Here is a 57,671-nt window from a genome sequence, read left to right as displayed (position 1 = left end):
CTCATTTCCTTTATTGCTGTTATCTAAAATTATCTCATCCGAATTAATTATATCACTTACAGGTCGAATTTCTTTTGTTTCTGAATTTTCACCGTTTTCATTTTTACTCTCACTTGAATTAATGTCGATTTGATCTTCTGATTTTGTTGGAATGATATCGGGTTTATGTTCAAAAATAGTGACGCTACAAGTTTCTTCAGGACACAGAGGTCCTTGCGGATGATCGAGTGGTATGTCAGAGGCTAGCTCATTTATATCATTGACGTCAATTCCTAAGTGGTCCGAATTTTTGTCGTAAACTAATTCATCTTCGTTGTCTTGGTTAGAGGGTGGGAAAGTATTATCGTGAATGACCATATCATCAACTGGTGCTGCACCATCTGTTTGGACTTCGTTCCCATAATTAAAGTTGTAGGGTCGCGGTTGAAAATTAATTAGTACAGCGAGAAATTTTACGACGTCTCTATCTGGGCTGCGTTTTGTATCTCCAATGATAAAATTTCTTAAAGCCCTGAATTTATCCGTATCCGAATCTTTAATTATTTCCCTGAGTGACTTACCAAGTTGCTTTTGTAATTTCTTTTCATTTTTTTCTCTTAAATAATCAGTGAATACAATTTCATCAGCTTCAGAGAGTCCCTTCTCAAAACATTGAATAGACCAATTCTTAAGGTCCCCTGCTGAAGGCCATTCGCGGGAAAAACCAAGTTGTCTGTTTTTCTTTAAATCTAGGTAGCTGTCTCTTACAGCTTTTTTAAAATTCTCAAACATGATTCCAAAATTAATATTTCTGCAGCATTGGAAAATACGGGAAACCGTACGCTTGACAACGCTAAAAATCATCTCGACCGTTTGGAAAAATTTGGAAGACCTTCCAGAGTTTTTGAAACATCATGAAATATCATGAAATGTTGTGAAGCATTGGAAGCGTTTGATAAAAAGGCTTTTAACGGCTATAACTTTGTTCTCGAAGTCAGATGATAGATCGATTAAAATATAAACTAAGATAATAATCTGATTTCACAATGAGAAGATCTCGCGGTAGTTTTTAGCCGGTTTGGGAAGCAGCTTCTGCCTCCCGCGATTGACACTCTTACTTCCCAAAAAATTCAGAAGGCCTTCTGAAAACATTTGTAGCAATCCCGTGCATGGGGCACGGGACCTACCAAGTTTTTGACTTTTAATTTTTTGAGTTATGTGGAGTTTAATATTATATTTTTTATTCGGAATCGGTCAACCGTCTAATTCACAGCCAAGCGCAGGAACACCAACAGTACAAACGGCAGATACTGATCAGCCTCCTACAGACCCTGGACCTGAAACAGGCACAGGGGGGGACAAAGGTACGGTACGTCCATAATTAATCCATACAAAAGAGGCGGTTTACCGCCTCTTTTTTTAAAAAAATAAATCAACTTTGTTTTCAAAAATACTTTTACTATTTTAGGTTTAAATAATCATATAGTTGAGATATTTTAGCCTATATATTTCCTTACTTTTTATATTTCTTTCTTGTACGCGAATGGAGAGTGATAAGGATAATCAACTTAAAAATTCGCAAAAAGAAGGCGACTTATATTACAATAGAGCGAAAGTATTTGTAGATATAAGACAATCTGATAGTTCATACCTTTATTTCAATAAAGCAAGACAAATATATTTGGAAATTAATGATAGCTTGTCTGTAGCTAAATCGATCATAAATATGGCTATCACTCAAGGAGAAGAAGGGGACTATTTTGGATCGCAAGAAACCTCTCTACAAGCTTTAGATTATCTAGACAAAAATGATATTAAAAATCATTTTTATCTTAGTATAAATTACAACAATCTTGGAGCTGTTACCGATTATTTGAAGGATTATGATCAAGCGATTAGCTTTTACAAACAGGCTATCAATTTTTCGACAGATTCGGCAAGCCGTAGAATATACGAAAATAACCTTGCTCTAAGCTATCAATATGCAAAACGTTATGAGGATGCATTGGTAATTTTTGAACATATTTTTAAACAAGTTCAACCTAATGACGCTGAATATCCTAGGATATTAACAAATCTGGCAAAAACAAGATGGTTAAAAAATCACGAATATCCTGCAAATATTGATTTTCTAAAAGCGATGAAAATTCGTGTGTCCAAAAGTGATTTATGGGGAGTAAATTCAAGTTACGCACATCTTGCAGAATACTATGAATTTGTGAATAAAGATTCGGCTTTATTTTATGCCATTAAACGCTATTCAACTGCAAAAAACATAAATAGCCCTGGAGACCAAATCAACGCATTAAATAAATTAATTGAAATATCAGACCCTCATGATATCCGGTTGTATTTTTTAAAATTCAAGCAGCTTTCCGACAGCATCCAACAAGCCCGAGCAGCCGCCAAAAACCAGTTTGCCCTAATCCGCTATGAGGTCGAAAAAAATAAGGCCGATAACCTGCGACTGGAAAAAGAAAATGCCGAAAAGCAGAACCGTCTGGTCAGACAACGTGCCATTACCGGCGCAAGTATCTTTTTACTGCTGTTGGCTGTGGGCGGCGGTACCCTCTGGTACAAACGACGCAAGCAACGTCTTGAACTCGAAGCACAGAACCGCGTCAAAGAGACCCAGCTGCATCTTTCCAAAAAGATTCACGATGTGGTCGCCAATGGCATCTACCGTGTCATGTCGGAAATCGAACATGGCGATGAGGTGGACCGCGATGGTGTACTCGATAAACTGGAAAATATGTACCACCAGTCGCGCGATATCTCGCACGATGTCGAACAGCAAACCGTCACAGAGACACCTTATAACGAGCAACTGACAAGCTTACTCAAATCCTTTGCCGCTGACCATCGGAAGGTATTAATCGCTGGTAATGATGCCGAACAGTGGGACGATATTAGCAAACGTATTAAAGATGAAGTGAAACATGTGCTTCAGGAATTGATGGTCAATATGAAGAAACATAGCCAGGCCGAACAGGTCGTCGTACGTTTTGACATAACAGACCAACAGCTTAACATATTCTATAAGGATAATGGTATAGGAATCCCACAAGAAAAATCTAAAGGAAAAGGGCTAGCGAATACGGTTTCCCGTATTGAAAGCCTCGGTGGTGAAATTACCTTTGTGAATGAACCGGGAAAAGGGCTCAATATCACGACCACTATCCCATTATAAAAAGACAATAATGTATGTTTAAGAAAGTACTCATTGCCGAAGACCACGAGATAGCCAACATTTCCGTGCAGAAAACCCTGCACGACCTCGGTATTCACAATACCAAATACGTTTATTATTGCGACCATGCACTCACCTGGATTAAAAATGCGATCCGCGATGGCGAACCATATGACCTACTCATTACGGATATCGAATTTGAAGATGATGATAGTCCGCAGGAGATAAAAGATGGACTCTCTCTGATCAAAGCCGTCAAACTTGTACAGCCAGATATCAAGGTTATTGTGCTGACGGCCAAGGACCGCTCATCTTTGATCAATGATATGTTCAAGAATAACGAGATCGATGGATTGGTACGCAAAGCACGCCGTGATGGCCCGCATCTGCGCGAGGCATTGCAAGCTGTTGATCAGAACCGCACGTACCAATCGCCCGACAGTAAAAAATTCATTCAGGAGCAGAACTCGCATGAGTTTACGCAGTTTGACCTGCATATCATTAAACTCTTGTACGAAGGTGTATCCCAAAAGGAAATGCCCGAGTATCTCCAGCAACGTGACATTCGTCCGTCGAGCCTGAGTAGCATTGAGAAACGGCTCAACCTCATGAAGGATGTACTTGGATATACTAAAAACGAACAGCTTGTTGCGTACTGTAAAGAATTGGGCTTTATATAACAATCGCCGATATTGGATTACGGTTTACCGTAAAAACTCTTGGGGGTATCATGCTACTTTTGTGAAAGCAAGATAAATAACGAGGTAGGATTATTTGTTGAAAACGATATCTAATGCATTCAAGATATTTAGTGCCATATTTTAACCAATAAGATGATGAGAAAAGGCTATCGTAGGATAGCCTTTATTTGTTTCATGATTATCTGTAAAAGCTGGACTCATAAGTAGCCGGGCTGAATGCACTATTTTTAATCAGCCTGATTTGAAAAGGTATTGATTGAGTTTAGCGCATAATAAGCGATTCCATTTTCGGGGTATTCTTGCAGGATCTCTTCGTAGAGCGCTTTTGCTTTTTCGGCTTGCCCAGTCTGCGAATAACAGAATGCAATATTACAGAGCGCCATTTCCCGATAGCTCATTTTTGAAGCGCTAAACATGGTAACTGCCCGATATTTATCTAGCCATTCCTTTTTTGTAAAGAAATCCACACTCTGTTTAAAATATTCAATCGCACCTTTAAAGTCATTCTGTTTGACTGCTTTCATTCCCTTTTTGTGGCTCTTTGGAATGAGCTGTTGCAATGCTGTTACTAAAATGAAAAAAAGAACTGAGGCGACCATCACGCCCTCAAGTTGGAATAAGAATAAGGAAGCTACCACCAGGACTATCCAGAAGACAATCAGTATTAAAACAGCTGGCCAGGACACTGACCTTACAATAGGAACATTTGCACTCATATAGATTAATAAATTGTTGGTTGTTATTTTTCTAAAGGTATCAAAATTCTTGAAAAAATCCTCTTTCAGTATTTCGATAACGTTAAGTTTTAAAGCGGTATTTATCGTATTGCTGCTTATCTCTAGAATTTAAAGTAATTGTTTTATTTAAAGTACTTCTGTTGACAAAACTATAAGACAAAATGATAGTAAAAATAGGTTGTAAGGTATTGAAATGAACTTTTCAGTTTTGGTAACATCATATTTTGATTATCATGTTAAGATTCTGATTTAATTTTTATGAGCTACGGTTTCCCGTAAAGAACGCTGCTTTGATCTAGTTAGTTTTGTTCTCAGCGAGGTAATACTGTGTACATCATAGTTTATCTCGCCAAATTAACTAAACTTTTGTTAGCAGATAAATATGGCTATTAACCTACAAAAAGGACAACGGATCGAAGTTGGACTTACAAAGATTACCATAGGATTGGGCTGGGATCCTAATGAAGGAACAGGGAATGATTTTGACTTAGATGCATCCGCATTTATGATTGATCAATTCAAACAGATACCAGCTGAACCTTTCTTTATTTTTTATGGAAATACAGATTCTCCAGATGGCGCACTTCATCATACAGGTGATGATCCAACCGGTGGAAATAGTGCCGATGGAGATGATGAAAGTATTCAAGTTGATTTATCAAAAGTAGATTCACGAATTACAGAGATATCCTTTGTGGTCACCATCCATGATGCGATTGCCCGCAGGCAAAATTATGGACAGGTAAGAAATTCCTACATACGAATTGTAGATGATAGCAATGGACAAGAAGTTGCGAAATACGAATTAGGAGAAGATTTTTCTCTTGAAACCGCCGTTGAGTTCGGGCGTCTTTATCGTCGAAATGATAGCTGGAAATTTGAAGCTTCTGGTATGGGCTATAAAGAAGATCTAGCCTTCTTCCTGTCAAAATATTATAAAGGACAAATTATAAAATAATATAAATTATGGCTATTAACCTAGAGAAAATCACCCTTGAAAAGAAAGGTGACTCGCATTTTATTGACTTATCAAAAAAAGGTAATCCAATTACACAGGAGATCAATATCAATTTGAATTGGTCAAAAGGAACAAAAAAGGGAATATTTGGAAGTTTATTCAGTAAGGATATCGACCTGGATCTGGGATGTTTCTATGAGTTGAATAACGGAGAGAAAACTGTTATCGATGGTCTTCAGTTTTCCGGTGGCAAGGGAGGCACCAAGGATCGTTTGACCCGGCAAGGACGTTATGTGGCTGAACCCTGGATATGGCATACTGGTGATGATAGAGGGAGCAGCTCTGGTTCCGGCGAAAATATCATTGTAAATCCGGCTGGACTAAAAGATCTGAAACGGATGGTTATATACTGTTTCATTTACGAAGGGGCAGCACGTTGGCAAGAAACAAATGGTGTTGTCACTGTAAAGGTCCCTGGTAATGCGGAAATAGAAGTACAGATGGGAGCACAATCCAGTCACAACAAATTCTGTGCGATTGCTGAAATACTCTTTTCTCAAAATTCAATCACTGTCAGAAAACTGGTGACTTTCCATAATTCGCATGGAGACTGTGACAAGGCTTACCGATGGGGAATGCAATGGACGGCCGGATCAAAATAGGAAATCATTATGGTTATTGATACCTCAATATTTGAACACTATTCCTTTGATCTATGGCTTACACTCATCAAATCAAATCCTCATTTCAAACAAAAGAGAAATATGTTGCTACGGGATTTCTTTTGCGTCGATAAAAAGATCGAAGATATAGGTATAGTCGTCCGGCATTACGATATCCTGAGTAATCAGATCAGTGAGATAACAGGAAAACATATAGATCGTGAATTTATCTACTGTTTGATTTTAAATGAATTAGGAATTGATTTCGATACAGAGCTCAAAGAGCGTTTGACGGAATTCACGAGGGAAGTCGATATTCTTTTTTGGGACTATAAGCCTATTCTCCTGAATGATAATCAGAAAAGCGTATTCGAAACAATAGTTTCCAAGGGGAAGACCCTAAGTCTTTTAAGCAATACTGCATTTCTGGAAGGTAATGTGTTACGTCGAGTACTAGAATATTATGAGCTATCGGACTTCTTCTCTTTTCAACTTTATTCAGATGAAATAGGGGTATCCAAACCAAATAATATAGCTTTTGACCTTGTTTTCCAAAAAATAAGACAACAGCGAACGATTAAGAAAAAAGATATTGTCCATATAGGTGATAATCGAAAAGCAGATTATAATGGCGCTATCAATTATGGTTTTAACGCAATATTAATCCAATAAATTATAATGTACAGATATAGCTTACATCATGTTGAACATCAACATGTATGTCCTTTTTCAGAAATGGAATACAGTCGCTTTAAGTTTGGAGAGACGATTTATGCCGAGAAATTTGCAAAAGAACTCTGCAAGGGCTTTTTGGAAAAGCATAAAAATTTGATTCTCGAACAAGAGGACATTGTTTTATTGCCCAGTCCTTATCATTCCATTCCTACAGCTTCTAATTTCTTATGCTTTTATTTCAAAAGAGAGCTAAATAGATTTTTGTTTCTGCATGGCAAGGCTGCATGCAAAGAAAGTAAGATCCATCGCAAACAGACTTATGTGGAAGACTATGGAAATATGGACTCTGAACAACGGTTAAAACTCATTTCCAACGATACCTATCATTTGGATCGGGATTTTATATCAGATAGGTTCTGTATTTTTTTAGATGATATCAAAATTACAGGAAGCCATGAACTGACAGTTGAGAGGATACTGAAAGATCATAATGTGCAGGGGACTTTTTTCTTTGTCTATTATGCTGAGCTCGTCAACCAGGCCATCCATCCCAATATAGAGAATCGATACAATTATTTTGATGTGAAATCATCGGCCGACCTTATACGCATCATTAATAGTAATAGTTTTCACTTCAATACGCGCTTGGTTAAATACTTACTCTTGTTAAATGAGGTAGATTTTTTCCAGGTCGTAAATCAAATCCCGGTAGAAAAAAGCTGTGAATTGTTCGATCTAGCAATTAGCAATAACTACCATACTATAGCGCATTATCAACAGAATATTATAAAACTAAAACAACATACATCATGGCAATCAATTTACAAAAAGGGCAAAGAGAAAACATCAATGCACCAAAATTTACAATCGGCCTAGGCTGGGACACCAATAGTTCTTCCACAGGAAGCGCCTTTGACTTGGACGCTTCGGTATTTATTCTTGGAGAAGACAAAAAGATCCTTTCAGATCAACATTTTATTTTTTACAACAACCTAAAATCTCCAAATGAGGCAGTAGTTCATACTGGTGACAGTCTTACGGGAGATGGGGATGGAGACGACGAACAAATCATCGTAGATCTAGCGAAGATTGAAGATACAGCGACAGAAATATGCATCGTCATTACCATTCACGATGCAATATCGCGAGGTCAGAACTTTGGACAAGTACGCAATTCCTTTATGCGTATTCTCAACACTGTTTCCAATGAGGAACTATTGAAATACGAATTGGAAGAGGATTTCTCCATAGAGACTGCTGTCGAGTTTGGCCGTATTTATAAACGGAATGGTGAGTGGAAATTTGAAGCTGTGGGTATGGGCATGAAGGGTGGATTGGAAGACTATCTAACAAAATACAATTAAGGAAAATGGGAATTAATCTTCAAAAAGGACAACGTATCAACCTTCAGAAAGGTAATGGTACAGTATTGCAAAATGTTTGTGTGGGTGTGAACTGGGGAGCTATTGAAAGGAAAAATTGGCTCGGCGGAAAAGAGAAAGAAGCGGTAGATCTAGACGCCAGTTGTATTCTTTTCGATGAATCTAAAAATAATGTTGATGTTGTGTACTTCGGGAGTTTACGATCTAGAGATGGAGCCATTAGTCACAGTGGCGACGATTTGACAGGAGACATGGATGGCGATGATGGCTTGGATAATGAAATCATTACGGTTGATTTTTCTAAGCTTAATAGTCAAGTAACTCATGTCGCGTTTGTGCTCAACAGTTATCGTGGGCATGATTTCGGGACTATTCCTTTTGCCTCTATCCGGATCTATGAGGGTACACCTTCCCGGGTTAATGAAGTGTTTGCTACCTACAATATTGCTAAAGGTGAAGGTTTTGCAGGTCATGTTTCTATGGTACTGGGCGTATTTTATAAACGCAATGGTGAATGGAAATTTAATGCCATTGGAGAACCTACTAAAGACCGCAAGTTGGAAGAGACTATTAAAACCGTTCAGCAAAAATTTTTATAGCCATGAGAAGACTTCCCGTATATCTATTATTGGATACTTCTGGCTCAATGACCGGAGAACCAATTGAAGCCGTTAAAAACGGTGTACAGATGATGATGCATTCCCTACGTCAAAATCCTCAAGCGATTGAGACCGCTTTTGTCAGTATTATCACTTTTGACTCTGACGTTAAGCAGATTGTACCCTTGACCGATTTAGCATCCTTCCAGATGGTTGATATTAAAGCCTCAGGTGTGACTTCCTTGGGTGCAGCCTTGGCCTTACTTGCTGATAAACTGGAAACAGAGGTAACCACGACCACACTGGAACAGAAAGGTGACTGGAAGCCACTGATTTTCGTTATGACCGACGGTATCCCAACGGATAATTGGCAGCAAGGGTATAGCAAACTAAAGGCTGTTAATAAAGGGTTGATTGTCGGTTGTGCAGCCGGACAGGGGGCTGATGATGCCATTTTAAGACAAATTACTAATTCTGTAGTACGTCTTGACAGTGCAGATTCAGAAAGCATCTCAAAATTCTTTCAATGGGTAACGGCTTCCATATCCACTACATCGACCAAAGTTGAGGAATCAGGAAAAGAGGTAACTGGATTGGACCAGCTACCACCACCGCCATCGGAGTTAGTTATAGTAGCTTAGTTATGAACAGACGATTATTAGCCTACTTTCTGCTCGACACCTCAGGATCTATGCGTGGTGAGCCCATACAAGCATTGAATAATGGCTTTAATGGGCTCATTAGTATGCTCCGTACGGATCCACAGGCTATGGATTCCTTGCATATCAGTGTCATTACCTTTGATCGTGAAGTTCATAATCTAGTTCCTTTGACCGACTTGGCAAGCTTTCAGCCAGTAGAAATACATTGCCCCGAAAGCGGCCCAACTCATACAGGAGAGGCACTCGAAATGCTGCTTAAAATGATAGACAATGAACTGGTTAAGGGATCGACCGAACGAAAGGGTGACTGGAAGCCTTTGCTCTTTGTTTTTACCGATGGAAAGCCATCCGATATTCAGAAATATCGGATGTGCATTCCCAAAATCAAAGCAATGGATTTTGGAATTATTGTTGGTTGTGCAGCTGGTCCTAAAGCCGAAGTTTCTTTTTTAAAGGAGCTGACGGATGAAGTTGTCAAATTGGATACCACCGATAGTAATACATTGACAACCTTCTTTCGATGGGTGAGTTCATCAATTGAAATGGGCAGTAAATCTCAAGGTACTGGCGAAATTCTGACACTTCCACCTCCACCGAACGAATTGAATATTATCATTTAAAACTTTGAATTAATCATGAGAAGGTTACCTGTATATTTCTTGATAGATGTATCTGAATCTATGGTCGGCGAACCTATAGAACAAGTACAAGATGGTATTGGTACCGTCATTCAGACACTCAAAACTGATCCTTTTGCACTCGAAACTGTATGGATATCCATCATTGGCTTTGCCGGTAAAAGCAAGGTCATTACACCCTTACAGGATGTGATCACTTTTTATCCGCCAAAATTGCCCATTGGTAGTGGAACCTCGCTGTCCAGTGGATTGACAGAATTGATGCGTTCAATTGATAACGAGCTAATGCCGACGACCTATGAACGAAAAGGTGATTGGAAACCCATCATATTTTTGTTTACGGACGGTGTACCGACAGATGATACAGAAGAAGCTATCAAAAAGTGGAATACAATATACCAACGCAAAGCAAATCTAATCGCGATCTCAATAGGAGATAATACCAACTATGGATTACTGGAGCAACTGACCCCACATGTGTTGCGTTTTAATAATAGCGGTGCGCAGTCATACAAAGAGTTTTTTAAATGGGTGACAGCTTCCATCAAAGCGACAAGTGAGCAAGTGACCAATAGTAATACTGATACAATAAATTTATCGAAAAGCACTCCTGAGGTGATTGAGAAAGTTGATACAGTTAGAATGCATCAGATCGTGGATGATAATTTTGTCGTGGTTAATGCAAAATGTTCAAATACCGATAAGTCATATCTGATCAAATTTAGGCGTGATATAGAAGATTCAGGTATCATGGACTTATCTACCCGAGTTTATCGTGTACAAGGAGCTTATAAAATAGATGAAAACGCCTATCGTGATTATTCTGGACCTGACAATTCCAATTTGAAGGTATCAACCGACGAGCTTTATGGTAATCCCAATTGTCCTTGTTGCGGTAACCAATCTGGTCTCGCCAGCTGCTCCTGTGGTGGAATACATTGTATTAAAGGTGATGGCGAAAATACATGCCCTTGGTGTGGCAATATTGGTTTTTATGGTGCCTCAGGAGGCGGATTTGATATTAATAGAACTTTAGGTTAATCGTGGAAACAATTTTAAAACAACTGCTGGACGAATTTAACGTAGAGCAGAACAAGGTCGTTGATAATACTCTTGCCAAACTGATGCACAATGCGAAGATCAATGCATTAGCAAGGGATATTAATTCATTAAAACAACAGATAATAGCGATATTTCAAATGTATAGAGAGAAGGAAGAATTTAAAGAAGCGCAACTGGTCATTACTAATGCTAATGCGAAAAAACACTATGCGTATAGTTTTGACCTAGCTCAATTTCCCAATATTCGCATCCAACAGATCAAAAATCTGGATAAAGTTGGTTTAACCTTTGATCCGGAGACTTCAAGTATCTGTGGAGTGCCAAACATGGCACTTACGATGGATTTGCACTTGGTTTTTATTAATACTCTAGAAGAAAATCCAACGGAAGACATTAAAACCATCCCATTTATTGTCAATGCTGATCCTAAGGACCTTTGGCTGAATAAACCGAGCAATCAAAATGATCTATACGCCAAGGCGGACAGTGATAAATATGCTGGAGCCTTTCTCGACAAGCGGATAGTTGTTGCCTCACAAAGAGGACGCTCGCATGCACACGAAGGTTCTTTTCGTGATGATCATTTTTATGTGTCTGCACTGCCCGAAGCTTGGTCTGTCGTGGCCGTTGCGGACGGAGCTGGTTCGGCTAAATTTTCCCGGCAAGGATCTAAAATAGCTACAGAATATCTTGTTAAAACTTTCGATAACGAGGTTCTTCTACACGAATTAAACGATTTATGCTTGGCTTACTATACTACCGCACCCGCTGAAGCAGTTCCGCCTGCACCAAAAGATGATCAACCTGTTTCCGCGGCCACAACAAATATTGTCAATGATCCAATTGAAGAGGTTGTTAAAGCCGAAATGACTGCTGAAGAATGCCTGCTCAAGGTTAAATCTTTGATCATTAATATCCTTTACAAATCTGTTCGCGATGTACATGCAAAGCTAGTGGAGTTTGCCAAACAGGAAGATATTCTATTGAAAGATCTAAACACCACATTGATTTTTGCGCTTGTCAAAAAATTTGATTTTGGTTACGCGGTCCTGACATTTGGTGTCGGTGATTGCCCGATCAATGTTGTTATTGGCGATCTACAGGAAGTACATTTACTCAATCTGCTCGATATCGGTGAGTTTGGTGGTGGAACCCGTTTTATTACCATGCCAGAGATTTTCAGTCACAGTGATATGCCATTACGATTTGCGATCAATAGATTTGATGATTTTTCAAAATTGATGTTGATGACAGATGGGATCTATGATGCCAAATTTATAACAGAAAACAAACTCGAAGATAAAGAAACTTGGAATACCTTTCTACAAGATCTAAGTGGGCAAAATGAAGACGGTGCAAAGGTAGATTTTCTGACAGATGAACATATTAAGGATCAGTTATTGACCTGGCTTGACTTCTGGAGTAAAGGTAACCACGACGATAGAACACTAGCCATTATCTATTAACAGATGAAGACGATAACTATAAAATCCATTATTGATCCGTCTCGGACTTACAAGTATATAGATGACGGCAGTCCCAAACAAGGTGGTGTTAAGGATGTCTATTTTGCACCCAATAGAAAGTACGTGGTTGCTTTTTTTCGAAACACCCTTGACTTCAATCAACGGGATCGGATAAAGCGTATTGTCACTTTATATTTAGACAATATTAAGAATGGTAGTGCAGGTGATTATTTCTTACAGGAAATATACCGCTGGCCTTATGATGCGGTAGAACAGGATGGCAAGACAGGCGTCATTGTACCGATCTATGATTCCAAATTTTTCTTTGCAAAGGGTTATGGTGCCAATTCGATGATAAAAGGAGGGGAGAAAGTTGGAAAGTGGTTTACTGCACCATCCTTTCGTCATCAACAATATCCGCTCGCCTTGGATAAGTCCGAATTAGGCGATTGGCTAAGTTATTTTCAAATTGCTATTAATATTTGTCGGGGCGTCAAGAAAATGCATCAAATGGGGCTTGCCCATTCAGATCTATCCTATAATAATGTGCTTATTGATCCTGTTAGTAAGTCTGCCAATATCATTGATTTGGATGGTTTGGTTGTTCCCGGATTGTACCCTCCTGAGGTGATTGGTACAGCCGATTTTATTGCCCCAGAGGTATTAAAGACCAAACACCTTAAACTTAATGATCCCGATCGGGTACTGCCTAATCAAAAGACAGATCTTCATGCCTTGGCAGTGCTGATTTATATGTATCTGTTGCGACGGCACCCACTGCGGGGTGGTAAGATTTGGGATCTCGATGCCGAAAAAGATGAACTAATGGCGATGGGAGAAAAAGCCCTGTTTGTTGAGCATCCTACTGATCGAATGAATGCTGTTAAGACCGATCAGCTGAGAAAATGGGAATCCTTCTGGGGAAACCCTGATAAGCTTTCTTACACCAAAACGGGACCCTATTTGGCAGATCTGTTTAAACGGGCTTTTATCGATGGCCTGCACAACCCTATGTTGCGTCCCATTGCCAACGAGTGGGAGACTGCATTATTGAAAACAGTAGACCTTATTCAGCCTTGCAATAATCCACAATGTGATGAGAAGTGGTACGTATTTGACAATTCTACCAAACCTATCTGTCCATTCTGTGGTGCAGCGCACAAAGGAAGCCTTCCTGTCATCGATCTCTATTTTAAATTTAAAGATACTGTATGGAAACCCGAAGGACATCGGCTAATGGTCTATCACAATCAATATCTTTTCAAATGGCATGTATCCCGTAAAGTGATACGGAATGAAAGCCTTACCGCTGAGGATAAGAAACCAGTTGGGTATTTTACCTACTACCAAAATAAATGGATGCTAGTCAACCAAAACCTGCCGGGGATGAAGGACCTGACTGAGCAAAAAGATGTACCAATTAATTCAATGGTTGAATTGACTGACGGCAAAAAGATTCTACTGTCCAATGAGGAGGGTGGAAGGTTATTATTTATCACGCTAACTAATCAATAATTTATAAAAATGGAACAAAGTATTTTACAATTACATCCTGGTCTAATTTGGGGATTTGGGTTGACAGTCATTATCATGCTGTTACTGGATTTGGGTGTTTTCAACAAAAAGAGCCATATTGTTTCTTCCAAAGAAGCGACTATATGGACAGTGGTTTGGATTTCGTTGGCAATGATTTTCTCCGGTGTTGTCTATTATGTATTTAATCAGGATGCTGGAGGGCATGCCATTGCAATAGAAAAGTTTACCCAGTTCCAGGCAGCTTACTGGATAGAAAAAGCCTTGTCAGTAGATAATTTATTTGTATTTATATTAGTGTTTTCTTACTTCAAAGTGCCACGTGAATTACATCACAAAGTACTGTTCTGGGGGATTTTGGGCGCATTGCTCTTTCGGGCGATCTTCATCTTTGCTGGCGTAGGCCTAATTAATGTAACCTATCTTAATCCGATACTGGATTTCTTTGGTGTGACCGCTCTACCTTGGAATATCAATCTTGTGTTGACAGCCTTTGGTTTGTTTCTAGTTTTTGCAGGGATCAAATCTTGGGGAAGTGGAGATGACGATGAAGATGAGGATTTTAGCGAAACAGCAGGTGCGCGATTGGTGAAGAAATTCTGGAAGGTATCTGATAATTATGATCAAGGAAAGTTTTTTACTGTTCAGAACGGGATGAAACTTGCAACCCCGCTTTTGGTTGTTGTTGCCGTAATTGAATTTACAGACGTGTTATTTGCGGTCGACTCTATCCCAGCTATTTTTGCTATTTCCAAGGATCCTTTTATTCTTTACACATCCAACATCTTTGCCATCCTTGGACTTAGGTCGCTCTATTTCCTACTGTCCAATTTTATCCATATGTTCAGCAAACTTCCTTACGGGCTCTCGGTAATCTTAACGTTCATTGGTGTCAAAATGATCATCTCGCCTTGGTATCATATCCCTTCACCAGTTTCTTTGGGCATTGTAGGGGGAATTCTTATTTTATCTGTTTTGGTATCCATACTATTTCCTGAAAAGGGAGCAGATGAAAAGATTTCGGCATAATGAAAAAGCTAGTAAGATTTGGAAAAAGATGGCAAATACTGGTTGCCATCTTTTTCATATTACCTTTATTTATTAATTGCGGAAGTGAACAGCCGACTGAGGTCAATCAACAACATTTTATTAGTGCCTCTGGGGAAGGGAAATCTACTGCTCCACTTCAGGAGGAAATGATCAACCGGTGGCAACAAAAAGAAGTTTATGTTACGAAGGTCATTGATGGGGACACTTTTTGGGTTAATAATGGTAGCGAAAAATTTAAGGTCAGATTTATAGGAATTGATGCACCAGAGACGCGCAATTCCCGAGGAAAATTAAAGGGACCTTATGCAAAGGAAGCAAAAGAATATGTGCGACAGCTAACCGAAAATAAGTGGGTTAAGCTTGAATTTGATGTTCAGAAAAAGGACCGATATCAGCGGTTGCTGGCCTACATCTATTTGCAGGATGGAACTTTTCTGAATGCTGATTTAGTGAAAAGCGGATTTGCTGTTGTAGATACCTATCCTCCTAATTTGAAGCATACAAACCTGCTTGTAAAGCTTCAGCATGAGGCAAGAGAGGAAAATAGAGGGTTATGGGGACTAAGTATAAAAAGATAGTCTCAAAAATCATCGGAATTCTTTCTTATGAGATCATTTGGAAAGTTTCAGGATTTGAGTTGAAATACGTTAAAGAAGTTGGTTGATTTCATTGACTATCTCAATCAATGGAGATTTAATTCTTTTATTCCCTAACTGTGCATAGGATAAAATATTGATCGTAGTGACGTCAAAAGCTATGCAAAAATTGGTAGCCAATTCAAAACTGTCCGAATAGTTTATATCTAGATAACGGTACAGTATGTCTGTAATCATTGAAAGTTCATCTTGCGTAAAACCATCTAATTTGGCGACAAACCATATCGCGCCAATTTTTTTCACGCCATTATCTTCAAAAAGAAAAACGTGATTTGGTTTCGCGTATAATGGTAGTTTTTTTAACACAACAATAGATTGTTTTTTTGATCGCTTTTGAAGTTGAAACTTTTTTGGCTTTAACTGGGCAAAGTCGAATTCTTCAAATTTTTGAAGAATATGAATGTTTCTTTGAAACATGTTTTTGGTTATTTTAGCTTCGCTGTTTTCAATTTTCTCTAGTAGTTCGTCAATCTTTTCACCTATTTCAATGTTGTTACCTGCCTCAAATGCTCTGCTAATACAGCTTACCGCTGATATCCAATAGTCGCCACCACTCTCAGACTTTTCGGGTTTTATCTTAGGTTTTTTTAGTTTTTCTACTAATGTCCGGCGGCCTTTTGGGGTTTTTCTGTTAAACTCGACCAAATGGGAAATCGTTATTTTATCCATGAGTATTAGATTTTAATTGTATGATCTGTTATTTTCTTAGTAGTCTCGTTTACTTTTTAAGTTCGTCCATTTTACTTTTTGCATTCGCAAAAGCTGTTTCTATGGTCTCACTTTGATCAATGAATAATGTAGCGTCAGATCCATATTGTTCAAGCTTAATATACCAAGTCGCTTTTCCTTTACTTACGAAGTAGCCAACTTGAAATCCGTCGACGGTGATAAACTTATTTTCTAGATAATCTGGATTTGAAGCAATGTCAATATCTACCTGGCCTTTTAATGCGGTAAGCGCTTTTAATATTTCAATTAGATCACTGTATTCAATAGAGGCCACCTTGTCGTCATATTGTCCTTGTTTTTCGATCTGATAAAAGTATCCCATTGCGTTGCCACTTATTATCTTACGAATTTTTGTTTCACAAGAATTGTATGTAGTTTTTAGTTTTGGAAGTTTTGTCTCTACGAACTTGGTAATAGTGCCCGTTTTCGAGACAAAAAGATCCATTTTTGTTTTTTCAGCTTCTTTCTTTGTTTCTTGTGCCTGGCTCGTTGCCAACATGTTAACAAATGTAATCGGAATTAGTAATTGTTTAATCATGAGTATCTTGAGTGTTTGACTGAACAAATTTACCGCGCATTTAAGTTGCTATGCTACGGGAAACCATAACCTGAATAAGAAATAGATAAATATTTCACCTCCCCATTCCCGCCATTTACCGAGTTTTCTTGATCGTTGGTCTAAAGTCCATAGGCTACGGGCCTATTGTGTTGTAGTTTTGAGTCAACAAATAAGAACAACAAAACTAACACTATAAAAAAGACATTATGAAAACTCTAGTAAAAACATTCGCAGCAGCAGCTTTAATCGCCGTATCAACTTTCGCTATGGCAGCAGAAGGGCCTGGAGCAAAAACAAACGTTAACCTTTCCACAGCAGACTTCGCTTTAGAGCACTATGTAGCGGTAACCACAGAGGGCGAATCAGTAGGAGTAGAGCAGTTATTTGCAGCTGATTTTAATCAAAAGATCCAAGCTACCAATGCGCAGTCTAATAGCCGTAGCGAAGTGGTTAAATCCTTGAAAAAACAAAAAGGCGAAAAGCTAAACTGTACAGTAAGCACTGATATCATCGAGGAATCGGCAGACTATATGGTGGCTAAAGTGACTTTGAAATTTGAAAACTTCACCAAGACTGACCTGGTTACTTTGGAGCGTGTGGGCAATGATTGGAAAGTATCCAAATCGATCAATTCGTATAAATAGGGGCGATTTCAAATAAATATATATGTTGTAGAGCCACATCGAGAGATGTGGCTTTTTCATGATCCATTTAAAATAGCGAGTTGCCTCGGGGATAACTAGTGAGTGGAGCTCAATTAGAATAATTAAGTAGAAAGAATAGATGAATTTAGGTAAAAAATTAGGAGAAGCGCTTAATGAATAGACTTTTAATAACGCTCGTACAATAGGCTGTGAGCTATTTCAGAAGGAAAAATGTAAATATTCTAGGGAAAGAACTAGGAAAAGATTAGGAGAAGAAGTAGAAAGAAAGTAGAAGAATTAGTAGAAAGATAGTAGTATCGCCTTGTTTATAGATCTTGAATGCACTTGAGTTGATCGTGTAGTTTAATCACACCTTTCCCTACAACAGCTCATACAACGAAGCGTTGATAAACTGGATAGCCTTAATTTTCCTCTTACCATAACCTGCATGGTTATGGCCAAAGACATGGTATCTCGGTGATCGCTACAAGACAAACTCACGGATTTCGTCGCTGCTCTAGGCATTATTGCTAAAAACTCCTAATTAGGGATGAGTTTAAATAACTTTTATAGGCATTGTGTTCGTACCTGCTTCGTATAGCCTTCGGATCAGGACATGTAGGGTTCAATTGTTGACCAGTCTCTGAACAGTTTTTCCCTGTACAGAGACTGGACAAGGTCTGTTGGATGTCTGTACAATATCTATTGATGATCCGAACGTGGTACGAATCTGATACGAAGCAGACTTACCTACCTATTCCCGCCACTCACCGAGTTTTCCTAAGCGTTGGTCTAAAGCTGGTAGGCTAGGAGCGTATTGTGTTGTAGTTTTGAGTCAACAAATAAGAACAAAAACCATCATGAGCATCGATGGAAATGCTCATGATAGCTTCATCACAATTGAAGAACAAATTATTTAGATGAAAAACTAACACAATAAAATAAAGACATTATGAAAACGCTAGTAAAAACATTCGCAGCAGCAGCTTTAATCGCCGTATCAACTTTCGCTATGGCAGCCGAAGAACCAGCATCGAAATCAGAGAAAGCAACCGTTAACCTTTCTAGCGCGGACTTGGCTTTAGATCACTATGTGGCGGTAATGACTGAAGGGGAATCAGCAGGAGTAGAGCAGTTATTTGCCGAAGATTTCAATCAAAAGATCCAAGCTTCCAATGCGCAGTCTAACAGCCGTAGCGAAGTGGTTAAATCCTTAAAAAAGCAAAAAGGCGAGAAGTTGAACTGTACAGTGAGTAATGATATTATAGAAGAATCTGCAGACTATATGGTGGCTAAAGTGACGTTGAAATTTGAAAACTTCACCAAGACTGATCTGGTTACCTTGGAACGTGTAGGTAATGACTGGAAAGTATCCAAATCGATCAATTCGTATAAATAAGAGCGATTTCGAATAAATATATATGTTGTAGTGCCACATCGAGAGATGTGGCTTTTTCCTTTGTAAAGAGGTATGTTCCCTTTTCAATTAATTATACAATGCTAGTAGATCTAAATAAGATTTTTCTACGAATGCAAATTGAAATGACTGCCCTCAAGGAAATGATTGTAACCTATGAAGCACTGCAAACGAAATTGGAGGATGAGCGTGGAGGGGACCTTTCTGATGCGATCAAGCTTGCACCTTGTCTTGGAGTAAAATACGGTTATGAAGATAACTACGTCGCGCTTGACGGCATTGCCTTTATCAAAAGCTCAGCGAAAAAGCTCCTGACCTTGACGAGTAGTAAAGAGTATACACACAACTATAGCCTCGAGACATTGATGAAGGTACTCGACCATGATCAATATTACCTGATGTACCGGCGTTATATCGTTCATCGTAGTATCATCAAAGGATATCGTGCTTTAGACAATAGTATATTAACAATTGAACTAAAGCCGTCCTTTGAGAAGCAAGATGATATATTGGTCAGCCGTTACCGTGCCGCTGATTTTAAGCGCTGGTTTGATAAGAAATAGCCTCGATCTGGGATATTTCGTCCGTGCTAAGCGATGGGAGTTGTTTATTGGAGTAGTGTAAAAGTTCTGTGCCTGTGTCAGCTAAAAATCGAAAAATGAAATGTTTGCTGGTCAGCTAAGGTAATATTCTTTGAATTTTGATAAATTAGTAGGATGAGATATTTAATAGTCCTATTGTTAAGTTGGTTCACTTGTTATTCGGTCGCTGCACAAAACCAAGCGAAGGGTAATAGTGCCGGTAAAGATGAAAAGACCTATATACTAGTCGCCAATAAGATCAATACCGATTTTAATTATAAAATGCTGGATGATTTCGAGCAGTCTTTTTCAGCATTGATCAAGGAAAACAACAGCCGTGAATTGGTATTCAATCCCATAAATGGCAAATACCATTATTATAAATTTGTCGCTACCTATAAAGCAAGGGGTATTTTGCCCGATAGTGATCCTGCAAAGCCGGAGCAAACCTTCCACAATATCTTGATCATCAAGACGGATGACCAGCAAAAGATTGTAGATGGCTATCATTTTGTGCTCGAGTGGGGCGAAAAGCCATTATCTTATCCCTTATTTAGGATAAAGTCTACAGGGGTGCCTCTGCAGGAAGGCTTGTCATTAAAACAGCTGAACCTAAAAAGGGTGACGGACAATTCGGATTTTGATAGCGATGGTAAGATCAAGTTGGCCGGATGGTAGCGCTGTGAGGACGGTTTTTATGAGCTGTAGAAATATGTTTAAAGCTAGCTTCTAAATAGTATCTGCTATTTGTTCCTAAAATACGTTGTATTCTTTTTTATTCTTGCATTTATCGAAAACAGATTTCAAAATGCGGTCATCAACAATGCAAATACCTTGTCTGAGTTTATAAAACTGTCCTTAGGCTATGTATTGTATATCTTACTTTATGTGTGTTTTTTAGTTTTATTCTTTAATATTCCTCTTTGCTTTATACTGCAAATAAGAAATAAAACTTATTTTATTGTTTCGATGCTAGTATTTTTTACCATAGAATATGTTTTGTATACCTATTGGTTTTCCCCTAGCAATAAAATTACGGGAATTTACAATTTGATTATTGGAATATTGATATTTGCTTTCTTTTATAAGAAGTTAATTATTCAAATGTTCAGAAATCATATTGATCAGTAAATTCAACAAGCCAATTACGGGATATACTACATCGGGTATAAATAATGCGTTTTATATGTTTTTTATACCCGTCCGGGGTGTAAATTTTAAAACCGATAGGTGCGATTTTTGGTTTTACGAAGCTCATAATGATGTAAAAAAGATGATATCTATCTGGTTTTAATTCAGGTATGTGCAAATTATAACCTAATATCACCTTATTTTAACCTCTTTTAGTTAAGCATTGTAATACTAAATTGGCTATAGTATATTTAGTGTCATATTGACATTTATTTAAATCTAAATTGTTATGAAGCCAATTCAGTTCAAAGTTCCTGCTCCTCAGGATAAATCGATCTATATTCAAGAAGATGTGCTGGATAAGTTTTATCCGCATATGCATCGTCATGAGGAATATCAATTAATCTGGATTAAAGAAGGCATTGGCCAGCTCCTCCTTGACGATAATGTGCATGAATTTCAACCCGGAGACATTTTTCTATTGGGGACAAACCAGGCCCATGTGTTTAAAAGTTTCATTGCAGGTGAAAGTGTGCGGTCTGTCTCCTTATTTTTTAGCGCGAAAGGAGCACTGTCTACCATGGCTACCATGCCCGAACTTCGGAACCTCCTTGATTTTGTGCATAAATGCCAGCGGGGATTTAAGGTTCCGCCGAAACTTCAGGGGCAGGTGTGCTATTATATTGAAATACTGCAAAAGTCCGACTTTCTGGATCAGCTTGTCAATTTTTTTTATTTGTTAAAATCACTCAGCAAAGTATTTACTGAACTGGAGCCCCTTTCGGGTGTACAATTGCCCAAAAGGGAAATCTCCAAACCTTTCCGTATTGAAAAACTATGTAAATTTTTGGAGGAGCACTTTAAAGAGGATATCAGTTTGGATGAAATTGCTGAAAAAGCAAATCTGACGCCACATGCCTTCTGCCGCTATTTTAAAAACTGTACGGGAAAGACATTCATCGCCTATTTGAATGAACTGCGTATCCGCGAAGCCTGTAAATTATTGGGTTTAGGAAGGCACGATTCAATATCTTTAATAGCCTATGATGCTGGCTTTAATAGCATCACTAATTTTAACCGTGTTTTCCGGAATATTTTAGGGGTATCTCCTAAGATATACGTCCGCAACTACCGGAATTACCTATACGATTAACGGACTTTTTAATCGCTTTACGCCTTTTGATCCCATCTGGCCAAAGATCGCTCAATTTCCTGCGCGATTTCGGCTCTGATTCAATTCCGTCTAACCATAAGAGGAAAAATATTTCTGATATAGTTAGACGGAATTGCTGTTTTATGCACTGTGCTGCAATCCTACACCTCGCCAATAGGCCTCTTTTTCTTTTGTTAAAATGTTAGAACGAGTGGGTAAGATCTGACCGAAAACCGCTGTTTCGAAGCACTAATTTTGTTACAGAAAGAACAACTAATCAATTTTTTAACATACTGTAGCCGCCTTTTTTAGAAAGGAATCGCGTTTGTCCGATGGGGTAAATGTGTGGTCGACGGTATGTTAAAATGAACACCTGCTTAACGAAATTATGACTATGCATGAAAACCTTCCAAAAAAATGCTTAATGGGTATTTTTATGTTGCTGCTGTTGGTCTGTCAACAGCTGTATGCGCAACAACAGAGAACGGTCACGGGGATCGTTAAAGACGAAAAAGGCACACCTTTGTCTGATCTGAGTATTTTAGAGAAAGGCATCCGCAATGCCACCAAAACAGATGCGGATGGAAAATTCAGCCTACCGCTTAAATCGGCAAATCCGACCTTGATTTTTAGTTACGTCGGTTATGTACGGCAGGAGAAACAGCTGCGTGCCGGCGAAAATACACTTCAGATAACGATGAAGGAAGATGGAACGGGGCTGGATGAGGTGGTCGTAATGGGCTATCAGGATGTGCAGCGCCGGAAGACGACAGGAGCTATTGCTACCGTAAAAGGGAAGGATTTTGAAAATACGCCCTATGCAACCTTCGATGCCATGCTGCAGGGACGCGTGGCCGGTCTGACCGTGTTGAGCACATCGGGTGAACCCGGTACCAATAACATTGTCAACATCCGCGGGACGAGCAACCTGGGTCTAGCAGACAACCAACTGCAGGCGCCCTTGTACGTGATCGATAATATTATTTACGACGTGAGTGATATCCGGTCGGCTTACGGTAATGCAAGTCCGTTGCAGGCCATTAATCCCAACGACATCGAATCGGTTGATATCCTGAAAGACGCTTCGGCATCGGCCATTTATGGCGCCCGTGCTGCCAATGGGGTCATTATCATCAAAACCAAACGTCCGGCGCAGGGGAAACCCGAAATACGGATCTCGGCATACAATGGGGTTTCCAGCCGTCCGGCCATGAAGCCCATCACGGTAGGAGCCGCCGAGCGCAGGCTGAAAATGAATCTGCTCTATCAGGGTGGATCGTACGACTGGTTCAATAATGGGTCCATTAGCCCCATGTTGACAGATAGCTTAAATCCGGCCTTTAACAACAATACCGATTGGCAGGGTCTTTTTCTGCAGTCGGCCAACATCAACAATGTCAATGTGAGTATCGGTGCCACCATGGAGAAATTTTTATACCGTTTCTCGGCACAGCGTTATTATGAGCAAGGTGTAATGATGGGCTTTGAAAATGAAAACCTCACACCACGCCTGATGTTACAGGCCAATCCAACGGACAATTTCCAATTTGAGACCAACTTGTTCGCAGGTTTTACTAAAGCAAAACATGGTTCGGGTGACGATACCAAATATCCTTTTAGTACCTGGGGATTTCCTTCTTCTTTCTATCAGATTACAGATGTAGATGAGCAGATCTATACAGGGCGCTACGACGGTCTGATGGATCGCGATAACGCCTTCAGCCTGAATGGAAACTTCGCTGGGACACTCAAGAAATTTCTGATCAATGGCCTGACCCTGCGCTCGCAGTTTTCGTTTAATGTCAATAATAATACGCGCGATCTTTTTCGTCCCAAACTGCTGACCGGTAATAGAAACTATGCACAAAATTGGGTGAATCAAAACAAGCGCTGGGAATGGGAAACCTATTTTAACTACATCAAGAGCATCCGCAACATCCACAATTTTACGGCTGTTTTGGGTACTGGTATTGAACGGAACACGTCCAATGAAAACTATATGTATGGCTATAACGACAATGGAACTTATGTGAAAACCGTAACCGGTATCCCTTCCGGGCCGGATCTTTATGCGACGACTTCCATCAGCGAGCGCTCACGCGTCTCGGTATTCGGTCGTTTTGGCTATGATTATAAGGACAAATACTTGCTTTCTGCAAGTTACCGGATGGATGCCTCGTCGCGATACAGTAAGGATAACCGCTGGGGTATTTTCCCGTCCATATCTGCCGGCTGGGTACTTTCGGAAGAGCCTTTTTTCCAGGGAGGCAAAAATGCCATATCCTTTTTCAAAATAAGGGGTAGCTATGGTATTACGGGGCGCGATCCGGGTTCGTACTACGCACGCTATACAGGACTGACTTTTGATGCATCTTATGCAGGATCGGTGCTGGAAAATGGTATCGCTGGTTCGGTACTCTCGTATAACGGTAAACCGACAGTATCTCCTAATTATGCGGCGGCGGCAACATCACCGACGATCCGATGGGAGCGTTCACCGCAGTTTAATGCCGGATTCGATATGAACCTGCTGCACGACCGAGTTACGGTTACTGCCGATTTTTATGTGCGCGACTCCAAAGAATTAGTTTACGATCTGACGATGCCCGCTACTTCGGGATATAGCACCGTCTCCAATAATTTTATCAGTGTGAGAAACAGTGGTGTGGAAATGACGATTATCTCCCGAAATATGGCTCCTTCGTCGGCATTCCAGTGGACGACCAATTTCAATATGGCTTATAATAAAAATTATGTCACCAGCCTGCCGGATGGTGGAAAGGAAATACAAGTGGGACCACCCTGGATGCAACGCGCCCTGAATGTTGGCCAACCTATTTTTCCATTCAAGGTATGGGATGTGGATGGCGTATATGCGACTAATGCTGACGTGCCTGTCGATCCATTGACCGGAAGAAGAATAGCGCACTTTAATCGGTCGGTCCTTTATCAGGCTGGCGATCCGCGCAGAAGGGATGTCAATGGGGATTATGTGATCGATTACAACGATAAAATTGATATGGGAAATCCAAATCCCGACCTCGTAGGCGGATTTATCAATCAGTTTTCCTACAAGAATTTTAGCTTATCCACACTCGTAAGTTTTGTCTTTGGACGCTCTTTGTGGAATGGTTACCTGTCGGATAAATTACAGGATGCCGGTTCATCTGCCCTTTATTCGACCTGGGGAACAAATTCGGCGATTGCAGGCGATTTTAAGCCGAGCGACTTCTGGATGAAAGACGGCGATCAGACCAAATATCCGAATTTGTTTCGTAATACGGTAGACAACTGGCACATCGCCAACAGCACGTTTGTGGAAAATGCCAGTTTTGTACGCCTGAAAAATATTCAGCTGAGCTACACATTCCCGCAGGCCATGATTAAGAAACTTAAGTTGAAAATGCTCCGCATTTATGGGGTCGTGGATAATGTGGCTGTTAAGTCCTGGTCTTCTGTGCCGGACCCTGAAGCAGTGGAAGCCAATGGTTATTCAACGGGTAACGGATATCCGATCCCGAAGAAATGGACAATAGGCTTGGATGTTACCTTTTAATTATGTCAGTTCCATCGGATAACGGTGGCTTAAAATTAGTTAGAGATGAAAAGAAAAATATTGTTTTTAATGCTGAGTGCTTTCATGTATCTCGCTTCAGGCTGCTCCAAGTTTCTGGACATTGAGCCTGTCAGTTCGGCAACCGACGAGAACTTCTGGAAAACGCAGGAAGATGCCAATAGCGCAACCAACGCCATGTATGCGCTGCTGCGCAAGGCCCTAAATCAAGCCAACGGTATGGCCTACTATGCCTATGGCGATTTGCTAACGGACGAAATTACTTCTTCGACCAACGCAGACTTTAGTCCGATTGTCAATATGCAGCTAAACACGGCTGTAGCAGCCTCGGAAACTTGGCGGCCTGCGTATCAGCTGCGGCGCTATGATGTCTTCTATCAGGCCATAGATCAGGCCAACCGCGTTATCCAGAGGCTCCCTAAGATGGACGAAAATGTCTTTGACAATGTATCGACCAGGGATTACTATATCGGCGAAGCTTACTTTGTGCGTGCATTTGCCTATTTCTATATGGCGAGGGTATGGGGAACAGTGCCGATTATAACAGAATCTGTGGTGCCCATTGATGCTGTAAATCTGGCTGCAAGTAAAGAGAGTGATGTGCTGGATCAGAGCCAGGCCGATTTAACTAAAGCGTTGACTTTACTGAAATGGAGCAATATCGACCAAGATGATTTTGCATTGCGTGCAAATACCGGAGCAGCGCTTGCCCTGCAGGCGCACCTGAGTGCTTGGCGGGGCGAATATGCCGACTGCATCGAGGCGGCTAAATCGGTATTGGAAAGCGGCGAATATTCTTTTGTGGGAAGGGACAGTCTGAATTACCGCAGTATTTATCAGGGAAAATCCAATGAAGGTATTTTTGAGATCTCCCAAAATGGGGAAAACGAAGGTACGAACTCGGGAATTGGATACTTTTCGCTAGCCGGACCTTATTTTCGGTCTTTAACAGATCCGATTTTAAGAATCAGTCAGGATTATATTAAAACGCTCTTTAAAGATAGTAACGATAAACGATTTAAAAGTGTGTTTGATATGGTTTATAACGGTAACTATGCGCTGTGTACGAAATATGCAAATGTTAAGTTCTCGAGTAATGCGTCAAATGCCAATGCGATTTTTAAAAATAACATCATCATCTTTCGCTATTCTGATATTAAGCTGCTGATGGCAGAGGGATTGGCCGCAACGGGTAAAAATAGCTCCGCAGAAACCATTTTAAATGAAATCCGTACGCAAGCTGGACTGCCTGCCTACACAAACGAGGAACCGCTCATTGAGGCCATCTTTAGTGAAAGAGCGCGCGAGCTTTTTCTGGAAGGCCATCGCTATTATGATCTCGTGCGGTTGTATAAACACTTTAACGTCTATAAATTTCCGGAAGGCAAAATGAACCAGTCGCAATTTAACGCGAAGAAATACTTTTGGCCATTTGATCCATCGTTGTTGTCTGCCAATCCTATGCTGAATCAGACACCATACTGGGGAACCGTCAATATGTAAACCACTAAACCTGAAAAAAATGAAAACCTTATATCGATTTGCATTGCTGCTGGCTTTTGGACTGGCAGTAGTAGGTTGCAAGAAAGCGGCTTATCTGACGGATGATGGCCTCCATACAGCCGAAGTCAATCTGTCTACTTACGACTACCTGGCAGCTCATCCCAATGGGATGTTTGACACCCTGCTGCTGGTGATTGACCATTTTAAACTCAAAAACGAAATCAACAAGGCGAAAACCTTTTGGGCGCCTTCGGACTATTCGGTCAACCGTTATTATAAACAGAAGGCAGACTCTGTAAAGTATGTGGATGAAAATGCACAGTATTCTTTTGACCAGTTTCTCAACGAAATCCCTGTAGATTCTGTGAGGGCATACATCTATAACGAGGCGCCTTACGATCTGGAAACGGCCAGCACAGCGTATACGACGATTAGCAATGCGGCCAATGTGGGTGGATTTTTCTATCATAAGCAAAAGCAGCCTAAAGCGGCCTGGTCTTCACAGCCCGTTTATTACCTGTATTACGTGAAGGTGCGTGGTGAGGCCGATCAGATCAGCCCCGACGGTATTGTGACGGTCAAAGAAGATGATCAGGCCGACATGCGGGTATATTGTCAGACTACCGGTATTAAAACAGCTTCAGGAACAACGCTGAATGTATTGGCCAATACACATACGTTTATCGGCGATTTTGTGCCGCGCATCCTCACCGGGCCTAAAATTGTGGAAACTGGTGCTACGCTGACCTTTACCTACGATCTGAGTATTAAATACGATGCAGCCGGTTATACTGGCACCACAGTAGACGTTTTGCTTCCGCGCTTAGCACGATTTTATGGTGTGGAGAGCGGAGCCATATCCGCGCTGGTAGGCAAGGACGTCACCTACTACGCCGTGCAGCCCGATGGCGGTTTAAATGCAAACAGTACGGCAAATGCACCGGGACACTGGTTCGATGCCAAAGGGCAAACCTGCTCCTGGGGTGCCGATGCACGCATTGTATCTGAGCTGGCAACCTCAACAATGACCTTCAATATTCTGCAATATCCAGGGCAAACAACGGTGGGTAGTACCTATACGGTACGACAATCCCTCGTGTACAAGTCGAAAACAAAGGGTGATTTGAATGCTGTTTTTGTATTCAACATTAAGATCAAATAAATTATGAAACTAGCTGGGTGGATTCCGCGGCAGTGCTGAATCAACCGGATGGTTTCGTCACACATGAAAAAATAAAACAGATGAAAAAACGAAGTTTTATAATCGGCTTAGCAGGTTTATCCCTCGGGCTATTGGATTCCTGCAAGAGTGATCAAATAGGTTATTTAAGTGAAAATATACGCTATAATGTGGAGAATCTGCAAGTCAATCAGGGGGCAGTGGTGTACACGGATGCCATTGTTGCCAATGGAAGCACAACCCCGCTGACCGTAAATCTGCTTGCGGTACGGAATAAGGAAACCGGCGAGCTCTCAACAGAATTTTCAAAAGAACATGAGATATCCACCTACCTGGCGGAGATCACCTGGCGGGATACTACTTTGGATCTGTTGAATGCCAAGATCGGCAAGGCTAAATATCCACCGATGATGCTCAATGCGACCGGTGGTCGCGTGGGTTTTACACAGGCGACGCAATTTGTGACCCCGGGACAGTATACGATCGATGTGGAGGTGAGCAATGTCGCCGGACAGAAAAAATTTAAGAATATACTGGACTTTAATGTCATCGGTGCTAAGAAGGAAGATATTTTATTTAAGTCGTGCACGAGTTCGGACTACGGGGCCGAATCCAATTTTCTACCGTATACAGACTATGAGATCGTCGTAGAGCATAAGGCGGAAGGAGAAAACAAAATTGTATATCAATGGGAAGATAAAAACGGCAAGCCCTTCAATCCTAAAAAAGGCGAGGTCATCAAACGTGGAGACCGGCCGACATTCAAAAATTGGTCGCCTTATTATCCAGAGGAAGTTACCGATACGGGCTTGGTGTATCGCTATCCAGATGTTTCGGGTCTGGTGTATCCCATCATGAACGGTACTTATGTAGGTACAGAATTTTGGTCGGGTGATCCCATTTCTTATTACCGTATTGTTGGTACGGCGACTACGCTGGGACGTAATCTTAACCCCGTATCGACCATCAAATTCTACCGAAGTGGTACCTATACCGTTCGCTTCCGTTTTTTGACCATTACACATAGTTGATCTCTACCTATTAAACGCTCAAATGATGAAAAGTATCGTATCGCATAAAGTCCTGCTGACCCTGGTTTCAGCACTTGTATTCCTTTCGCAGGGATGCAGCAAAAAAGAAGTAGCGCTTCCTGTCGAGGAAGAGATCACCACGCCACCCGTTACTGTGGGAACAGATTCTTTAAAGATTTATAAGCCAAAGGAATTTGAAGGCATGGATTATAACGATAAAGGGAGCAAATGGTCCTATTCGCGGAGCCGTCAGTCGGAGCATTTTATTGTGTTCTGGGGGGCAAGCTATGGGAAGAACGATCCCAATGCGAACACCGTACCTGAAGAATATCGGGTCGATATTGATGATCTTTTGGCCAAGGCCGAACAGTTCTACGCATTGAACGTCGGCACGCTGAAGTTTGCAGAACGCAAAGTGAACCGATCCAATCTGGATAAATACAAAATGATGATTTTTGTGCATTATACGACAGAATGGATGGCGTATGGCGGCGGTTACGACGATACAATCGGGGCACTGTGGATTAATCCGGCGACCTGTAAACCGGTGGGTTCTGTAATTGCGCACGAGATCGGGCACAGTTTTCAATATCAGGTATTTGCCGATCTGAAAGGCGGACATGGATTTCGTTACGGCTACGGCGGAACCAGCGGCAATGGGTTCTGGGAGCAGACCGCGCAATGGCAGGCCTACCAAACCTATCCCGCACAGGCATTTTCGGGAGCCGATTTTCCCGTCTATACCGAAAATTATCATCGTCATATTCATCACGAGAAATATCGTTATGCCAGCTATTTCATCCATTGGTATTGGACCAGCAAACATGGGATCGATATGATTGGCCGCATCTGGCGCGAAGCTTTAAAACCCGAAGATCCGGTGCAGGCTTATATGCGTATAACGGGTATCGATGTGAAGCAGTTCAACAATGAGATCTATGATGCGGCGACCCGCTTTGTGACCTGGGACCTGAACAGCATCCGGGAGTATGGGAAGAATTATATCGGTAAGCTGACGACCAAATTTACCCGGCAGTCCAACGGTAGTCTTCGCGTTGCCTATGATCGTTGTCCGGGCACTACGGGTTATAATGTGATTCCGCTGGAAGTTCCGGCTGCTGGAACCCAGGTTTCGGTAGCTTTTAAGGGACTGCCAAATGCTGCTGGATTCAACCCGGTGGATGCCAGCCGTGCCGGATGGCGCTATGGTTATGTGGCATTATTGAAAGATGGCACGCGGGTATATGGTGACAGGACGGAGGGCACGGAGAATACGGTCGCGTTTACTGTTCCGGCCAATTGCAGCAACCTCTGGTTTGTGGTCACAGGTGCCCCATCTGTTTACCAACCACATGCCTGGGATGATGACGACAGCAACGATGAGCAATGGCCTTACGAAATCAAAATTCAGGGTACAACGGCTACGGGATACAATGAGGTGAGCAGTCAGCCGAAAGATATCGCATTGAATTATGACTTAAGTTTCCCAGCAGATGCTACAGGGTATTCGGGTACGCAAGTAAGCGTCAATGCGACTCAGCTAGGGGAGGCCTTGGCCATACCTTCGGCAGACCTGGCGGGTTTGATGAGCAGTGGAAAAATTAAGTTCTATGCCGTGGAGCCAAATGGAAGTTTAAATCCCAACAATACGGCCACGGGTTACGGGCATTGGTTTACGCCTGCCGGGGCCGTCACCAACTGGGGCGCTAGTGCGGGCTTGTTTTCGGAATTTAACGCAAGTACGATAACATTTTCTATCGGGCAGTATCCAGGGGCTCTGGCAGCTGGAAAGAAATATACCATCAAGCAGGCACTGGTGTATACGTACGAAGGAACGAAAACCGTGCAGGCGACGTTTACATTTAATGTGAATATCAAATAAGAGTTAGTGGGAACCGCTAGATTAGGTGACGGTTCATATGTTTATGTTTATTTAAGTGAAGGCCACGTCGGGAGATGTGGCTTTTTTATTTCCGTTGTTCAGATGCTGCAATCATTTGCGATGATTTCGTCGATCTCATTGCAGATTCGTTGTATTGGCTTTGTAAAATAGCGCTGTGCGAGCTGCACTTTTTTTTCTTTACCGTCTTCATTTCGATAACGTGCGAGAAGCGATACACTGACGGTGATGAGGCCATACTGTTTGAGCTTGTAGATCGTAAATCCCTGTAGGTTTTCCAACGGAACGGTTACCTCTTTACCAAAAAGCCCTTTGCGTACGCGCATTTCCCGTCTGTCCATATCAATGATAAAATAAGCTCTCAGCAGGGAAATCATTAGGATGACAACAATACCCAGCATCCACCACTTGAAAGAGGATTCCGGCATTTTGATGAACCCAACTAGGGTCATAATGGAAAATATACCAACCAAAGGAACATAGGTTCCTAATTGGGGTTTCATTTTGTACTCGTTTCCGTTTCTTTCGAAGTTTTTCATGTGTTTTGCTTTTCTTTTTGCTTAACTGTATTCTGAATTTAAATTAGTCGAAATTTTGCAATAAATAAAATGTAAAGTTCCGTGCTGTTTTTTGAAAATAAAGTTGGTCTTTATAGATGAATATATATATGGGAGGGTAACTTTAATTGTTTTTTATGTTAAATCAATTTATTTTAGAGGTAATTTAGTTAAGTTATTGAGCAATGGTAATACCCCTATTTTGTATGATTGAAATTTAAAGTATTATGTAGATATTTTTTTTATGTAAATTTTTTTGTCTCAATATCTACTTTTGATGTTTTTTTTGTTATTTTGAATTAATGTTTGATTGTTTAAATATCGCAATCTAACTGAACCTATTTTTAAAGTATTTAAGTATATCATTTTATGAAAAGTATTCAAGCGCTATGGGCGTGTTTTATTCTTGTATTGGGATTGTGTGTTTATTTATTATTCTTCAAAGGTGAAAAAATTGCTTATGTGGAATCTACTCGTATATTTCAGGAGTATAAGGGAGCAAAAGTTGAGCGTGAGAAACTTGAAGCAAAAGGAAAAGAGTTTAAACTTAAAATTGATACATTAAATTTCGAAGTTCGTGAGGCAATTATTAAGTACGATGGCCAATCGGATAATAATGCCAAACAGATTATTCAGCTTAAACAAAAACAGTTAAATGATTATCAACGTAGTGTACAGGAAAGCCTGCAATCGGAAGAATCAGCGGTAATGGCAAAAGTTGCTGCCGAATTAAATGCATTCCTAAAAGATTATGGTAAACGCAACGGATACAAATTTATCTTTATTGCCAACCCATCAGGTACCATCGCCTATGCAGCGGACGGAACCAATGTTACCGACGATGTTCTGAAAGAGATCAACAGTAAGTAAACCTCATCATGCGAAATTTACTCATTTTATTTATTTCCTTAGCTTTTTTTAGTTGTGGAAATCCTCCGAAACAGTTCGCTACAGTTAATCAGGGGCTACAATATATTTCTGAAAGTAAAAACGGTTTTGTGAAAGACACCCTTTTTAACAATGGAATGGAAGTCAAGATTCAACTAATACCTGCATCCCTTGTTCAAAAAACAAATAATCCGGGTAAACAAAAATATTTTAGCATACAGTTGTCGTTCAAAGGACATGAGTTGCTAGCACAGCTTCCACGTGAAGAGTATGGTGCCTATGTACAGCTCTTTTCTTTTGGTATGGACCGATATATTTTTCTCCGAGCAGATTCTGGTAAGGAATTTCCTGCAGGAATGGTAAGTTATCAACCTACTTATAACATGGGTAAAAATAATGAGCTTATCGCTGTTTTTAACGAAGATTTTTCCTCTTGTAAAGTACTTAAACTAATAGTAAAGGAATTCGGATTGAATCTGGGGCAGTTGGAATTCTCTATAGATCCTGCAAAATTTGATTATTCACCTACTATTGTACAATTATAATATTAACCGAAATGAAATTTATTCAGCTATTAAATAGGCATACGCGGAAGATTGCAGCAATATGGGGCGCTGTATTCCTTCTCCAATTGGTTAGTCCTATGGCAGCCGTGGCGCTTACAGCAGGTCCAACAGCACCGGAGGCAACGAGTTTTGAACCTGTAGATACAACAGACATGGTAAATCCGTTGACCGGTAGTTTTACATATAATCTCCCGCTATTAGAAATTCCGGGCCCAGAGGGCGCATACCCACTCTCCTTATCCTATCATGCTGGTATACGCCCTGATGTTGAAGCTTCGTGGGTTGGTTTGGGATGGACATTGAACCCGGGAGCAATTAATCGAAACGTTGCAGGTTTTCCAGATGATTTTAATGATGTTTCTTTAAAGAGGCGCGACTATTGGTCGGGCGGAAATCGGAAAGAATATGGTTTGGAAGTAGGATTTGCCAGTATGGTGAATGTTGGGTTGGTATTTGCAACCGATACTTATCGTGGGTTTGGGATAGGTGCCAGTATTGGATATGGCTTTAAGATGGGAGCACTGAGAGCAAGTGTCGATGTTGGTATAGGTCCATATGGAGGTGGATATGCTGGCATGGCTGTCTCTTCAGGAGTTGAAGTAGCAAATGGTATAGGCGTGAGTTCTAGTTTGGGTCTATCGACCAATTTTAATAGCGTGGGGCTCAATTCTGGAATGTCAGTAACGCAGAGTAATGGAGGTGATAATGCATCAACGAGCTTATTGTCTGGATCGATGTCCACGTCATCAAATAAGACTAGTCTTTCGGTCATGGGAGCCAGCGCAATGGTGTATAACGATAATGCAAATAAGATTAGTACGTCCAGTTCTGGATTTGGACTTACAATACCAATCGGTCCTATTACAGTAGGTGTTTCATTTAGGAATCAACGGTATTGGATCGATGAGACGGCACAGGTAAACACTAGTGGCACATTATATACGCCAATATTTTCCTCAAATCCTGGGGAAACCTATATGGACAATCGTACCTATGATAATTATAGGTTGCTTCCTGATAATTTAAACATAGTCGAGAGTACTGATGATGAAAAATTGGTAGGAGGCACATTTCCTGAGTATGATAATTATTCAATTACTGGGCAGGGCATCGGAGGACAGATACGACCTTTCCTGTATCAGCGCGCTTTGAGTACACAGAATATGTATGACTATAAAAGTCTGGCCAAGCCTGGGTCAACGAATGCAATGTTTAAAAATGGAGTTGGATTTAGGTTTGTAAATGATTTTTCAAATTCTTTCGACCAAGCTCTAACTGATATTGTAGAGCAGGATGGAGCACAGCCCTCTGTTCAGACATTCCCTTTTGACATGGCGGGGAATCCCGATAATAGGATCGGGAATGAATTGGCAGGTTCAAAACATATTAAGTACTTTACAAATGACGAAATTATCAATGGAACAACTGCCAAAGCAAAGGGTTTTATTGATGTGGGTACTTCAGCAAAAGGCTTCACCCGATTGACCAATAACAGTACAATCGGCGGGGTGACAGCAACTAGAGCCGGTAGTCAGATCGGTGGTTTCATGGTGACCAATGAGTCTGGTATGACTTATCATTATGCACTTCCCGTATATACTTATGGCGAATATTCGTATAATTATACGAGTTCAACCAGTGAAGGTTTTAAATACACATCGACAAGTAGAGATGAACCCTATGCGTATACTTGGTTGTTAACAGCTGTAACCGGAGCAGACTATGTCGATCGAAACGGAAATGGACTGGTTGATGATGCCGACTGGGGCTATTGGGTCGCAATGGACTATGGGAAGTGGACAGATGATTATATCTGGCGTACCCCCGCAGAAGGTAAAGATCACGATATTGATCAAAAATACGAATTGTTTAGTATGGGGAAAAAACAATTATTTTATCTCAATAAGATTCGGTCACGTACACATACAGCATTTTTTGAAAAGGAAGTTCGGTTTGACGGAAAGGGTACAACAAGTAGTGTCTGGAACAAAAGAGACTATAACAATGAAGGCGGCTTCGATTCGAATTCTGCGCAAAGCTTAAAACTAAATAAAATCTACCTTTTAAATAATGCAGATATTTCAACCTTCAAAGAGGATAGTTCAGGACCTGTTGATTACAAATATAACGGCTTTTACAATAATATTATTGATACATACGATGTTGCTAAGTTCGGACAAGCACTTCTTGAAAGTAAGTCTATCCGTGTCATAGATTTTGGATACGATTATAGCTTGGTGAAAAATACACCAAATAGTTTTCGAATAGAGAAGCCCGACACTAAACTCGGTAAATTGACTTTAAATGGTATCCATCTGAGGGGGAAAGGTGGTGCCGACTTACTTCCGGTCACGCGCTTTTCTTATGAGCAAGAGGTAGCAACTTTTAAAGGAAATATTGTTGGTAAGAACCAGTTTACCTCTACAAATCCAAGTTTACAATTGGGAACTATGGTTGAGAAATCTGGACAGTATGTAGGAATGATTGTTAAAATTGATCAGTCAACCAAAACCTTTACGTTGGCGAACGGAGCAGATTTGGGAGATAATCGCAATGATGTAGATTTTAGAATTACCAAAAACCCGGATTATTGCAAAGACTGTCATGATATCTGGGGTTTTTACAAAGGCGATCTGAACAAAGAGGTATTGTCTCTAAATGAGGACTTCGGTAGACGTGTCACCGCGACATCGGCAGTCGGTACAGATGCCTGGAATCTGAGAAAAATCAGTTCGCCGACAGGAGCTAATATTGAACTTGACTATGAAAGTAATGATTATAGTGAGATTGCTTATAATAGAAACCTAAGTTTTCCAATATCATCTTATGAAAAGCTAGGCGCTGACCTATTTGCTTTAAAAGTGCCTATTGACCAGGAAGAATTTGATCGCTATTATTTCCTAGGAGAAGGAATTAATGCCGTCTTTATCTTAGGCTCATTTACGGGGGCCTATATTAAGCAGTCAGACGGGAATAATAACTTGGCGAGATATAATGGCTGGACTAGCGATGGACGTTTAAAGATTAAGTTCGACAGAGCAATAAATGAAATTACCGCGGGTAATATCCGAGTATCTAAAGTTTTTAATAAGACCTATGGTGGAGGGCCCCGAATTAAAAATATTAAAAACAAGCTGTCTAGTGGTGTTATTTATAAGACGGACTATGTTTATAATGTCGATGGATATGACCCAAATACCTCAACAGGTGTAACTTCTTATGTCCCATATGGGATAGAAGTGGGTAAATATATATATCCTGTATTGGACTTTATAAAACAACCCTATAAATTGGAACTCAACAATGACCTAGATGAAGTTTTGAAATATGCTCGTGAAATTCCGGGACCGGGTGTGATGTACTTTGCTGTGACAATTAAAAATTCCGTCATTCAGCCAAATGGCGATACGCAGAAAGAAGGTTATACTGAAAACTTCTATAGAAAGTTTGATCGCTCCATGATTAAACGGCAGATGCTACAGGAACGTGATTTTGCGACTTCTACTCATAAATATAAGCCCTATGCGATCAATCTTTCAATGCGGGATTTCACTACAAATGTAGGCGATTTGCGGGCAATATATTATTACGATTCAGACAGAAAATTGGTTAAGGAAATAAACAATACCTATATCTTGGATAAGGGAGTTCTTGGTGATTATGATAGTTATAGAAATCAGATGAGTAATTTTTCTAATCAGGGACTTGTTGTTGAAAGGTTTGCGGAGGCTAGGTTCTTTTACAAAAAGGATGAACGAAACAAGACTTATATTGTAATGGCTGCTCGAGAGCAATTTCCTTCAATTTTGCTTTCATCAACAACTACTGATTATATTAATGGCTCATCCGAAACAAAGCAAAATATTGGTTTTGATTTCCTGAATGGACAACTTACCCAAGTATTGACTAGAGATTCCTACGGGAATCGCTTTATGACGGAGACAAAGTACGCCTATAAGGATTATGCGGAAATGGGCAGTAAGCTTACAAATAGTAACTATAAAAATATGTTAACCCAAGTATCCAGTCAGGTTAATTATAAGGTGGATGCAAATAATAATAAAACGGGTGTAATTAGTGGAAATCGTTCTATATGGAGCAAAATTGTCGATGTGCTTACACCTGAAGGAAGTGTAATTAAACAAAATTCAGCAACATATGGTAATATCTGGCGCAAGCAGCGTGAAGATGTATTGGAAATACCTGATCAGTATGCAAATTCAGGAATTTTACCTGTTGACCAGTTAAATAGCAATTGGAAAGCGATTAATACTGTCAGTTTATATAACGTCTTCTCAAAAGCATTGGAAGATTACGATCGTAACAATAACTATTCAGCCAATAGATATGGTTATAAGAACAGTAAGATTGTCGCAGGAGCAAATTTCAGTAAATATAAAGAGATTGCATTTAGTGGTGCTGAAGATGAGTTATCTATTGGGGCTGCTGTACCAGGTGAGGTTTTTAAAGGCGCAGGTACCGTTTCTAGTAGTGCATTCCATACTGGAAGTAAAAGCCTTTCTGTTCCGGCCAATGCAAATGGATTCGAGTATACTGTGCCAATTTCTGGACTTACAGCAGGTCGAATTTATCAGGCAAGTGTGTGGGTTAAAAATAGTGCCAATGGTAATGTAAACTTGTATTATGATATTGATGGAACTACCAAATCAGCTGCTCTCAATTCTGCCCAAAGCACTAAAAAGTCAGGGGATTGGAGCCTTGTCAATCTTGAGATTCCTATTACGACAGGCACACAACTCAAAGTCTATGTGAAGAATGATGGAACGGCAGCGAGTTTTATTGACGATTTTCGATTCCATCCAAAGAATGTGAGTGCATCGGCATATGTGTATGATAGTTTTTCTGGGGAGTTAATTTATATCTTGGATCATCTGAATCTCTTTACTCGGTTTGAGTACGATGCAATGGGAAAACTCGTAAGAACATATAAGGAACAGTTTGGTCGCACGCCATATAAAACAAATGAATATCAGATGAATTACGGTAGCGCCAAAACTGTCTATTATAACGATTATCAAGAGGATACATTTAGAAAGAATAATTGCCCTAGTAATGTTCCGGGGCCTTATGTGAATTATTCTGTTTCATCAGGTACGTATTCCTCGAAGATCAGTAAGGAAGATGCGAATAATAAAGCACTTGCGGATATCTCCCGTAACGGACAGAATTATGCTAATGCAAATGGTGACTGCGCTGGACTTTCTGTTAATGTAACTTTCCATAATTATACAACAATGGTATTGTATGTTAATATTTCTGGACCGATGAGTCCGTCGATTGAAATTCCGCCCGGGCAGACTTCGACAATGTTAAATCCAGGTACATACACGTTTAATTTTGTGCACCGGGATCAGGTCAATGCTGATAAACAATTTCAGGTTTCCTATTATGCCACGGACAAAGTGGGGAATACCGTCACCTTCACAGAGAATATAGGTAAGGATGAAATCTTTTTAATAAAAAATTCGGGAAAATGATCAGCGGCATGTTTATTTTTTGTTTCCATTTAAAAACCAGTTTTTATGAAAGATCACTATAGTCATATAAAAGCGTTTTTGTGCGCTGTTATGATACTTTTGCACCTTCAGGTTGCTAATGCACAGACAAGTAGCCTGAATGCGATCGTTCTTCCAGCGAACGGTGGTAGTTCCCTGATTGTTGAATCGGGGCAAACGTATAGCGCGGTCAGTGGCGTAAGTATTACCCTCAAACCCGGAGTCCATTTTAAAAGCGGCTCCAACATAATTCTCCGTATCGATAATAGTATTAGTGGTCCTGCTGCACCCAATAATCCCAATGAGAATACGAATATGAACTGGACGCTGTCCCGTTCGTACGATGCGGGTGGAGCTGTGATTGGGGAAAGCAAGTCATTTTTTGACGACAATGGTAAGCTTTTACAGACACAGACTAAAAATATGGAGGCTTCCCATGTACTGGCTACGCAACCTCTTTATGATGTCGGCGGGAAGCAGGTGGGTACAACATTGTCTGCTCCCATCAACAATTCTGCGTTTGCTTATAAGGCAGATTTTGTGAGAGGACCTGGTAATACCGCTTTTGGCTATCGTAATTATAGCTTATATATAAACCAGAATACTATTAGTGACAAGCGGTTCCAGCCCGACCCCGTTGACACGGTTACCGCAGGATTGATGGGTTCACTGGGTCAGTATTACAGTAGTAAAAACCCCTGGGAGCGCCTACAGGATTATACCAATATGCCGTATAGCACTTCTGCTGGGGCAAAGAATGGAACAAATATTTACAGTATCAATGGAGGTGTAGGACAAAATTTCAGGCTAGGAAGCTCGCATGAAACAAAACAATTTAATGTTCCTGTGAGCAGAGAACTGGACTTTTATAATCTAGTCCGGAGAACCTATCTGAGCGCGGAGGAGCTAGGTGATACTGCTCTGATGTCAAATGCGCAGAAAATGATGACGGTCAGTTTCGATGCGGATGGTCGGAGTGCGGTTTCCATCAGTATTGATGGAAGGACCGTCATGAGCGGACGGGAGGGAAGTGATCTTTCTCTAAAAGGGGCTTTGACTTTAAATAGCGGTAACTCGGGGTATTTTGCTGTCCTGAAAAGCCAGACTATTTCCTTTCCCTCAGGAAAATTGAAGGACTATTTTCGCAACGAGACCGAAACTATAGACCCGGGTACACGGCAGGTATTACCTGGACTGTACCAGTTTAGTGGTGGTACATCTCCGATATTGTATCAATTTGGTCTTTCAGATGTAAGTTTCAATTTGTATGACCACTTGGGCCGGTTAAAAGCAACTATTCCTCCTGAAGGGGTGAAGAAATTATGGACAAGTGGAGTAAGTAGCTTTTCCACACTGGCAAGCATCCCTTTCGTCAAAACGTTTAAATACGATGGTCGTGGTCGATTGATTGAGAGTACGGATCCCGATGCAGGTAAATCGGCGAGAAAATACAGCAGCGATGGTAAGCTGCGTTACTCGCAGAATGCTGTGCAGAAGCTGGCAAACAAGTTCAGTTATACAAATTATGATCGTTATGGGCGTAGTGTCGAGAGTGGCGAATTACTGCCTTCGGGCACTGTAAAGTTTGAGACTCTCACTTTAGCCATGTTGGATGCCACAGAAGATGATCGTAGCAAATATCCGGCAGGTACCAAAAGCGATGTAATGACCATAAGCTATGATACGGCTTCTGTAGTACCTTCTTTGCCTAATTATGTTCAGGATAGTTACTTTCTATCTGGTGGAGCTATTTCGACAAAAGCCAGGTATAGTGGAGCACCAAGCCCGGCTACTCTGTTAACCAAGACCTGGTACAACTATGATGGTGATGGCAAGGTTATCTGGGTGGTGAAGTATGTCGCAGGGCTTGGCTACAAGACGATGGATTATTCTTATGATGAGCTGGGGAATGTGGTCAAGAGCATCTATCAAAAGGGCACAGCAGGTGAGACCATGGTGCACTATTTTGAGTATGACAAAAATAAAAGGCTCATAGCAACGTACACCAATACCACTGACATTGCTACAAGTAAAGTGCTACATGCTAAATACAGTTATTACCTCCATGGTCCGCTAAAGCGCGTTGAACTGGGAGATAAGCTGCAGGGAATAGATTATGTGTACAGCATCGACGGTAAGCTGAAAAGTATCAATAACGCCAATGCTTCAAAGGATCCTGGTATGGATGGAGGAAATGGTTTTGCAGCAGACGTTTTCGGTATGAACCTTGAATATTATCTGGGTGACTATAACAACAAACAGGCCGGAATACCAAGTATTCAGAGTGGGGGAAATGCCGCAAGCTATAGTGGGCTGATCAATGGCATAAGCTGGTTTTCGAAGAAGCCGAATTCTACAGATATCGCACCAGTGATGAATTCATATAGTTATGACGCGATAGGGCAATTGACCGAAAGCAGATGGGGGACACCAAACTTTACGGGATCATCCTTTGTCTCCGGAGGTGAGATCAACAGGGAGCGCGGTCTTAGCTATGACGGTCATGGCAATATCAAAACCCTTGTCCGTACGAATGGATTAAGTGGCGAAATTGGTAACTATACATACAATTATCAGGTAAACACTAATAAATTAAGTTCAGTAACTGGATACGCTACTTATGCTTACGATGCGGTCGGTCAATTGGCATCTCAGATCAAGGGGAATGCTGGAATGTATTTGGATTATGACGTCAGTGGTAAGGTCACAAAAATATACAGTGATGCAGCTAAACAGGCAATAATTCTTAGTTTTGTTTATGACGAGGATGGCAATCGTGTGATGAAGAAAGATCATCGTACGGGCGCTGTGACATGGTATAGTTTAGATGGAAACGGCTCATTGGCGGCGATCTTTGAACAACAGGGGGCTGGTGCGATCCAATTAAAGGAACAGCCTGTTTATGGATCTGACAGATTAGGAACGTTTTATAGACTTGGTAGCAACTATCAGTACACGATCACAGACCATGTTGGCAACACCCGTGTTGTGATCAACCGGAATAAGACAGCAAGTGGCGGTGCTGATATCGTATATTATGCAGATTACTATCCATTCGGAATGGAGTTACGTTCAGGTGGCGTTGAAAACAGATACGGTTACCAGGGGTTGTATGCGGAGAAAGATAAAGAGACGGGTTGGAATAACTTTGAACTGAGGAACTATGATGCGGCCATTGGTAGGTGGTTGACAACTGATCCAAAGGGGCAATATCATTCACCGTATATTGGGATGGGAAACAATCCGGTTGGAAGAGTTGATAAAGATGGTGGATTGGATGACGATATTTTATATAACCAAAAGGGCGAAGAAATTGATCGTATTCCGAATGATGCTCAAGATCGTCATTTTATGCAACATAATGATGGAAACTATTCGTATAAAAGGGAGAGGTATATTCAGGTAAATAGTAAAGTAACTGTAATCGGAGATGAAAGAGAAATTGGGAGAGCACATGAGATTGCAGGGTTTGATGGAAAATTAGAAAACTTCACTGCAAAATTGGATGGTATTTTAAATGCTGCATTTAAAAATGTAAAAGGCAATGCACTCTCTATGGCTTTAGAAAGTAGAGGTGGGGGACATCTTGACTTTATGAAAGAATTTAAACCTGGAGTTTTATACAACATTAATGGTATTTATTATAATAATCATGAAGCATTAAACTATGTTTGGGGAGCAAGCTTAAAAAAAGCAGGCTTGCCTCTCCCGGCACCGTCAATTGCCAAAGAGCTTTTTCATATGGGCTTTCATTTGAGATTTGAAGGAAATGAACCAGAACACAATAGAGCAATAAATCGAGGTTATTATAACTATCCTGGGAGGCCTTCACAGATTTATACGATTCCAACATATTATAATGAAAAAAAATGGCTAAATCGATCTATAGGCAGGTAATCTGGAAACTGTTGTTTATTGGTTTCTTGAATTTAATAATTGGATGTAGTCGAGACTCTTTTCATAGAGTTACGGCGACTGATCTTGTTGATTATGAAAGCACAAAGGGAGTAAAATGGGCCAATAGCGATAGTTCTATTATACTCACGTCTGTAATTGACAATGGGATCTTTTTGCAGGAGTATAATATACTATTGGCATTAAAATATTATAACGGAACTGACTCTATATATTATGTTTTGAAGGATACACAGATCGGCAACTATATTGTCAAAGATAATAAGTTGTATATCTATGACAGAAGTATCGGGTCTCCAGGTACTGTAGAGGGATGGTATGAGACGGGTAAAGGAAATAGACGAATGCTGGATAGTGTTTTTTTTACCGGAGATAGTATCTTGAAGAGTTGTCCAGATCTGAAATCTTTTGACAAACTTGCCAAGGCTAAACCTTATGGTATCTATAAGATAGATCATGATACCTTAAAGGTCGTTGCACAAAATGGACAGGAGCAAAAAAAGTACCTTGAAAACATCTATGTGCCCGGGTTCTATTACTTTTCATCTCCGGGATTAGGATTGGAGCGGATATATGATCTTTCATTGATTGAAGAAAAGTTAAAGAAAAGTACTCCTTCTACTTTGGATCCTGAATATTATTAGTTCACTCTATTAAATAGAGTGTTGTGGTAGATGTGTACTTAAGAACATTTTGTTCTTAGAATGCCAGTAACGCGCTGATTCAAGATAAAATCAATAGTTGATAAAAGCGATGATAACATTTTCGGAGGCTGATGTATACTAAGCAAAAAGGTTTGTACAAGAACTCATCTGTCTGATTTTCCCAAAGCTGAATTTGTGAAACGAAAGGGATATTCGCTCAATGAAATGGATAAAATCTTATTAAAGAAGATTGAAGAGACGATGCTAAAAACGCTCCAATTGAACTAACCTTACATGTTATTTCACTGCAAAAGCAGATCGACGAGTTAAAAATGGGAAATAATTAAAATCAAAATATAGTATAAAACAACCTTATGAAGTGTCAAATTTTTAAATTTTTACTACTTTTTACAGTTTTATTCAATCTCAGAATTTCAATGGCCCAGGTCACAACTGTATCGGGTGATTATGTACACAAAATTATTAATACTGCAGGAAACGGGGACTTTACTAAGTCGTTAATTCTTTTGCATGAAATATATGATAATACACTTTTAGCCGATAACTATCTGATTGGTACATTAGCTGCTCGACGGGGAAGCCAAGGTGCATTTAATCGTCTTAACGTTGCAAATGTAAATAGCTCATCTTCCTATAACGCAACATTTGCCAATTTGGTGTCCAATGATGAAGAATCATTTCGCTGGCAGCTCAAAACATGTCGGTATAAGGGAAAAAAATATATTGCCTTGGATGTGCCTTATGCTGCATGGCATGGTAATGGGATCCAGTTCATTGGCTGGGTGAAGTCTTCTGGAATGAGCTTAGAGTTTGTTATTTACGAAAAGAATAATACACCTCAAAACACCGATGTTTTAAGTGAAATCGTAGATTATTCCGCAAATAGACAAATCACCAATTACGTGTCAAGATTTAATGTCTTGGGTAAAGTTGGAATAGGCACAGCTGATCCTCAAGCCGATCTCGCTGTAAATGGTAATATCCTAGCCAATCAAATCAAGGTTAAGACAGATATCTCTGTCCCTGACTACGTTTTCGAACCTGATTATAAACTAAAGAGTCTGGAGGAGATTGAAAGTTATGTAAAAGAAAATAAGCATTTACCCGAGATTCCATCGGCAAAACAGGTTCAAGCGGATGGTTTGGATGTAGCCGAAATGAATCTTTTATTGCTAAAAAAAATGGAGGAAATGACACTACATATGATTGGCCAGCAAAAACAGATTCGAGAGATGAAAGCTGAGATCGACAGAAAGAATGAAAAGACCATAGATCATAAAAAGGTGTCTTTTATAAAGAGGATCAAATCTAATTAACAGTATATATTTAAAATTTATGAAAATATTTTTATTCGCTTTATTATTAAGCGTTACGCAGTTGGTATTTGGACAGGCTAGTAGTGGTAAGTTTGTTGTTAATGGTGATGTTGATAAATACTATCCCGTAATTTTTAACGATTATGGCTGGGTAGGACATCAACCTACCGAGATTCAAATCGGCCGATCTGATGCACATGAAGACGCCAACTGGAATGGATCGGTAATGGCAAGATTCAGGATCCACACAATGATGTGGGGACATGGATCTCATTTCATAGAGACCAATATCTATCAGGGACGTCAGGATATGGTCGTAATCGTTCCCTTTGTGGCTGGTTATCATGATGCTACAAAATCCAGTGGTAGCCGTGATTTTGTCATTTGGTTAAAAGGTAAATCAACCTATCATTATACCTCAAATGTCCAGCAGAGCCCGAGAGTGTATGACAATGTTCAGAATTCACTGCCTTATCAGGAAGAAAATGGAGCTGCTCATACCTTTAAGACGGCAATGGACGAAAATGTCAATGCGAATGGAATGATGTTAAGTGGCCAATTGTCAATACAGGGGGCAGGCAATAATTATTTTGCAGGGAATATTGGTATTGGAACTCGTATACCATCAGAAAAACTTGAAGTCAACGGCAAGATACGTGCTAAGGAAATAAAAGTTGAAGCTAATAACTGGCCTGATTATGTGTTTAAAGCAGATTATAACTTGCGAAGTTTAGCTGAAACGGAAAAGTTTATAAATGAACATGGTCATTTGCCAGAGGTTCCTAAAGCTGAAGTCGTGGAAAAGGAAGGATACTCGCTTAATGAAATGGATAAAATTTTATTAAAAAAGATTGAGGAGATGACGCTGCAAATGATTCAATTGAATGAGACGGTGAAGAAACAGGCTGTCGAGATCGATAAATTAAGGGGTAGATAAAGCTGCTCCCTAGTTATTGTAAGTCTAAGTTGCGGTATTTTATAAAAGCCAGGTTGTGTGACCTGGCTTTTTGCTTTTCCTAGTCATCCTTAAAATCGACTTTTCGGTAGTTTCATCCTACCGATAACATAGTCCTTCTTTTCCTGATGTAGCCCCTGGATGAAGCCTAAGTTTGTGTAAGATTTAAAAACAACAACATAATGGCAAATCAATTTCTTATTAAAAACAGGCTAGACGATATAAGGACTCTATCGGCGGCAGAACTTACAGCATTAACAAACGGTACCTATGACGGACTGCGACTATTGGGCTACCACCAGGCAAATGATACACCGCACCCGATCAATTACTATATCAGTAAAACTGCTGAGCAGGATAATGCCGGTAGCGTAATAGCTGTCGGTGGTAAAAAGCTGGAACATAAATTCACCCAACAAATTGATAGTAGATACTTTGGTACCAAAGGAGATGGTCTAACTGACGATGCGGATGCACTAATCCGCTGCATCAAAAGTGCATTATATCATAAGGCTCCTGTTTATATCCCAAAGACAGCTGCGCATTATAACATCACCAAAAATATCCGGGTTCCGTTTGAAGTTGGGAGCAGAGTTAGGCTTGTCATTTTATCTAATGATGCCTTGATTAAGCCCAATCAAAAGCTTACCCATAGTAAAGGTCAGAATATTTGGAACGTGACTCAAAACCGGGAGGTTAATGTTTTCAGCTTAGGGGCTGATGGAATATATCCTTATCCACCAAATTTGTACAATATTTTCGATAACAACGTTGGGCATAGCGTAGAGATAGACGGACTTGAATTTGATCTCTCGGTATACGATGCGGTCCCGTCTGCTACTTCTTATAACAACGATATTGTTTCGGCATTTCAGATCTCTGCAGAAAGGATTAGGCTATCAAATATTCGCATCGATAACGGTATAGGAAGCGCGATTCGTTTAATGGGAAGCCGGCTACTTAACCTTTCAAATATCACTGTGAATAATTTTGGAGGCCGCGACAAGAATCTTCCTATGACGTTGCCCGATAGCTATGGGGATTCTTTGCATATCATGGGGACAAAATCCGGCGCCAGGTATGTGTTGGAGGGCTGTCATTTTGTAGGTAAGCAAACTGCGGGTAATTTCTCCCGCTGTGGTATCGTTCATGAATTTATGATCAATTATGATAACCGTGAGTCAAGCATGATCGTCCGGGATTCAACGATCGCAAACTTTTCCAAATGCTTTCATACTGAGCAGACCGGTTATTTTCAGAATACCTTTGAAAATGTCAAATTTTTTAACTTTAATATGTTAGCTGCAAATGCAGCCAGTATTTCGGATATTACCTACCTAAACTGTGATGTTGAACAAAAAAATGTCGACGGACTAGAACAATTGGAAGCTTCGATACTATCTTATATCGAAAGTTCGGGCAATGCGGTAACGAAGTTTATCGGTGGGCGGATCAGCCAGATGACGACCACCCCGAACCGTAATGCACAGATTGGAAGTATTGTACTATTTCAGGGAGTCGATTTTTACAGTAATGGAAATAACCTGCGATTTTACGATGGTAAAAATGTTGTTTTTGATAGCTGTGTATTCAATGGTTTTGGTAGTGAAGATGCCAATCAATATTCAGTCTCAGGATGGGTGGCCAATGAGGCTGATTACTTTTTTAGCAACTGCTCGTTTTTAAATAATAGCAACCGGTATTTTAAATCCGATAATCAGTATCTACGTTTTCATGATTGTAAAAGTGAAAGCAAGGTGGATTCGTACACCTGCGGTAAAGATCGGCCGAAGAAATATTTTGTATCCAATATATTTCCGAAAGCTGACGATATCTTTCAGATCTATATCCCGTTTGTTGGTAGTGCAAATATCGATCTGAGTAATTATATACCACGGAGTTTTCTGGAAAGTTTGGGATTTTTTGCTGTCTTGGTCGGGACTAATAAAGATAACGGCCGAGGGTTCGATAATTTTAAGGAAATTGTGCGTAATGAGCAAGGTTATTACCTGATCAATCCTTATTGGCACAGCTCGGGATGGTGGCAGTATGACCGCCAGCTAAAAGGCACTATACCCTCAGGCTTTGAAGTGTCAACCTCAAATGGAGGATTAACCTGGATGAATGCGCAGCGGGGAACTAATGTCAATGGTGTTTATCTCATTGTCTTCAGTCGAAAATACTGGGAGTATTTTAGCGATAAATGGATTAAAAATATTCCCTAATAAACCTGTAGCTCCCGCTCCCATGAGTCCCTTAGTGAGTAAGGGACTTACTTACAGCTTAAAAATATTTTACAACTAGTCCTTATTTCAAGATGCATTGAGTGAAGGATATGGAAATATATAATATATATTACACTTGTTAATTAATATGTTTTTCTAGAAATTTTTTATAAGCTATTTTTTTGAGAACGCTTTTTTTAAATAATTTTTTGTTGTAATTTTCACTAGAATTTAAGGAAATATGTGTGTTTTTTGAATTTAGCTATCAATTGGACCGTATTTGGTTTAAAGTAATTAACCTGTATTTCGTTTGAAAAATACCTGAATTAAAAAATAATTATTAAAATTATTAATCGAACAATTTATGAAATTAAACAATACGTTGCTATTTGTCTTAGCGTTGTTGGGGGTACTATTAGGTACTTGGAGTATAATCGGAAAACGAGATGAAATTGTTTACGTAGATACAGCAAAATTATTTCAGGAATATTCTGAAGCTGTAAAGGTAAATCAGAAGCTTGGAGAAGAGGCCAAAAAGTATGAAGGTAATATAGATACCTTGATGCAGGAAATTCAGGGGGCATTGAAAGATTATGAGAAATCAGGAACTAAGCTGGATGCTTCGGGACGCGCTAGACAGGAACGGTTGATTACCGAAAAGCAAGCTGATTTACAACGCTATCAGTCAGTAGTGAAAGAGAAGCTAGAGAAACAGCGGCAACAGGAGTTTTCAGGCGTTGTAAATACAATAAATGGTTTTTTGAAAGAATATGGTAAGCGAAAAGGATATCGCATGATATTGATCGCTAATCCATCAGGTACCATTGCTTATGCAAAAGATGGTACCGATATCACGGAAGATATTATCAAAGAGCTCAATGCAAAAAAATAGTTAGCAATGAAGCTTAAAAATATAGGAGCCTGCTTACTATTGGTATGTTTGGTATTGAGCTGTAAAGATAAGATAAGAAATCGGGCGGAGTTATACTCTTATATCCAAGATACAGATCATGGTTTGCTTGTTAAGAAAGAGAATAATGGGGTAACAGTGGCTATGTCTTATATAGCAAGTAAATTAATTTCTGATAATCAAAAGGGTGGGGACAAGACGAAATATCTGTATTTTCGGCTTGTTTATCAAATTCAAGAAAAAGATATGCTATCCAATGTAGGCGAGGACTCTTACTCTGTATTGTTTAGTAGGTTATCTTTCAAACTTGCTGATTATTTGATAGTTTCAAGTGGTGGGAAGAAGGAGCAACTAGCTGACTACCAATTTTCACCTATGTTTGGGGCGACAAATAATACCGAACTCATTGTAGCAATTGAGCCTGAAAAACTGGCAGATAAAAATGAATTTGCTTTCCAGCTTAAAGATATAGGCTTAGGATTGCCGGTTTATGAATTTAAATTTGAGGATGCTGCAATAGATCGGTTGGAAAATCTGACAAAGAATTTGAAAATTCAGAATTGATGGGAAGAAAAAAATATTCTTTTGAATTCTGTAATTGCATTATGAAAAATTCGTATATTTAGTTCAACGCAATTTAATAAATTAATTGACGTTGAGAATTAGCTGAAACCTGTTTTTAATTGCCGTATCTACTTAATATTTCTTGTTTTCTACAGATTTGAGATACTAGATAGTTGTATTACTGATGTGTTGAATCATATTATTCCTAATTTCTAAGGTTTTAAAGACTGGAAGCTTGGTTCATAAATCTTTTGATATCTACTGCTAATTAAAAGTATGTGGCGGGTTGTGATAATATTGTTCTTTATTGGTAAAAAAAATAGTAGTTAATCAATGGATTCCTTCTTTGATACTCCTTTGTTTTTTTTGCAAAATTTGAAATCTTAAACTAACCAAATTTTAATGAAAAGAAAGAGAAGAATTTTTGCATTAGTATGTCTAGTTGCAATGCTCTATCAGACATTTTGTCCTCTTACCGCGTTGGCACTAACATCGGGACCTAGTTCGCCTGATGCTTCAAGTTTTGAGCCAGTGGACACTTCCACAATGGTCAATCCTGTTACCGGAGATTTTGTTTACAATGTACCCTTAATGGAAGTTCCAGGACCTGAAGGAAGCTACCCACTTTCATTATCTTATCATGCCGGTATAAATTTGGAGCAAGAAAGTAGCTGGGTTGGGCTAGGATGGACCTTGAATCCTGGATCGATAACGCGGACAGTTAACGGCTTTCCTGATGACTGGGCAAATACGCAAGCAAGTCGTAGAGACTATTGGTCTGGTGGTACAACGAATGTTACTTCGGTAGGGGTTACCATTCCTTACATTAATGTATCGGCCGATGTCACCGTAGTTAAAGACACGTATAGAGGCGTTGGGATCGGTTGGAATGTAGCATATGGATTTAAGCTCGGGGGGGATGCAGGGGTTGGTGCAACGATAGGGATTGGCTCAAATCCTTATAGTGGAGGATTCTCTTTAATTGGTGGGCTTAGTGCAGCTGGACTTTCTCTTACTGGGTCGGTGGGAGAGAATAATTCCGTGGGAGTATCTGCCTCTTTATTGTCTGTGTATGGGTATGATGTTTTGGGAGCAAGGTTAACAACAAGTGGTTCAGGTTTTTCTGTTAATTCTCCTGTTGAATCAACATTATCTAATAGTAAAGAAGGAATTGTCCAAACCGAAACTAAAAGTTCGGGCTTAAATCTTCTATTTGTGAGATATTCTAAAACGAGAACTCGGTATTGGTCTGATGAAACAGAAAGTAGCAATATATATGGGGCGCTAAATACAAAATCCTTCACAGGATTACTCGCCGATAATAACACTGTCAACGATAGTTATAACCTTGGGTCGGGGAGTATTGATATATTCAGAGAAAATACCCCAGAGAAAATACAAGAAGGTGCATTGCCCTCATTTGATAATTTCACTGTAACAGGGCAGGGTGTAGGTGGAGTTATGCGTTTATTTCAGTATCAAGGTTCTGTTTCAAAACAAAATATTACAGAACGTAATGGAAGCTCGACAAAATCAACCGTTCAGTATGGGAATAATAATAAAGTTTCGACGAATCTAGGTTTTCGATTCCTAGGTGATTTTTCAAATACATTACAGCAGAACTATTCAACATTTTCTACAGATCCGAATACAATTGTAAGTGGAAGTTTACCTTTTGATACTCCTAGTGGTAATGGGGCAGACTGGTCATCTGGTTACAATGGTTCTAGTCAGGTGCTTGTCGGATCGAAATCAATTCAATATTTTAAAACCGATGCAAATGGTAATGTTGTCGCTCCTAATAATAACGTGAAATTTATTCAACCAGTTTCATTTGGATTAGATCGAAAAAAACATCTGGCACCTATGGCTGCTGGCGCAGTAAATAATAGTATTACAGGGTTTTCTATTACCAATGAAAGTGGCGTAACTTATCATTACAATCTCCCAGCTTATACTTATGACGAAGAAGTCTATCAGGAAAATACGCTTAAAGAAAATAGCAGTGATCTGAAATTCAATAGGCAGACAAAAAATTCTGGTTATGCGTATGCTTGGCATCTCACAGCTGTTACCGGTCCCGATTACGTTGATCGAGGCACGATAGGTGTACTTGATGAAGCTGACTATGGATATTGGGTGAGCTTCGAATATGGGAAATGGACTGATGAATTTGTTTGGAGAACGCCAACAGAAGGATTTACAAAGAATGTTGACCAAAAATTTAATACGGTATCTATGGGTAAAAAGGAAGTTTATTATCTAAACGCCATAAAAACCCGGACACATACTGCGCTTTTTGAAAAGGATGTTCGTACAGATGGAAAAAGTGCGTCTAAGGAGTCTTTTAACAAAAACTGGTCATCGCAGAATAGTGTTTCTACCGATTATAGCAATTCTGGTATCTATAATGTTAACTCGAATCAGAGTTTGCGATTAAGTCATGTTTATATACTTAAAAATTCAGCGATTGCAGGAATAAGCACTTCTAGCGGCGGAAACACTGGATTGATACCAGCTGGACGCACTGTTGCATGTGCGGAATGTGAACTGCCGAATAATATACTTGACAAGAATGATGTGAATGCCTACGGACGTGCGCTTTTGGAATCCGGTTCCCTTCGAGTGGTTGATTTCAATTATGATTATTCACTTGCCAAAGGCTCGACGACAAGTTTTGACTTTACTTCCCCTACTGTTAAGTTGGGTAAACTAACATTACAGTCATTACAAATTAGAGGAAAAGGTGGAGCGACTGTATTGCCACAGATGGAATTCGGGTATAATCTTCCTGTTTCCGAACAGAGAAGAGGGCAAGGTGTTGTCTCTAATGGCAGTATCACTGGTTCAAATATTGCCTATCAAGTTGGCGATCTGATTGAAACGGATGAAGCAAATCCGATCTATTGCGGCTATGTTGATCAGGTTACACAGGCAGGCGCAACTTACAATTACGTTATGAAAGGTGGAGTTTCAATAGGAAGCCTAGGAACTAAAAATTTAAGATTAACTAAAAATCCTCCTTATCAAAAAGATAAAAGCGACTATTGGGGGATGTATAAGTCCGATTTTAAACTCACACCAAACCAAAATCTTTCCAGCATACCGACTAAGGTGTCAAATAGATCTACGGATGTTTGGTCACTTCGTAGAGTAAAAACATTGAGTGGTGCAATTTTAAAAACGGAATACGAGGGACACGATTTTTCCAAAACAGTCTATGGTGATAATAATTCGGTACAATTCGGGAATTTCACAAAGGAGATGAACGGAAATTACAGAGGAGCAATTATTAATGGAGGGCCGGAGGCGAAAGATTTTTTTACCGTAGGTAAAAGTGTGGGCGGAGTTATTATACGACAATTTATAGAAAATTTTGGCAATGATGTTTTAGTTACCGAACCCTTTGGTTATGTTGAAATGGATGTTAAACTTGTACAGGGGCAATGGATGGAAGTGAAGATAAATGCCGAACTGGAGAAAGAATTATTAAATGAATCTGCTCCCAATAGAAGTGAGACAAAAATAATCGCTATTTATTTTAAGCCTTTTCAAGCAGGAGAGAAAATTCCGGGTGGTACAGGTGTTAGGGTGAAGTCGATTGAGCTCGAAAGTGTCGATGGTGTGAAAAACAAAACAGAATACGCTTATCAATTGAATGATGGGACATCATCGGGAACGGCATTATATGAACCCTTGAACGTGGAAAATCCTCAGTTTGGAACTGAAAATGAAAATTCTCAATTGGTTTATTCATTAAACCGAGATATTGAGTTGATGGGGAGGCTGGGGCCGGAGATTCCTGGTCCAGTAACGATGTATAGTAGGATTGAAATGCGCAGTAAGGTTACTTATCCTAATAATGAAACATCATTATTGTCTGGAAGTGTAGTTAACGAATACCTGCCATTGTCCGATTTTAAAGCAACTATCGATGAATTGAATAGTGCGTCAAATTATAGCACCTATTCTACTCGTAATTTGGCTCTGCGAAAATTTTCTTCATTTTTTGGTAGTCCTAAATCTATAAGTTACTATGACGGAAATGGGAAATTGACCAAACGTACCATAAAACAGTATCTTCATGAGGGCGTAACGGGTAATTTCTTTACGGGATATAAAACAAGACTTCAGGCCTTTGGCTATCAAGGATTGGTGACAGAGCGCTTCTCAGAGGTAAAAAAGGTACTTAATACAGTAAATAATACCTGGATGACAATGGGAACAATGATTGCCAGAGAAGACTATCCATTGGTAAATATAGGTACTGTCGAGTACGATTATATTCATAATACGAAGACATCGACCAAAATTAATGCTTTTGACTTTTATAGTGGGGCGGTAACAGAATCGATTAGTTCAGATTCCTACGGAAATACTTTCCTGAGCCAAAATACTCCAGCTTATCGGGATTTTGCGGCAATGGGTCCGAGCCAACTTGATGCAACAAAAAAGAATATGTTGACACAGCTTTCAGCGAGCAATGTTTATCGCCTGAACGCTAGTGGAAATAAGGAATATCTGGTTTCTGCAAAATATAGTCTTTGGAGTAATGGTGTTACCATACTGAACGAAAATGGTGATCCTGTGATACAGAATAATCTTGCTGTCAATGGGGACGTATGGCGGCAAACAGTAGGGTATGTATGGATGCCTTCAAGTGCTTCGGCCAACGGTATGACAGCATTGGCTAGTTTTGCTGCTTTTCCGGGAAGCAATCCTGCTAGCGCAAATACTGCATGGAAACGTAACAGTGAAGCAATACTTGTGGACCCTTATAGCCACGTGCTGACTACACGAGATTTCAAGAACAATTACGCTAGCACGCGTTACGGTTATACGAATGCTAAAGAAGTTATGAGTGGTACATTTGCCAAATATGGAGAAATTGCTTTTGGCGGTGCGGAGGATGAGAACATCAGCAATAGTAAAAAGCTAGAGGTCAAGAAAGGGACGGGGACAGTTTCGAATGCGGTATTCCATACGGGAAAACAAAGTATCCAGCTCGCAGCAGGGCAGACCGGGTTCGATTACAGCGTTCCTACAACCGAGCTTACTGCAGGACGTACATATACCGCGAGTGTTTGGGTTAACAGCGGTTCATCTAATAACGTAAAGCTCTATTACCAGCTTGATGGAACTGATAAAGCCGTTTCAACTGCTTCTAACGTGAGTGCCAGAAGTTCTGGTAGTTGGACACTGATTACCTTTGATATTACGCTGAGCGGAGGTACCACGGTACGTGTCTTTGCTAAAAATGATGGCACGGGAACAACCTATGTTGATGATTTTCGCTTTCATCCCAAAAACAGTGTTTGTACTGCTTCTGTCTACGATACTGTCACGGGAGAATTAACTTATAGCCTTGATAAAAATAACCTATATACACGATATGAATACAACGCGATGGGACAGGTCGTGGCTACCTATCGAGAACAGTTTGGCCGGACCCCGTATAAGGTGTCGGAGACGCAACTGAATTATAGTACAAGAAGTTTTAATGGACTACCTAATTAAGACGCGGCAACCATGAAAAGACAACAAGGAAAAAATCACTGGGCTGCCCGATGTGCCGCCCTATACTATGCGCTAGTATTGTTCCTGCTTTGTAGTGAGGTATACGGACAGACACAGATTATTACTCCCGAGGCGGTTGTCCTTCCGCAAGTTGGGCAAAGCAGCTATGTGCTCTCTGCAGGCCAGAGTCTCACGGTACGTAGCGGCCAATCCATTACACTAAAAGAAGGCGTGCACCTGATGGCAGGTTCAACCGCGTTGTTTCAGGTTGATATGGATTTTAAAATCCCATTAGCTCCAAATAATCCTCAAGCCAATACCGACATGAACTGGATAATCAATAGGGCTTTTAATGCTAGTGGAACAGTGGTTTCAGAAAGTAAAACCTTTTATGACGATCTTGGAAAGCAGCTGCAACAGCAGAGCAAAAATCTTGAATACGGACATATTATGGCACGACAATTATTGTATTCCATATATGGTAAAGCCGTTGGTACTACCCTGTCTGCGCCAACCAATAACGCTTCCTTTGCCTATAAAAGTGATTTTTTTACGACGAATACGGGGGCAGTTTACAGTTTCCGGAATTTCGGGCGATATTTGGATGCTACGGGGGGCAAACAGGATAAGACAGAGAGTGCAGATGCTGTTGGAGGGACCGTTGAGGGGACTTTAGGCTGGTATTACAGTAATGCTAATAATTGGGAGCCTTATCAAGATATCACTACGCTTCCTTATAGTTTAGGAACGGATGCATCTAATGGAAATGGGATTTTCAGTCGCGTAGCTAACGTGGGAAATGAATTGCGGATGGGTAAAAACCGGGAGGATATTTCCTTTTCGGTACCTATAACTGGAGAACTTGAATTATATGAAAGTATCCGGTCTAAGTATTTTACGGATGCACAAGTGGGGGGAAGAGTAGCTGTTGATTCTGCGATACGAATTATGTCCGTGAGCTTGGATGCCGATCGAAATGCAGGTATTTCTATAGCCATAGATGGACGCACAGTCATGTCGGCACTTGCCGGGACAGACCTTACAATAACAAAATCAATTGGAGTGGGGATAAATAGTAATGCTTATTTTCCTGTACTCGCAACCCAAGCAGTAACTTTTAGTGGGGGAGCTGCAAATTTGGTAGATTACGCACGCAATGAAGCCCTGAGCAACGTTTCTTCGGGAGCAAGTACATTGAATAAAGGACTTTACGAACTTCGTACTTCTACCGGACCCCAGACAATAAGTTACAATTTGGGGCTTGGCACCATCTCGATGAACTTTTATGATCAGCTAGGAAGACTTAGAGCAAGTATTCCACCTGAAGGTGTGAAGAAATTACTGAATGGCGGGCTTGCAAATTATGCCACCTTGGAAAGTATCCCATTTGTGAAAACATTTGAATATAATGCTCAAGGCTTGGTAATCGCAAGCACGGGACCCGACCATGGTCGCTCTGAAATGAAATATAGTACCGAAGGAAGGATTCGGTTCGCTCAGAATGCGCTGCAAAAACAAAAGGGGAGCTACAGCTATTTTAATTACGATCAATTTGGTAGGTCAACACAAGTAGGGGAATACCTCCCGGCAGCGACTGGTGTCAAGTTTGAAAATATCACACAGGTGATGCAGGATGCTTCTGGTCTTCCATCAACAGTAGGAACACAAAGCGACGTCAGTGAACGATATTATGATCAAGCCAATGCCGCTCATGGACTGGCGGGGTATGTACAAGATACTTATTTTCTTGGTGGTGCTGTGAGCTACTCTGAAAAATATAGTAAACTAACAGACAATATCAAGGATGAAACAAAGCTCATCAACCGAATTTGGTATAATTATGATGGTGATGGAAATATCGCCTGGACAGTCACTGCTGTAAATGGACTGGGCACTAAAACCATTGACTATGTCTATGATGAATTTGGAAAAATTACCAAGGCAATTTATCAAAAAAATACCGCATCGGAGACCTTTGTCCATTATTATAATTATGATCTCAATGGTAAATTAAAAACCGTATACACCAATACAGTTGACGATCCAGGGACAAAAATCCTGCAAGCGAAGTATATCTATGCCCTTACGGGAGAATTGAAGCGTGTAGAATACGGAGACAAGCTTCAGGGGGTTGATTATGTATATACAATTGATGGAAAGCTTAAAAGCATCAATAATGCTAACATAGGAACAAGTGGAGCAAATGATCCTGGAAAGGATGGTGGTAACAATGGTTTCGCTACTGATGTATTTAGCCAAAATATAGAGTACTTCCCTAATGATTATTCGCGTACAAGTACAAATATCAATGCAATACAGAATTCGGCCGCACCGGCGAGATATAACGGACTTGTAAATGGTATTGGTTGGCAAAGTCAGAAGCCAAGTTCGATTACGGGGCTTGACGCTGCGAGTATGAACTTGTATACTTATGACAGTAAAGGACAACTGTTGACAAGTACATGGGGGACGCCAAACTATGGAACAAAGACCTTCGCTGCGGTAACAAATGTGAATCAAGAGAAAGGGCTGACATACGACAATAACGGGAATTTACTTTCGTTGCAACGTACTAATAATGCTGGCGTGACCACTGCTAGTCTGACGTATAACTATCAGGTAGGTACGAATAAGCTGAGTTCAGTAAGTGGGTACGCTACTTACGGATATGACGCAATTGGTCAGCTTTCATCGCAGGTAAAAGGAACTGCGGGTATGTATATGG

At 40.2% G+C, this 57,671-nt stretch carries 43 protein-coding genes (2 of these 43 running past the window's edge); 38 read left to right on the top strand and 5 right to left on the bottom strand.

From position 1 onward, the window contains the following. On the bottom strand, positions 1-771 hold the 5' portion of the coding sequence (locus AAW12_RS14735) for a hypothetical protein (protein WP_046674364.1). The gene continues 444 nt to the left of window position 1, outside the view; only the first 771 of its 1,215 coding nucleotides appear in the window; it begins with the start codon at positions 769-771; the stop codon falls past the left edge of the window. A gap of 424 nt (positions 772-1,195) precedes the next feature. Here AAW12_RS14735 and AAW12_RS26280 point away from each other — a divergent pair, with 424 nt between their 5' ends. The 3 genes from AAW12_RS26280 to AAW12_RS14725 all read left to right on the top strand — a co-directional run bounded on the left by AAW12_RS26280 (position 1,196) and on the right by AAW12_RS14725 (position 3,849). Further along, complete coding sequence (locus tag AAW12_RS26280) at positions 1,196-1,360, top strand: hypothetical protein (protein WP_156167661.1); 165 nt, start codon at positions 1,196-1,198, stop codon at positions 1,358-1,360. 345 nt (positions 1,361-1,705) lie between these two features. Continuing rightward, complete coding sequence (locus AAW12_RS14730; protein WP_197084048.1) at positions 1,706-3,169, top strand: tetratricopeptide repeat-containing sensor histidine kinase; 1,464 nt, start codon at positions 1,706-1,708, stop codon at positions 3,167-3,169. A 14-nt stretch (positions 3,170-3,183) separates the two neighbouring features. After that, a complete protein-coding gene (locus AAW12_RS14725; RefSeq protein ID WP_046674362.1) occupies positions 3,184-3,849 on the top strand; it encodes a response regulator in 666 nt (221 codons plus the stop codon). 248 nt (positions 3,850-4,097) lie between these two features. Here AAW12_RS14725 and AAW12_RS14720 read toward each other — a convergent pair whose 3' ends face one another. Beyond that, positions 4,098-4,586 (bottom strand): tetratricopeptide repeat protein, encoded by a 489-nt coding sequence (locus tag AAW12_RS14720; RefSeq protein ID WP_046674361.1) that lies wholly within the window; start codon positions 4,584-4,586, stop codon positions 4,098-4,100. Between the two features lie 403 nt (positions 4,587-4,989). Here AAW12_RS14720 and AAW12_RS14715 point away from each other — a divergent pair, with 403 nt between their 5' ends. Genes AAW12_RS14715 through AAW12_RS14655 form a run of 13 tightly spaced genes read left to right on the top strand, consistent with a single transcriptional unit; the run spans position 4,990 to position 15,872 of the window. Further along, positions 4,990-5,565 (top strand): TerD family protein, encoded by a 576-nt coding sequence (locus tag AAW12_RS14715; RefSeq protein ID WP_046674360.1) that lies wholly within the window; start codon positions 4,990-4,992, stop codon positions 5,563-5,565. A gap of 8 nt (positions 5,566-5,573) precedes the next feature. Next, positions 5,574-6,227, top strand: coding sequence for a stress protein (locus AAW12_RS14710; protein ID WP_046674359.1), 654 nt, complete (start codon positions 5,574-5,576; stop codon positions 6,225-6,227). Between the two features lie 9 nt (positions 6,228-6,236). Continuing rightward, positions 6,237-6,899, top strand: coding sequence for an HAD family hydrolase (locus AAW12_RS14705; RefSeq protein ID WP_046674358.1), 663 nt, complete (start codon positions 6,237-6,239; stop codon positions 6,897-6,899). Between the two features lie 6 nt (positions 6,900-6,905). Then, on the top strand, positions 6,906-7,778 hold the full coding sequence (locus AAW12_RS14700; RefSeq protein WP_053003726.1) for a phosphoribosyltransferase family protein: 873 nt from the start codon (positions 6,906-6,908) through the stop codon (positions 7,776-7,778). Then, positions 7,712-8,266: a TerD family protein gene (locus tag AAW12_RS14695; RefSeq protein ID WP_046674356.1), complete on the top strand. Its 555-nt coding sequence runs from the start codon at positions 7,712-7,714 to the stop codon at positions 8,264-8,266. The genes AAW12_RS14700 and AAW12_RS14695 overlap by 67 nt, the downstream gene beginning before the upstream one ends. A gap of 5 nt (positions 8,267-8,271) precedes the next feature. Next, entirely contained in the window at positions 8,272-8,883 is a 612-nt protein-coding gene (locus tag AAW12_RS14690; protein ID WP_046674355.1) for a TerD family protein, read from the top strand. A gap of 2 nt (positions 8,884-8,885) precedes the next feature. After that, entirely contained in the window at positions 8,886-9,524 is a 639-nt protein-coding gene (locus AAW12_RS14685; protein WP_046674354.1) for a vWA domain-containing protein, read from the top strand. Between the two features lie 2 nt (positions 9,525-9,526). After that, the gene (locus tag AAW12_RS14680) at positions 9,527-10,165 is read left to right on the top strand and encodes a vWA domain-containing protein (RefSeq protein WP_046674353.1); all 639 of its coding nucleotides are present in this window, start codon (positions 9,527-9,529) and stop codon (positions 10,163-10,165) included. A gap of 15 nt (positions 10,166-10,180) precedes the next feature. Then, positions 10,181-11,224 (top strand): TerY-C metal binding domain-containing protein, encoded by a 1,044-nt coding sequence (locus tag AAW12_RS14675; protein WP_046674352.1) that lies wholly within the window; start codon positions 10,181-10,183, stop codon positions 11,222-11,224. A gap of 2 nt (positions 11,225-11,226) precedes the next feature. Then, positions 11,227-12,711 (top strand): PP2C family serine/threonine-protein phosphatase, encoded by a 1,485-nt coding sequence (locus tag AAW12_RS14670; RefSeq protein WP_046674351.1) that lies wholly within the window; start codon positions 11,227-11,229, stop codon positions 12,709-12,711. A 3-nt stretch (positions 12,712-12,714) separates the two neighbouring features. After that, positions 12,715-14,226, top strand: a complete 1,512-nt coding sequence (locus AAW12_RS14665) for a helix-hairpin-helix domain-containing protein (RefSeq protein ID WP_046674350.1) — start codon at positions 12,715-12,717, stop codon at positions 14,224-14,226. A gap of 9 nt (positions 14,227-14,235) precedes the next feature. Then, a complete protein-coding gene (locus AAW12_RS14660) occupies positions 14,236-15,273 on the top strand; it encodes a TerC/Alx family metal homeostasis membrane protein (protein WP_046674349.1) in 1,038 nt (345 codons plus the stop codon). Further along, a complete protein-coding gene (locus AAW12_RS14655; RefSeq protein ID WP_197084047.1) occupies positions 15,273-15,872 on the top strand; it encodes a thermonuclease family protein in 600 nt (199 codons plus the stop codon). The genes AAW12_RS14660 and AAW12_RS14655 overlap by 1 nt, the downstream gene beginning before the upstream one ends. A gap of 69 nt (positions 15,873-15,941) precedes the next feature. Here the strand turns inward: AAW12_RS14655 and AAW12_RS14650 are convergent, their stop codons facing one another. Beyond that, positions 15,942-16,619 (bottom strand): hypothetical protein, encoded by a 678-nt coding sequence (locus AAW12_RS14650; RefSeq protein WP_046674348.1) that lies wholly within the window; start codon positions 16,617-16,619, stop codon positions 15,942-15,944. 49 nt (positions 16,620-16,668) lie between these two features. Beyond that, complete coding sequence (locus AAW12_RS14645) at positions 16,669-17,217, bottom strand: hypothetical protein (protein WP_046674347.1); 549 nt, start codon at positions 17,215-17,217, stop codon at positions 16,669-16,671. Between the two features lie 227 nt (positions 17,218-17,444). On the opposite strand from AAW12_RS14645, the gene AAW12_RS14640 reads away from it, so the two are divergent. The 10 genes from AAW12_RS14640 (at position 17,445) to AAW12_RS14590 (ending at position 31,334) form a co-directional block, all read left to right on the top strand. Continuing rightward, complete coding sequence (locus AAW12_RS14640; protein WP_156167660.1) at positions 17,445-17,882, top strand: nuclear transport factor 2 family protein; 438 nt, start codon at positions 17,445-17,447, stop codon at positions 17,880-17,882. Positions 17,883-18,834: 952 nt separating this feature from the next. Further along, complete coding sequence (locus AAW12_RS14635; RefSeq protein WP_046674345.1) at positions 18,835-19,281, top strand: nuclear transport factor 2 family protein; 447 nt, start codon at positions 18,835-18,837, stop codon at positions 19,279-19,281. A gap of 98 nt (positions 19,282-19,379) precedes the next feature. Further along, on the top strand, positions 19,380-19,862 hold the full coding sequence (locus tag AAW12_RS14630) for a LytTR family DNA-binding domain-containing protein (RefSeq protein WP_084823194.1): 483 nt from the start codon (positions 19,380-19,382) through the stop codon (positions 19,860-19,862). A gap of 153 nt (positions 19,863-20,015) precedes the next feature. Next, positions 20,016-20,558, top strand: a complete 543-nt coding sequence (locus AAW12_RS14625; protein WP_046674343.1) for a hypothetical protein — start codon at positions 20,016-20,018, stop codon at positions 20,556-20,558. A gap of 742 nt (positions 20,559-21,300) precedes the next feature. Next, positions 21,301-22,164 carry an AraC family transcriptional regulator gene (locus AAW12_RS14615; protein ID WP_046674341.1) on the top strand — a complete coding sequence of 288 codons (864 nt, stop codon included), beginning with the start codon at positions 21,301-21,303 and terminating at the stop codon, positions 22,162-22,164. A 424-nt stretch (positions 22,165-22,588) separates the two neighbouring features. Continuing rightward, positions 22,589-25,720, top strand: a complete 3,132-nt coding sequence (locus tag AAW12_RS14610) for a SusC/RagA family TonB-linked outer membrane protein (protein WP_197084046.1) — start codon at positions 22,589-22,591, stop codon at positions 25,718-25,720. A gap of 45 nt (positions 25,721-25,765) precedes the next feature. Beyond that, positions 25,766-27,241: a RagB/SusD family nutrient uptake outer membrane protein gene (locus tag AAW12_RS14605; protein ID WP_046674339.1), complete on the top strand. Its 1,476-nt coding sequence runs from the start codon at positions 25,766-25,768 to the stop codon at positions 27,239-27,241. Between the two features lie 19 nt (positions 27,242-27,260). After that, positions 27,261-28,403 (top strand): DUF4859 domain-containing protein, encoded by a 1,143-nt coding sequence (locus AAW12_RS14600; protein WP_046674338.1) that lies wholly within the window; start codon positions 27,261-27,263, stop codon positions 28,401-28,403. Between the two features lie 80 nt (positions 28,404-28,483). Continuing rightward, complete coding sequence (locus AAW12_RS14595) at positions 28,484-29,452, top strand: hypothetical protein (protein ID WP_146752972.1); 969 nt, start codon at positions 28,484-28,486, stop codon at positions 29,450-29,452. 22 nt (positions 29,453-29,474) lie between these two features. Then, positions 29,475-31,334, top strand: coding sequence for a DUF4859 domain-containing protein (locus AAW12_RS14590; protein ID WP_231585275.1), 1,860 nt, complete (start codon positions 29,475-29,477; stop codon positions 31,332-31,334). Between the two features lie 98 nt (positions 31,335-31,432). Here the strand turns inward: AAW12_RS14590 and AAW12_RS14585 are convergent, their stop codons facing one another. Next, positions 31,433-31,891 carry a hypothetical protein gene (locus AAW12_RS14585; protein ID WP_046674336.1) on the bottom strand — a complete coding sequence of 153 codons (459 nt, stop codon included), beginning with the start codon at positions 31,889-31,891 and terminating at the stop codon, positions 31,433-31,435. Between the two features lie 387 nt (positions 31,892-32,278). On the opposite strand from AAW12_RS14585, the gene AAW12_RS14580 reads away from it, so the two are divergent. The 12 genes from AAW12_RS14580 to AAW12_RS14525 all read left to right on the top strand — a co-directional run. After that, entirely contained in the window at positions 32,279-32,779 is a 501-nt protein-coding gene (locus AAW12_RS14580) for an OmpH family outer membrane protein (protein ID WP_046674335.1), read from the top strand. Positions 32,780-32,787: 8 nt separating this feature from the next. Then, entirely contained in the window at positions 32,788-33,342 is a 555-nt protein-coding gene (locus AAW12_RS14575) for a hypothetical protein (protein ID WP_046674334.1), read from the top strand. 11 nt (positions 33,343-33,353) lie between these two features. Beyond that, positions 33,354-38,861, top strand: coding sequence for a DUF5977 domain-containing protein (locus AAW12_RS14570; RefSeq protein WP_046674333.1), 5,508 nt, complete (start codon positions 33,354-33,356; stop codon positions 38,859-38,861). Positions 38,862-38,906: 45 nt separating this feature from the next. Continuing rightward, the gene (locus tag AAW12_RS14565) at positions 38,907-42,776 is read left to right on the top strand and encodes an RHS repeat domain-containing protein (protein ID WP_046674332.1); all 3,870 of its coding nucleotides are present in this window, start codon (positions 38,907-38,909) and stop codon (positions 42,774-42,776) included. Then, positions 42,749-43,438: a hypothetical protein gene (locus tag AAW12_RS14560; protein ID WP_046674331.1), complete on the top strand. Its 690-nt coding sequence runs from the start codon at positions 42,749-42,751 to the stop codon at positions 43,436-43,438. Before AAW12_RS14565 ends, AAW12_RS14560 begins: the two co-directional genes overlap by 28 nt. A gap of 374 nt (positions 43,439-43,812) precedes the next feature. After that, positions 43,813-44,775 carry a hypothetical protein gene (locus tag AAW12_RS25635; RefSeq protein WP_156167659.1) on the top strand — a complete coding sequence of 321 codons (963 nt, stop codon included), beginning with the start codon at positions 43,813-43,815 and terminating at the stop codon, positions 44,773-44,775. Positions 44,776-44,794: 19 nt separating this feature from the next. Then, entirely contained in the window at positions 44,795-45,712 is a 918-nt protein-coding gene (locus AAW12_RS25630) for a tail fiber protein (protein ID WP_053003724.1), read from the top strand. 200 nt (positions 45,713-45,912) lie between these two features. Continuing rightward, positions 45,913-47,955 carry a hypothetical protein gene (locus AAW12_RS14545; RefSeq protein WP_046674330.1) on the top strand — a complete coding sequence of 681 codons (2,043 nt, stop codon included), beginning with the start codon at positions 45,913-45,915 and terminating at the stop codon, positions 47,953-47,955. A gap of 364 nt (positions 47,956-48,319) precedes the next feature. After that, a complete protein-coding gene (locus AAW12_RS14540) occupies positions 48,320-48,847 on the top strand; it encodes an OmpH family outer membrane protein (protein WP_046674329.1) in 528 nt (175 codons plus the stop codon). Between the two features lie 6 nt (positions 48,848-48,853). Next, entirely contained in the window at positions 48,854-49,429 is a 576-nt protein-coding gene (locus AAW12_RS14535) for a hypothetical protein (RefSeq protein WP_046674328.1), read from the top strand. 402 nt (positions 49,430-49,831) lie between these two features. Continuing rightward, the gene (locus tag AAW12_RS14530) at positions 49,832-54,946 is read left to right on the top strand and encodes a carbohydrate binding domain-containing protein (RefSeq protein ID WP_156167658.1); all 5,115 of its coding nucleotides are present in this window, start codon (positions 49,832-49,834) and stop codon (positions 54,944-54,946) included. Positions 54,947-54,958: 12 nt separating this feature from the next. After that, positions 54,959-57,671, top strand: partial view of an RHS repeat domain-containing protein gene (locus AAW12_RS14525; protein ID WP_046674326.1) — the 5' portion only. The gene runs 1,283 nt beyond the window's last position; the window shows 2,713 of its 3,996 coding nt (coding positions 1-2,713); its start codon is at positions 54,959-54,961; its stop codon lies off the right edge, out of view.

It is taken from the genome of Sphingobacterium sp. Ag1 (assembly GCF_000988325.1).
Classification (GTDB): domain Bacteria; phylum Bacteroidota; class Bacteroidia; order Sphingobacteriales; family Sphingobacteriaceae; genus Sphingobacterium.
Note: the sequence above shows the minus strand (reverse complement) of the source record. Positions and strands in the feature narration are given on the sequence as shown.

Excerpts from the sequence above, each read along its gene's own strand:
- AAW12_RS26280 (WP_156167661.1), top strand. The coding sequence starts at position 1,196 with ATGTGGAGTTTAATATTATATTTTTTATTCGGAATCGGTCAACCGTCT.
- AAW12_RS14730 (WP_197084048.1), top strand. The coding sequence starts at position 1,706 with ATGGCTATCACTCAAGGAGAAGAAGGGGACTATTTTGGATCGCAAGAA.
- AAW12_RS14725 (WP_046674362.1), top strand. The coding sequence starts at position 3,184 with ATGTTTAAGAAAGTACTCATTGCCGAAGACCACGAGATAGCCAACATT.
- AAW12_RS14720 (WP_046674361.1), bottom strand. The coding sequence starts at position 4,586 with ATGAGTGCAAATGTTCCTATTGTAAGGTCAGTGTCCTGGCCAGCTGTT.
- AAW12_RS14715 (WP_046674360.1), top strand. The coding sequence starts at position 4,990 with ATGGCTATTAACCTACAAAAAGGACAACGGATCGAAGTTGGACTTACA.
- AAW12_RS14710 (WP_046674359.1), top strand. The coding sequence starts at position 5,574 with ATGGCTATTAACCTAGAGAAAATCACCCTTGAAAAGAAAGGTGACTCG.
- AAW12_RS14705 (WP_046674358.1), top strand. The coding sequence starts at position 6,237 with ATGGTTATTGATACCTCAATATTTGAACACTATTCCTTTGATCTATGG.
- AAW12_RS14700 (WP_053003726.1), top strand. The coding sequence starts at position 6,906 with ATGTACAGATATAGCTTACATCATGTTGAACATCAACATGTATGTCCT.
- AAW12_RS14695 (WP_046674356.1), top strand. The coding sequence starts at position 7,712 with ATGGCAATCAATTTACAAAAAGGGCAAAGAGAAAACATCAATGCACCA.
- AAW12_RS14690 (WP_046674355.1), top strand. The coding sequence starts at position 8,272 with ATGGGAATTAATCTTCAAAAAGGACAACGTATCAACCTTCAGAAAGGT.
- AAW12_RS14685 (WP_046674354.1), top strand. The coding sequence starts at position 8,886 with ATGAGAAGACTTCCCGTATATCTATTATTGGATACTTCTGGCTCAATG.
- AAW12_RS14680 (WP_046674353.1), top strand. The coding sequence starts at position 9,527 with ATGAACAGACGATTATTAGCCTACTTTCTGCTCGACACCTCAGGATCT.
- AAW12_RS14675 (WP_046674352.1), top strand. The coding sequence starts at position 10,181 with ATGAGAAGGTTACCTGTATATTTCTTGATAGATGTATCTGAATCTATG.
- AAW12_RS14665 (WP_046674350.1), top strand. The coding sequence starts at position 12,715 with ATGAAGACGATAACTATAAAATCCATTATTGATCCGTCTCGGACTTAC.
- AAW12_RS14660 (WP_046674349.1), top strand. The coding sequence starts at position 14,236 with ATGGAACAAAGTATTTTACAATTACATCCTGGTCTAATTTGGGGATTT.
- AAW12_RS14655 (WP_197084047.1), top strand. The coding sequence starts at position 15,273 with ATGAAAAAGCTAGTAAGATTTGGAAAAAGATGGCAAATACTGGTTGCC.
- AAW12_RS14650 (WP_046674348.1), bottom strand. The coding sequence starts at position 16,619 with ATGGATAAAATAACGATTTCCCATTTGGTCGAGTTTAACAGAAAAACC.
- AAW12_RS14645 (WP_046674347.1), bottom strand. The coding sequence starts at position 17,217 with ATGATTAAACAATTACTAATTCCGATTACATTTGTTAACATGTTGGCA.
- AAW12_RS14640 (WP_156167660.1), top strand. The coding sequence starts at position 17,445 with ATGAAAACTCTAGTAAAAACATTCGCAGCAGCAGCTTTAATCGCCGTA.
- AAW12_RS14635 (WP_046674345.1), top strand. The coding sequence starts at position 18,835 with ATGAAAACGCTAGTAAAAACATTCGCAGCAGCAGCTTTAATCGCCGTA.
- AAW12_RS14630 (WP_084823194.1), top strand. The coding sequence starts at position 19,380 with ATGCTAGTAGATCTAAATAAGATTTTTCTACGAATGCAAATTGAAATG.
- AAW12_RS14625 (WP_046674343.1), top strand. The coding sequence starts at position 20,016 with ATGAGATATTTAATAGTCCTATTGTTAAGTTGGTTCACTTGTTATTCG.
- AAW12_RS14615 (WP_046674341.1), top strand. The coding sequence starts at position 21,301 with ATGAAGCCAATTCAGTTCAAAGTTCCTGCTCCTCAGGATAAATCGATC.
- AAW12_RS14610 (WP_197084046.1), top strand. The coding sequence starts at position 22,589 with ATGGGTATTTTTATGTTGCTGCTGTTGGTCTGTCAACAGCTGTATGCG.
- AAW12_RS14605 (WP_046674339.1), top strand. The coding sequence starts at position 25,766 with ATGAAAAGAAAAATATTGTTTTTAATGCTGAGTGCTTTCATGTATCTC.
- AAW12_RS14600 (WP_046674338.1), top strand. The coding sequence starts at position 27,261 with ATGAAAACCTTATATCGATTTGCATTGCTGCTGGCTTTTGGACTGGCA.
- AAW12_RS14595 (WP_146752972.1), top strand. The coding sequence starts at position 28,484 with ATGAAAAAACGAAGTTTTATAATCGGCTTAGCAGGTTTATCCCTCGGG.
- AAW12_RS14590 (WP_231585275.1), top strand. The coding sequence starts at position 29,475 with ATGATGAAAAGTATCGTATCGCATAAAGTCCTGCTGACCCTGGTTTCA.
- AAW12_RS14585 (WP_046674336.1), bottom strand. The coding sequence starts at position 31,891 with ATGAAAAACTTCGAAAGAAACGGAAACGAGTACAAAATGAAACCCCAA.
- AAW12_RS14580 (WP_046674335.1), top strand. The coding sequence starts at position 32,279 with ATGAAAAGTATTCAAGCGCTATGGGCGTGTTTTATTCTTGTATTGGGA.
- AAW12_RS14575 (WP_046674334.1), top strand. The coding sequence starts at position 32,788 with ATGCGAAATTTACTCATTTTATTTATTTCCTTAGCTTTTTTTAGTTGT.
- AAW12_RS14570 (WP_046674333.1), top strand. The coding sequence starts at position 33,354 with ATGAAATTTATTCAGCTATTAAATAGGCATACGCGGAAGATTGCAGCA.
- AAW12_RS14565 (WP_046674332.1), top strand. The coding sequence starts at position 38,907 with ATGAAAGATCACTATAGTCATATAAAAGCGTTTTTGTGCGCTGTTATG.
- AAW12_RS14560 (WP_046674331.1), top strand. The coding sequence starts at position 42,749 with ATGGCTAAATCGATCTATAGGCAGGTAATCTGGAAACTGTTGTTTATT.
- AAW12_RS25635 (WP_156167659.1), top strand. The coding sequence starts at position 43,813 with ATGAAGTGTCAAATTTTTAAATTTTTACTACTTTTTACAGTTTTATTC.
- AAW12_RS25630 (WP_053003724.1), top strand. The coding sequence starts at position 44,795 with ATGAAAATATTTTTATTCGCTTTATTATTAAGCGTTACGCAGTTGGTA.
- AAW12_RS14545 (WP_046674330.1), top strand. The coding sequence starts at position 45,913 with ATGGCAAATCAATTTCTTATTAAAAACAGGCTAGACGATATAAGGACT.
- AAW12_RS14540 (WP_046674329.1), top strand. The coding sequence starts at position 48,320 with ATGAAATTAAACAATACGTTGCTATTTGTCTTAGCGTTGTTGGGGGTA.
- AAW12_RS14535 (WP_046674328.1), top strand. The coding sequence starts at position 48,854 with ATGAAGCTTAAAAATATAGGAGCCTGCTTACTATTGGTATGTTTGGTA.
- AAW12_RS14530 (WP_156167658.1), top strand. The coding sequence starts at position 49,832 with ATGAAAAGAAAGAGAAGAATTTTTGCATTAGTATGTCTAGTTGCAATG.